Origin of the sequence: Alteribacillus persepolensis (assembly GCF_900099605.1) — a bacterium.
Lineage (GTDB): Bacteria > Bacillota > Bacilli > Bacillales > Marinococcaceae > Alteribacillus > Alteribacillus persepolensis.
Genome location: NZ_FNDK01000022.1, coordinates 1 through 57,671, shown reverse-complemented (window position 1 = coordinate 57,671; position 57,671 = coordinate 1). Strand labels below are relative to the sequence as shown.

At 41.4% G+C, this 57,671-nt stretch carries 57 protein-coding genes, 1 tRNA gene, 3 rRNA genes and 1 other annotated feature (1 of these 62 running past the window's edge); of the genes, 1 reads left to right on the top strand and 60 read right to left on the bottom strand.

The genetic code is table 11. The annotated features are described in order from the left end of the window. The 48 genes from BLT18_RS14430 to metG form a co-directional block, all read right to left on the bottom strand. Nucleotides 1-77 (bottom strand): 16S ribosomal RNA (locus BLT18_RS14430); its annotated part reaches 176 nt to the left of the window's first position; the annotation flags it as partial. Nucleotides 78-1,040: 963 nt separating this feature from the next. Beyond that, complete coding sequence (gene lysS, locus BLT18_RS14425; protein ID WP_091275507.1) at nucleotides 1,041-2,534, bottom strand: lysine--tRNA ligase; 1,494 nt, start codon at nucleotides 2,532-2,534, stop codon at nucleotides 1,041-1,043. A 100-nt stretch (nucleotides 2,535-2,634) separates the two neighbouring features. Beyond that, on the bottom strand, nucleotides 2,635-3,636 hold the full coding sequence (gene dusB, locus BLT18_RS14420) for a tRNA dihydrouridine synthase DusB (protein WP_091275504.1): 1,002 nt from the start codon (nucleotides 3,634-3,636) through the stop codon (nucleotides 2,635-2,637). 19 nt (nucleotides 3,637-3,655) lie between these two features. Further along, nucleotides 3,656-3,859 (bottom strand): helix-turn-helix domain-containing protein, encoded by a 204-nt coding sequence (locus BLT18_RS14415; protein ID WP_091275501.1) that lies wholly within the window; start codon nucleotides 3,857-3,859, stop codon nucleotides 3,656-3,658. Further along, entirely contained in the window at nucleotides 3,811-4,344 is a 534-nt protein-coding gene (gene folK / locus BLT18_RS14410; RefSeq protein ID WP_091275499.1) for a 2-amino-4-hydroxy-6-hydroxymethyldihydropteridine diphosphokinase, read from the bottom strand. Before folK ends, BLT18_RS14415 begins: the two co-directional genes overlap by 49 nt. After that, complete coding sequence (gene folB, locus BLT18_RS14405; protein WP_175487526.1) at nucleotides 4,341-4,703, bottom strand: dihydroneopterin aldolase; 363 nt, start codon at nucleotides 4,701-4,703, stop codon at nucleotides 4,341-4,343. Before folB ends, folK begins: the two co-directional genes overlap by 4 nt. Beyond that, nucleotides 4,696-5,538 (bottom strand): dihydropteroate synthase, encoded by an 843-nt coding sequence (gene folP, locus BLT18_RS14400; protein ID WP_091275494.1) that lies wholly within the window; start codon nucleotides 5,536-5,538, stop codon nucleotides 4,696-4,698. Before folP ends, folB begins: the two co-directional genes overlap by 8 nt. Nucleotides 5,539-5,540: 2 nt before the next feature. Continuing rightward, the gene (pabC, locus tag BLT18_RS14395) at nucleotides 5,541-6,416 is read right to left on the bottom strand and encodes an aminodeoxychorismate lyase (protein WP_091275492.1); all 876 of its coding nucleotides are present in this window, start codon (nucleotides 6,414-6,416) and stop codon (nucleotides 5,541-5,543) included. Nucleotides 6,417-6,419: 3 nt separating this feature from the next. Continuing rightward, nucleotides 6,420-7,007, bottom strand: a complete 588-nt coding sequence (gene pabA / locus BLT18_RS14390) for an aminodeoxychorismate/anthranilate synthase component II (protein ID WP_091275489.1) — start codon at nucleotides 7,005-7,007, stop codon at nucleotides 6,420-6,422. Beyond that, nucleotides 7,004-8,485, bottom strand: coding sequence for an anthranilate synthase component I family protein (locus BLT18_RS14385; protein WP_091275486.1), 1,482 nt, complete (start codon nucleotides 8,483-8,485; stop codon nucleotides 7,004-7,006). Before BLT18_RS14385 ends, pabA begins: the two co-directional genes overlap by 4 nt. A gap of 159 nt (nucleotides 8,486-8,644) precedes the next feature. Continuing rightward, nucleotides 8,645-9,571 (bottom strand): cysteine synthase A, encoded by a 927-nt coding sequence (cysK, locus tag BLT18_RS14380; protein WP_091275482.1) that lies wholly within the window; start codon nucleotides 9,569-9,571, stop codon nucleotides 8,645-8,647. Nucleotides 9,572-9,668: 97 nt separating this feature from the next. Next, on the bottom strand, nucleotides 9,669-10,565 hold the full coding sequence (gene hslO, locus BLT18_RS14375; RefSeq protein WP_091275479.1) for an Hsp33 family molecular chaperone HslO: 897 nt from the start codon (nucleotides 10,563-10,565) through the stop codon (nucleotides 9,669-9,671). 6 nt (nucleotides 10,566-10,571) lie between these two features. Beyond that, nucleotides 10,572-11,354 carry a type III pantothenate kinase gene (locus tag BLT18_RS14370; protein WP_091275476.1) on the bottom strand — a complete coding sequence of 261 codons (783 nt, stop codon included), beginning with the start codon at nucleotides 11,352-11,354 and terminating at the stop codon, nucleotides 10,572-10,574. A 94-nt stretch (nucleotides 11,355-11,448) separates the two neighbouring features. Beyond that, on the bottom strand, nucleotides 11,449-13,527 hold the full coding sequence (gene ftsH, locus BLT18_RS14365; RefSeq protein WP_091275474.1) for an ATP-dependent zinc metalloprotease FtsH: 2,079 nt from the start codon (nucleotides 13,525-13,527) through the stop codon (nucleotides 11,449-11,451). Nucleotides 13,528-13,594: 67 nt separating this feature from the next. After that, complete coding sequence (gene hpt / locus BLT18_RS14360) at nucleotides 13,595-14,137, bottom strand: hypoxanthine phosphoribosyltransferase (RefSeq protein WP_175487525.1); 543 nt, start codon at nucleotides 14,135-14,137, stop codon at nucleotides 13,595-13,597. A 99-nt stretch (nucleotides 14,138-14,236) separates the two neighbouring features. Further along, the gene (tilS, locus tag BLT18_RS14355) at nucleotides 14,237-15,667 is read right to left on the bottom strand and encodes a tRNA lysidine(34) synthetase TilS (RefSeq protein WP_091275469.1); all 1,431 of its coding nucleotides are present in this window, start codon (nucleotides 15,665-15,667) and stop codon (nucleotides 14,237-14,239) included. Continuing rightward, nucleotides 15,651-16,094 (bottom strand): threonine/serine exporter family protein, encoded by a 444-nt coding sequence (locus BLT18_RS14350; RefSeq protein ID WP_091275467.1) that lies wholly within the window; start codon nucleotides 16,092-16,094, stop codon nucleotides 15,651-15,653. The genes tilS and BLT18_RS14350 overlap by 17 nt, the downstream gene beginning before the upstream one ends. 22 nt (nucleotides 16,095-16,116) lie before the next feature. Continuing rightward, nucleotides 16,117-16,878 carry a threonine/serine exporter family protein gene (locus tag BLT18_RS14345; protein WP_091275465.1) on the bottom strand — a complete coding sequence of 254 codons (762 nt, stop codon included), beginning with the start codon at nucleotides 16,876-16,878 and terminating at the stop codon, nucleotides 16,117-16,119. Nucleotides 16,879-16,896: 18 nt separating this feature from the next. Then, nucleotides 16,897-17,904 carry a protein kinase domain-containing protein gene (locus BLT18_RS14340; RefSeq protein ID WP_091275462.1) on the bottom strand — a complete coding sequence of 336 codons (1,008 nt, stop codon included), beginning with the start codon at nucleotides 17,902-17,904 and terminating at the stop codon, nucleotides 16,897-16,899. Further along, nucleotides 17,876-18,619 carry a vWA domain-containing protein gene (locus BLT18_RS14335; RefSeq protein ID WP_091275461.1) on the bottom strand — a complete coding sequence of 248 codons (744 nt, stop codon included), beginning with the start codon at nucleotides 18,617-18,619 and terminating at the stop codon, nucleotides 17,876-17,878. The genes BLT18_RS14340 and BLT18_RS14335 overlap by 29 nt, the downstream gene beginning before the upstream one ends. Before the next feature lie 101 nt (nucleotides 18,620-18,720). Then, nucleotides 18,721-21,216 carry a stage II sporulation protein E gene (gene spoIIE / locus BLT18_RS14330; protein ID WP_091275458.1) on the bottom strand — a complete coding sequence of 832 codons (2,496 nt, stop codon included), beginning with the start codon at nucleotides 21,214-21,216 and terminating at the stop codon, nucleotides 18,721-18,723. Nucleotides 21,217-21,927: 711 nt separating this feature from the next. Continuing rightward, nucleotides 21,928-22,004: transfer RNA gene (locus tag BLT18_RS14320), tRNA-Met, on the bottom strand. Nucleotides 22,005-22,170: 166 nt separating this feature from the next. Then, complete coding sequence (locus BLT18_RS14315) at nucleotides 22,171-22,605, bottom strand: S1 domain-containing RNA-binding protein (protein WP_091275454.1); 435 nt, start codon at nucleotides 22,603-22,605, stop codon at nucleotides 22,171-22,173. A 94-nt stretch (nucleotides 22,606-22,699) separates the two neighbouring features. Then, complete coding sequence (locus BLT18_RS14310) at nucleotides 22,700-23,089, bottom strand: FtsB family cell division protein (RefSeq protein WP_091275451.1); 390 nt, start codon at nucleotides 23,087-23,089, stop codon at nucleotides 22,700-22,702. 16 nt (nucleotides 23,090-23,105) lie between these two features. Beyond that, nucleotides 23,106-23,693: a spore cortex biosynthesis protein YabQ gene (gene yabQ / locus BLT18_RS18800; RefSeq protein WP_091275448.1), complete on the bottom strand. Its 588-nt coding sequence runs from the start codon at nucleotides 23,691-23,693 to the stop codon at nucleotides 23,106-23,108. After that, on the bottom strand, nucleotides 23,690-23,989 hold the full coding sequence (yabP, locus tag BLT18_RS14300) for a sporulation protein YabP (protein WP_091275446.1): 300 nt from the start codon (nucleotides 23,987-23,989) through the stop codon (nucleotides 23,690-23,692). Before yabP ends, yabQ begins: the two co-directional genes overlap by 4 nt. Before the next feature lie 84 nt (nucleotides 23,990-24,073). Next, nucleotides 24,074-24,334 (bottom strand): RNA-binding S4 domain-containing protein, encoded by a 261-nt coding sequence (locus BLT18_RS14295; protein WP_091275442.1) that lies wholly within the window; start codon nucleotides 24,332-24,334, stop codon nucleotides 24,074-24,076. Between the two features lie 11 nt (nucleotides 24,335-24,345). Next, nucleotides 24,346-25,833 carry a bifunctional methyltransferase/pyrophosphohydrolase YabN gene (gene yabN, locus BLT18_RS14290; protein ID WP_091275439.1) on the bottom strand — a complete coding sequence of 496 codons (1,488 nt, stop codon included), beginning with the start codon at nucleotides 25,831-25,833 and terminating at the stop codon, nucleotides 24,346-24,348. A 4-nt stretch (nucleotides 25,834-25,837) separates the two neighbouring features. Next, entirely contained in the window at nucleotides 25,838-27,442 is a 1,605-nt protein-coding gene (locus BLT18_RS14285) for a putative polysaccharide biosynthesis protein (protein ID WP_091275435.1), read from the bottom strand. 113 nt (nucleotides 27,443-27,555) lie between these two features. Next, complete coding sequence (spoVT, locus tag BLT18_RS14280) at nucleotides 27,556-28,095, bottom strand: stage V sporulation protein T (RefSeq protein WP_091275511.1); 540 nt, start codon at nucleotides 28,093-28,095, stop codon at nucleotides 27,556-27,558. A 202-nt stretch (nucleotides 28,096-28,297) separates the two neighbouring features. Then, a complete protein-coding gene (mfd, locus tag BLT18_RS14275) occupies nucleotides 28,298-31,831 on the bottom strand; it encodes a transcription-repair coupling factor (RefSeq protein ID WP_091275432.1) in 3,534 nt (1,177 codons plus the stop codon). A 466-nt stretch (nucleotides 31,832-32,297) separates the two neighbouring features. Next, on the bottom strand, nucleotides 32,298-32,531 hold the full coding sequence (locus BLT18_RS14270; protein WP_091275429.1) for an anti-sigma-F factor Fin family protein: 234 nt from the start codon (nucleotides 32,529-32,531) through the stop codon (nucleotides 32,298-32,300). Nucleotides 32,532-32,618: 87 nt separating this feature from the next. Continuing rightward, nucleotides 32,619-33,185: an aminoacyl-tRNA hydrolase gene (gene pth, locus BLT18_RS14265; RefSeq protein ID WP_091275426.1), complete on the bottom strand. Its 567-nt coding sequence runs from the start codon at nucleotides 33,183-33,185 to the stop codon at nucleotides 32,619-32,621. A 452-nt stretch (nucleotides 33,186-33,637) separates the two neighbouring features. After that, on the bottom strand, nucleotides 33,638-34,285 hold the full coding sequence (locus BLT18_RS14260; protein WP_091275423.1) for a 50S ribosomal protein L25/general stress protein Ctc: 648 nt from the start codon (nucleotides 34,283-34,285) through the stop codon (nucleotides 33,638-33,640). Between the two features lie 117 nt (nucleotides 34,286-34,402). Beyond that, nucleotides 34,403-35,353 (bottom strand): ribose-phosphate diphosphokinase, encoded by a 951-nt coding sequence (locus BLT18_RS14255; RefSeq protein WP_091275420.1) that lies wholly within the window; start codon nucleotides 35,351-35,353, stop codon nucleotides 34,403-34,405. Nucleotides 35,354-35,395: 42 nt separating this feature from the next. Beyond that, entirely contained in the window at nucleotides 35,396-36,760 is a 1,365-nt protein-coding gene (gene glmU, locus BLT18_RS14250; protein WP_091275417.1) for a bifunctional UDP-N-acetylglucosamine diphosphorylase/glucosamine-1-phosphate N-acetyltransferase GlmU, read from the bottom strand. A gap of 238 nt (nucleotides 36,761-36,998) precedes the next feature. After that, the gene (gene spoVG / locus BLT18_RS14245; protein ID WP_091275414.1) at nucleotides 36,999-37,292 is read right to left on the bottom strand and encodes a septation regulator SpoVG; all 294 of its coding nucleotides are present in this window, start codon (nucleotides 37,290-37,292) and stop codon (nucleotides 36,999-37,001) included. Between the two features lie 280 nt (nucleotides 37,293-37,572). Beyond that, nucleotides 37,573-37,947: a RidA family protein gene (locus BLT18_RS14240; RefSeq protein ID WP_091275413.1), complete on the bottom strand. Its 375-nt coding sequence runs from the start codon at nucleotides 37,945-37,947 to the stop codon at nucleotides 37,573-37,575. Then, a complete protein-coding gene (gene purR, locus BLT18_RS14235) occupies nucleotides 37,947-38,792 on the bottom strand; it encodes a pur operon repressor (RefSeq protein WP_091275410.1) in 846 nt (281 codons plus the stop codon). Before purR ends, BLT18_RS14240 begins: the two co-directional genes overlap by 1 nt. 69 nt (nucleotides 38,793-38,861) lie before the next feature. Then, the gene (ispE, locus tag BLT18_RS14230) at nucleotides 38,862-39,725 is read right to left on the bottom strand and encodes a 4-(cytidine 5'-diphospho)-2-C-methyl-D-erythritol kinase (RefSeq protein ID WP_091275409.1); all 864 of its coding nucleotides are present in this window, start codon (nucleotides 39,723-39,725) and stop codon (nucleotides 38,862-38,864) included. 163 nt (nucleotides 39,726-39,888) lie between these two features. Beyond that, on the bottom strand, nucleotides 39,889-40,068 hold the full coding sequence (locus BLT18_RS14225) for a small, acid-soluble spore protein, alpha/beta type (protein ID WP_091275406.1): 180 nt from the start codon (nucleotides 40,066-40,068) through the stop codon (nucleotides 39,889-39,891). A gap of 132 nt (nucleotides 40,069-40,200) precedes the next feature. Next, entirely contained in the window at nucleotides 40,201-40,452 is a 252-nt protein-coding gene (gene veg, locus BLT18_RS14220) for a biofilm formation stimulator Veg (protein ID WP_091275405.1), read from the bottom strand. Nucleotides 40,453-41,259: 807 nt separating this feature from the next. Further along, nucleotides 41,260-42,144, bottom strand: coding sequence for a sporulation peptidase YabG (yabG, locus tag BLT18_RS14215; RefSeq protein WP_175487524.1), 885 nt, complete (start codon nucleotides 42,142-42,144; stop codon nucleotides 41,260-41,262). 111 nt (nucleotides 42,145-42,255) lie between these two features. Beyond that, nucleotides 42,256-43,143: a 16S rRNA (adenine(1518)-N(6)/adenine(1519)-N(6))-dimethyltransferase RsmA gene (rsmA, locus tag BLT18_RS14210; protein WP_091275400.1), complete on the bottom strand. Its 888-nt coding sequence runs from the start codon at nucleotides 43,141-43,143 to the stop codon at nucleotides 42,256-42,258. Beyond that, nucleotides 43,097-43,708, bottom strand: a complete 612-nt coding sequence (gene rnmV / locus BLT18_RS14205; RefSeq protein ID WP_091275508.1) for a ribonuclease M5 — start codon at nucleotides 43,706-43,708, stop codon at nucleotides 43,097-43,099. Before rnmV ends, rsmA begins: the two co-directional genes overlap by 47 nt. Before the next feature lie 505 nt (nucleotides 43,709-44,213). Beyond that, nucleotides 44,214-45,413, bottom strand: coding sequence for a G5 and 3D domain-containing protein (locus tag BLT18_RS18690; protein WP_091275398.1), 1,200 nt, complete (start codon nucleotides 45,411-45,413; stop codon nucleotides 44,214-44,216). A gap of 209 nt (nucleotides 45,414-45,622) precedes the next feature. Next, nucleotides 45,623-46,396 (bottom strand): TatD family hydrolase, encoded by a 774-nt coding sequence (locus BLT18_RS14195; protein WP_091275396.1) that lies wholly within the window; start codon nucleotides 46,394-46,396, stop codon nucleotides 45,623-45,625. Nucleotides 46,397-46,484: 88 nt separating this feature from the next. Then, nucleotides 46,485-48,488: a methionine--tRNA ligase gene (metG, locus tag BLT18_RS14190; protein WP_091275394.1), complete on the bottom strand. Its 2,004-nt coding sequence runs from the start codon at nucleotides 48,486-48,488 to the stop codon at nucleotides 46,485-46,487. 250 nt (nucleotides 48,489-48,738) lie between these two features. Beyond that, nucleotides 48,739-48,998: a binding site (T-box leader), on the bottom strand. A 376-nt stretch (nucleotides 48,999-49,374) separates the two neighbouring features. Between metG and BLT18_RS14180 the strand changes: the two genes are divergently transcribed. Further along, nucleotides 49,375-49,665 (top strand): AbrB/MazE/SpoVT family DNA-binding domain-containing protein, encoded by a 291-nt coding sequence (locus BLT18_RS14180; RefSeq protein WP_091275390.1) that lies wholly within the window; start codon nucleotides 49,375-49,377, stop codon nucleotides 49,663-49,665. Nucleotides 49,666-49,941: 276 nt separating this feature from the next. On the opposite strand, the gene rsmI is transcribed toward BLT18_RS14180, so the two are convergent. The 12 genes from rsmI to BLT18_RS14120 form a co-directional block, all read right to left on the bottom strand. After that, nucleotides 49,942-50,808 carry a 16S rRNA (cytidine(1402)-2'-O)-methyltransferase gene (rsmI, locus tag BLT18_RS14175; protein WP_091275387.1) on the bottom strand — a complete coding sequence of 289 codons (867 nt, stop codon included), beginning with the start codon at nucleotides 50,806-50,808 and terminating at the stop codon, nucleotides 49,942-49,944. A gap of 43 nt (nucleotides 50,809-50,851) precedes the next feature. Continuing rightward, nucleotides 50,852-51,121 (bottom strand): GIY-YIG nuclease family protein, encoded by a 270-nt coding sequence (locus BLT18_RS14170; protein WP_091275385.1) that lies wholly within the window; start codon nucleotides 51,119-51,121, stop codon nucleotides 50,852-50,854. Next, nucleotides 51,108-51,833, bottom strand: a complete 726-nt coding sequence (locus tag BLT18_RS14165; protein WP_175487523.1) for a tRNA1(Val) (adenine(37)-N6)-methyltransferase — start codon at nucleotides 51,831-51,833, stop codon at nucleotides 51,108-51,110. The genes BLT18_RS14170 and BLT18_RS14165 overlap by 14 nt, the downstream gene beginning before the upstream one ends. Nucleotides 51,834-51,913: 80 nt before the next feature. Then, nucleotides 51,914-52,261: a DNA replication initiation control protein YabA gene (yabA, locus tag BLT18_RS14160; protein WP_091275383.1), complete on the bottom strand. Its 348-nt coding sequence runs from the start codon at nucleotides 52,259-52,261 to the stop codon at nucleotides 51,914-51,916. A gap of 30 nt (nucleotides 52,262-52,291) precedes the next feature. Next, on the bottom strand, nucleotides 52,292-53,107 hold the full coding sequence (locus BLT18_RS14155; protein WP_091275381.1) for a PSP1 domain-containing protein: 816 nt from the start codon (nucleotides 53,105-53,107) through the stop codon (nucleotides 52,292-52,294). A gap of 2 nt (nucleotides 53,108-53,109) precedes the next feature. After that, nucleotides 53,110-54,096, bottom strand: a complete 987-nt coding sequence (gene holB, locus BLT18_RS14150; RefSeq protein WP_091275378.1) for a DNA polymerase III subunit delta' — start codon at nucleotides 54,094-54,096, stop codon at nucleotides 53,110-53,112. A 16-nt stretch (nucleotides 54,097-54,112) separates the two neighbouring features. Then, the gene (locus BLT18_RS14145) at nucleotides 54,113-54,442 is read right to left on the bottom strand and encodes a cyclic-di-AMP receptor (protein ID WP_091275375.1); all 330 of its coding nucleotides are present in this window, start codon (nucleotides 54,440-54,442) and stop codon (nucleotides 54,113-54,115) included. 15 nt (nucleotides 54,443-54,457) lie between these two features. Beyond that, on the bottom strand, nucleotides 54,458-55,105 hold the full coding sequence (gene tmk, locus BLT18_RS14140; RefSeq protein ID WP_091275372.1) for a dTMP kinase: 648 nt from the start codon (nucleotides 55,103-55,105) through the stop codon (nucleotides 54,458-54,460). Continuing rightward, complete coding sequence (locus BLT18_RS14135; RefSeq protein WP_091275371.1) at nucleotides 55,102-56,556, bottom strand: aminotransferase class I/II-fold pyridoxal phosphate-dependent enzyme; 1,455 nt, start codon at nucleotides 56,554-56,556, stop codon at nucleotides 55,102-55,104. The genes tmk and BLT18_RS14135 overlap by 4 nt, the downstream gene beginning before the upstream one ends. A 67-nt stretch (nucleotides 56,557-56,623) precedes the next feature. Further along, the gene (locus tag BLT18_RS14130) at nucleotides 56,624-56,818 is read right to left on the bottom strand and encodes a sigma factor G inhibitor Gin (protein WP_175487522.1); all 195 of its coding nucleotides are present in this window, start codon (nucleotides 56,816-56,818) and stop codon (nucleotides 56,624-56,626) included. A gap of 423 nt (nucleotides 56,819-57,241) precedes the next feature. Next, a 5S ribosomal RNA gene (gene rrf, locus BLT18_RS14125) occupies nucleotides 57,242-57,358 on the bottom strand. Between the two features lie 186 nt (nucleotides 57,359-57,544). After that, nucleotides 57,545-57,671: ribosomal RNA gene (locus BLT18_RS14120) — 23S ribosomal RNA — on the bottom strand; the annotation flags it as partial.

Genomic DNA, 57,671 nt, shown 5'->3' with positions numbered 1-57,671 from the left:
TGCTTCCCGCGCTCGACTTGCATGTATTAGGCACGCCGCCAGCGTTCGTCCTGAGCCAGGATCAAACTCTCCATGAAAAATACATCATAAAGTGTTTAATACAGGCTGTTGCTTCTTGTATAAAGAAATTAACAGACGCTTGACTTTCATTCAATTTTCAAAGGACAACTGCTCGCCGCCTTAATTGGCGACTTTTATATGTTAACACCTTTAAATTTCGATGTCAACAACTTTTTGTTTTGTTTTTTTCGCCTAGCCAGCGTTTGCTTGCTGTCCTTTCGGCGACAAATAATAATATATCACCATAATAAGCTTTGTGCAACCCCTAAAAAGAAATTAATTTAAAATCTTATTTATGGTAAAGCGTATATTTTACTTTGAATTGGTGACACGGTTACTTATTATACAGATATTACCCTTTAAACGCCAGAGATAAAATTTAATTTTCTCATAAAAATGGAAAAAGAAATGAACCTCCCCCTGTTGTCTCATTCATATATCTTCTCTCAGATGCATGTTTTTCGTTACTCAGCCAAAGACTGAAGAATACTTGGCTAGTATCCTGAAAGAAAGAGCTCAGCTACATTCGCGAACATCCAGTTCTGCACGCAGAAGCCACCACATTACTCTGTTTGCTACACAAAAACTGACATGTCCTGCAGCCAATGATGAACAAACCCATATCGCGTGCCTCTCGGCGCTTGAGCAGGCATAAAAAATAATTCTAACACAGAGTGCGAATGTATGATGGACTTTGCTGTCTACGCCCTGGTTGATGGCAGTCAGGAGAGGGAAGTGCCTGTGGGAAAAGCAGCAGTTGAAAATCCAGGAGGAGATGTTTTCCTGATGAACGGAAGTATTGCCTGCACAAGCAGGTCAGCCAGAAAGAAGGAAGGACACTAATAACCTCCACAAACTCTATAGGATCAAAAGATATCATTCTTTATTTTTTTCCATCTCTATCAGAAGAATTCTACTTGTTAAGGTATACATTTCTAAAATGCAAAAAGCGGCTCGCTATATAACGAGCCGCCAACTTTTTATACCTGCTGCTTACGCATCTGAGGAAACAATAATACATCCCGAATCGATGCAGAATTGGTCAAGAGCATAACGAGCCGATCGATTCCAATTCCCAACCCGCCTGTTGGAGGGAGACCATACTCCATCGCTTCCAGATAGTCTGTATCCATCATATGAGCTTCCTCATCTCCCTGCTCTCTTTCTTGTACTTGTGCCTCGAAGCGCTGCCGCTGGTCGATAGGATCATTTAACTCCGTAAACGCATTTGCATGTTCCCGGCCAACGATAAAAAGTTCAAAGCGGTCTGTAAAGCGCGGGTCATTTGCATTCTTCTTTGCCAGCGGGGAAATTGCAACAGGATGACCATACACAAATGTTGGCTGTACTAGCTTCTCTTCTACAAAATGTTCAAAGAACTCATTAACAACATGACCAAATGTCATCGTTTCTTTCACTGGTACTTGATGTTCTTTAGCTAGTGCCCGGGCTTGTTCATCTGTCATTTCTTGCCAAAAGTCTACACCTGTCTCTTCTTTCACCGCATCTACCATGTGTACACGGCGCCAAGAAGGTTGAAGTTCCACTTCTTCCCCGCCATACGTAATAGTAGTAGTGCCTAATACTTCTTGAGCTATGTGAGCAATTAAGTTTTCTGTTAACACCATGATATCTTCATAATCACCGTAGGCAGCATATAACTCCATCATGGTAAATTCCGGATTGTGCCTTGTAGAAATTCCCTCATTACGAAATACACGCCCGATTTCATACACTTTTTCCAAACCGCCAACAATTAGCCGTTTTAAATGAAGCTCGATGGCAATGCGCATATAAAGCTCCATGTCAAGTGCGTTGTGATGGGTAATAAACGGGCGGGCTGCTGCTCCGCCTGGAATAGTATGCAGCATTGGCGTTTCTACTTCTAAATACCCTTCACGATCTAAGTACCGGCGCATCGATTGTAGAATCTTGCTTCGAACAACAAAAGTATCGCGTACCTCTGGATTAACAATTAAATCTAAGTAACGTTGACGGTATCGTTGTTCTACATCCTTTAAACCGTGAAATTTGTCTGGAAGCGGGCGAAGTGATTTTGATAACAGCTCAAATTCAGATGCCTTTACAGACAGCTCTCCTACTTTTGTTTTAAAAGCTGTTCCTTTTATCCCAACAAAATCACCAATATCGGTGCGTTGGAATAATTCATAGGCTTCTTCACCCACCTGGTCTTTACGTACATAGATTTGTATTTGTCCGCTTAAATCCTGAATATGAGCAAAGCCTGCTTTTCCTTTTCCACGCTTTGTCATGACTCGTCCTGCAATAGAAATATTGGTTTCCTTTTCCTGCAATTCTTCCTTTGTAAATTCATCAAACTCTTCTGTTACAAGAGCTGCTGTATGAGAACGTTCAAACCTTTTTCCGAAAGGGTCTTTCCCTTCTTCTTGTAACGCTAACAGTTTTTCTCTTCGCACTTCTATTTGGTCATTATGTTCTTGCTCTTGACTCAAGACTATCCACTCCTTCGTTTTTAGCCAATAGATTCATGGAAAAGGACTGTCCCTTACACCTGAAAAGGGGCAGTCCCGTTGTTTGCATTATCAAGGTGAATTACACTGCCGACGCTTTTGCATGTTCCGCTGCCTCTAACTCATCGACAAAGTTATACAATGCAGCAGCAACTTCATCTCTTGTGTGAAGCTGATTAATTTGATCACGTACTCTCTTGTTGCCCCTAAGCCCTTTTAGATACCACGCAGCATGCTTGCGCATTTCTCGAACAGCTACATTTTCTCCTTTAAGATCAATTAACCGGTCCATATGAATCATGCAAACATCAATTTTTTCATGCGGGGATGGGTCCGGAGCTAACTCCCCAGTTTCGAGGTAATGGATAGTGCGGTAGAGCATCCAAGGGTTTCCAAGTGCAGCTCTTCCGATCATTACACCGTCCACACCCGTCGTGTCCAGCATTCTCTTTGCATCTTGTGGTGTCTTTACATCGCCATTACCAATAACCGGTATATCTACAGCATTTTTTACTTCTTTCAATATATCCCAATTGGCGGTTCCTTCATACATTTGTACACGTGTCCGTCCATGGACGGACACTGCTTTTCCGCCAGCAGCTTCGATAGCCTGTGCATTTTCCACTGCTAAAATATTGTCTTCGTCCCAGCCCATTCTCATTTTAACGGTAACAGGCTTGTCAACGGCACGAACCGCTACTTTTACCATTTCATAAATTTTATCCGGGTCTAGCAACCACTTAGCACCGGCATCACATTTTGTGATTTTCGGCACGGGACATCCCATGTTAATGTCGATGATATCAGCATTTGTCTGCTGGTCGACCACTTGTGCGGCTCCAGCTAATGTTTCTTTGTCCCCGCCGAATATTTGCAAACTTAAAGGCTTTTCCCTCTCGTCCACATAAAGCATCTGCAATGACTTCTCGTTTTTATTTAAAATGGCTTTATCGCTAACCATTTCAGCACAAACAAGTCCTGTCCCGAACTCTTTGGCAATGAGACGAAAAGCTGGATTACAAACACCTGCCATCGGTGCAAGTACCACTTGGTTTTTCATTTTAATATTATCAATTTGCAACATATTTCCACCTCCAATACATTTAGCCAGAACGCAATTCTTCTTTCGTAACGCCTAGCGCTTCTACCACTTCGTCTATAAATTGTTCATCCGGAACGCGGCTGCCTCGTTCAACCTGACCAAGAATGGAAACGGATATCCCCATTTTTTCAGCAAGACTTTCCTGTGTGTGGCCCTTTAACTTTCGAAAAGCTCGAATCCGGCTGGCCCAGAGCATTTCCTCCATAAACGCACACCTTCTTTTTCTTTATTGGATAAATCTTGAACAAGGTCATGAATGCTTCTATGTGTTATCGGTTCTTTGACACCTTCCGCTATTTCATTTAAAGGAATCAAAACAAAGGCTCTTTCTGCCATTCTCGGATGAGGAATATATAAATCGTCCATTCTAATATTTTCATCATTGAAGAGTAAAATGTCAAGGTCTATCGTACGAGGTCCCCATCGTTTTATCCTTACCCGGTCTAATTCTCTTTCTATCCACTGAGTGGTTAACAATAACTGCTCTGGAGACAAGCTTGTCTTTAACGCTGCGGCCATATTCAAGAATGATGGTTGTTCTGTTACACCGACGGGGGCCGTTTCATAAATTGATGACAGTTTTGTTACTTGTATGCTTGTCTGTTCGTGTAATTGATGCACAGCTTGCTTTAAGTAATGCGCCCGATCCCCCATATTTGAGCCAAGGGCTAAATAAACACAGTTGTTCATGACCGGCTCCGTGTAATTTCTATTCCTACGTATTCATAATGACCGGCAATAGGAGGGGTAGGTTTCTTTACAAACACCGTCGCTTCATAAACGATAGAAAATGTATTTAAAATGATTTCCGCTATCGTTTCGGCTACTGTTTCTACTAAATCAAATGTGTTTTCTTCGACTGCTTTTTTGACAGCTTGATATGCGTCGGCATAATTCACACTCTTTTCCAAATCATCATCTTTTGCAGCTGGTTTTAAATTAGCTTTCATTGTTAAATCAACAATAAAAGGTTGGCCTAGTGTATTTTCCTCTGAAAACACACCGTGATAACCATAAAACTCCATCCCTTTTAAGTATATTTTATCCAACGGTTTCCACCTTTCCTTTTCCAAGCATAGCATCCATCATTTTCACTGTTCGGCTCATTTCTAGAACATCGTGAACCCGAACGATATCACTGCCTTTTTCTATACCGAGGCTCACCGTCGCTCCTGTCCCTTCGACTCTTTCATTAGCTGGAAGGTTAAGGGTCTGTGCAATAATGGACTTACGAGACGTTCCTAAAAGTACTGGATAGCCAAGTTCTGTAAATTCCTCAAGACGTCTCATTACTTCGAGGTTTTGATGATACGTTTTAGCAAAACCAACACCAGGATCCAAGATAATGCGATTATCTTTCACCCCTGCTTGTTTACAAATATCAATGCTTTCTCTTACATCGGCGATAATGTCTGCTATCAAGTCCTGATAATCTGTATTGTCGCGGTTATGCATCACGATAATCGGCACATCATACTGTGCTGCTACCTCCGCCATTTCGGGGTCGCCTTTTGCTCCCCAAATATCATTAATAATGGAAGCACCAGCCTTTAGTGCTTGTCTAGCTGTTTCTGCTTTATACGTATCAATTGAAATCGGTACATCGACTTGACTAGCAACCGCTTCAATCACCGGAACCACCCGGCTGCATTCTTGTTCGATTTCCACTTTCGTATACCCCGGCCTTGTGGATTCCCCTCCAATATCAATAATATCAGCGCCTTGCTCCACCATTTCTTGTGCACGTTCTACCGCTTTTGACAGCTCATTAAAGCGGCCGCCATCTGAAAAGGAGTCTGGGGTTACATTTAGAATACCCATGAGATAGGTCTTTTCTGAAAAATCCATTGTCCATTTTCCCCAAGAAATTTGTGTATTACTCATGATTAATCTTCCTTTCTTTTCATTTCCGATATAGACCATAATTGTTCACGATAACGTTTATATTCTTGCTGCAGTTTATCAACGACCGAATGGCCTGCTGTAAAATAATGATCATCCACAGCGTTTAAACGTACGATTTCTTGAATGGAATTGGTGACGAACGCTTCGTCTGCGTCGTATAACATCTTTATTTTAAATTGTCCTTCTCTTACGTAAAAAGAAAGTTTTTTGGCTAAATTTATGATAAACGCCCGAGTAATTCCATTTAAAATCCCTGTTTCTACAGCTGGCGTATAAATGGTTGTTCCTTTTACCCAAAAAAGATTGGAAACAACACCTTCTGTCAAATACCCTTTTTCATTTAAATACAAGCCTTCTACTGACTGGTCGGCCCCTGTTTCTCTTTTACCTAATATGTTATTAAGGTAATGGTGGGATTTGAGCCTCTCTTCTGATTCGGGTGAATTTCTTCGCACCGTCAATAGCTTCCCGTTTTTCGCTTGTTCCAACGATGTAGCCGGATCAGGCAAAGGCTTCATATAAATGATTGTGTTCGAATTTTTATAAGGGGCCGTAGTCAAGCCCAGTTCTCCCTCGCCAGCAGAAACATTGTAACGTACATATGCATGTTTTAATTTGTTGGCTGCCAGCAATTCATTTAATTGTTGTTGTACGTTTTCCCGATGATACACCCAATCTATTCCCATCACGGACAACCCGCGTTCTAACCGAAAAAAATGATCATCAAGTAAAAAAGGGTGGCCGTTATAAATACGAAATGTTTCAAACAAACCAAGGCCATACATAAAACCATGTTCAAAAACAGAAAGACGAGCTGAGCCCGCCTCTTTAATATCACCATTTATATAAATATACATGACTCAAACTCCCTGTTTAGCTCCACGATACGTTTCAATAAAATTTCTCAGAAGTTGTTTTCCACTTCCGGTCATAATCGATTCTGGATGGAATTGAACCCCTTCGATAGGAAATGTTTGATGGCGTATCCCCATGATTTCCCTGCTCTCTGTCCAAGACGTGACCGTAAAACAATCGGGAAGTGTTTCTTTTTCTACAATTAACGAATGGTAACGAGTAGCAGTAAATGGGTTAGACAAGCCTTGATAAATACTCGTTTCATCGTGTGTAATATCTGATGTTTTGCCATGCATGAGTTCTTCTGCACGCACAACCTTTCCACCAAATGCTTGTGCAATAGACTGGTGTCCTAAACAAACACCAAATATCGGTATAGAACCTGCAAAGTAACGTATTGCTTCCACGCTAATACCTGCCTCATCTGGAGTGCATGGGCCTGGCGAAATCATCAAGAAATCAGGAGCTAATTCCTCTATTTCCCGGATAGTTATTTTATCGTTTCTTCGAACAACCAATTCTTCTCCCATTTCTCCAAGATATTGAACAAGGTTGTACGTAAACGAGTCATAGTTATCAATCATTAAAATCATGCTTTTTCCTCCTCTGCTCGGCTGTGCTTCTGAACTAACTCTTCTTCACTAATCTCTTGGGCTTTCCAGAGAGCTCGTGCTTTTTTCAACGATTCTTGATACTCCGCTTGCGGATTCGAATCAATGACAATCCCAGCTCCGGCCTGCACGTAAGCAGTATCTTCTTTCACCACCATTGTGCGAATAGCAATATTTAACTCTAAATCCCCGTTAAAACCCAGCCATCCGACCGACCCCGTGTATATACCTCGGCGCACAGGCTCTAATTCTTCAATAATTTCCATTGTTCGAATTTTTGGTGCTCCTGTAATTGTCCCACCTGGAAAAGCTGCTTTTATCATATCATATTCATCCACGTCAGCGAACAATTTTCCTTTTACATTGGAGACAATATGCATAACATGAGAGTATCGTTCAATTACCATTAATTCATCTACGCTCACAGAACCATACATACATACTTTACCTAAATCATTTCGTTCCAAATCAACAAGCATTACGTGTTCTGCCCGCTCTTTTTCCGTACCGATTAATTCTCTTTCCAGCGCAATATCTTCTGTTTCGGTAGTACCACGCGCTCGAGTGCCGGCAATTGGCCTTGTCGAAGCTTTATTTCCTCTTTTTTTTATTAACAGTTCTGGCGAGGCACTTACTACTTGTAAATCAGGTGTGTGCATATATCCCATGTACGGCGAAGGATTCAATGTTCTTAGTTTTTCGTAAACATGCAGCGGCGGCGTCTTTAATGGTCTTTTTTGCCGAACAGACAGGTTGACTTGAAACACGTCTCCTGCTCGAATATAGTCTTGCACCTTATTGACTGCTTTTGAAAAAGTTTCTTCTGTGAAGCTGGCGGTATCATTACCTCCCCGAGAGACGCATGTACCACGTTTTGTTATTTGTTCGTCCCACGAAAACACTGGCGGAAATTCCCATGCGTGCTTCCATCGATTGATAGCAGTTCCAACTTGTTCCTCGTCGTCACTATGTACAACAATCCACAGCCTTTTTTCCAGGTGATCATAGACAAATACTTCTTGAAAAGCTAAAAAATATAAATCATCTGTTTCTAAGTCATCGCTCGCCGCAAAAGGCATCTCTTCAATATAACGGATGTAGTCATAGCTGAGAAAGCCGATAACCCCGGTTTGAAAATCTGGCAAATCAGGTTGTGTTACTACTTTATAGGGAGAAAGCCATTCTTTCATCGCTTGTAACGGATCGCCGTATATGTGTGTCTCTTCTTCCTGTGTTTTCACAAATAACCGGTTGTTTTTTCCTCTTAGTACAGCAAAAGGTGTGAAACCAGCAATGCTGTAACGTCCGCTTTGGCCACTTTCTAGTAAAATGTGATAGGCACGCTTTTGGCTTAACGCCTGATAAGCCTTAAAAAATTTATCCTCTGGATAACAAAAAGAATCTGCTGTCACAACGTGCTTTTTAAAGGGGTCGGGTAGTGGTGCTAGTTCCTTTAACATCATTCTCTCCTCATTACACTTCTTGTTAAACTTTATCCTACCACGAATTTGGCTGTTCATCACTAAAAAACCAAAAAGCAGAGCTGCATGAAATGACCCCCGAACGCTGGATTATTGGTCCAGCTTTCGGGGGTCATCTTAACATGCTCTGCTTTCGTTTTACTTTTCGTCAAATTGATAAAGAGGGGTACTTAAGTAACGTTCGCCGTTACTTGGAATAACAGCAACTACTTTTTTACCTTTACCCAGCTTTTTCGCCTCTTCCAAGGCAGCGTAAATAGCTGCTCCAGATGAAATACCGCCTAAAATACCCTCTTCTCTTGCTGCACGTCTCGCATATTCAAACGACTGTTCCGTTGTCGCTGTAACAATTTCATCATACACATCCGTATCTAAAATGTCTGGAACAAATCCGGCACCAATTCCTTGAATTTTGTGAGGGCCTTTATTACCACCGCTCAACACCGGGGAATCTTCTGGTTCAAGCGCGATAATTTTCACATTAGGGAAGTTTTCCTTTAATAACTTCCCGGCACCTGTGATCGTACCACCCGTACCAATTCCAGATACAAATGCATCTATTTGTCCATCCACCTGTTCTAACAGCTCACGTCCTGTTGTTTCGCGATGAATTTCAGGATTTGCTTCGTTTTCAAATTGCTGTGGCACGAAGTAACCATTTTCTTTCGCTAATGCGTTTGCTTTACTAATAGCACCGCCCATTCCATCCGGACCTGGTGTTAAGACTAGCTCGGCACCATATGCTTTTAACAGATTACGGCGCTCCATGCTCATTGTATCCGGCATCACTAATATTGCTCTATACCCTTTGGCCGCTGCAACCATTGCAAGGCCAATCCCTGTGTTGCCACTTGTTGGCTCAATAATTGTATCACCAGGTTTGAGATTACCGTCTCTTTCTGCAGCCTCAATCATTGCAAGAGCAATACGATCTTTAACACTGCTTCCTGGGTTCATAAATTCCAATTTCAAATATACATCTGCGTCATTTTCACCTGTTAGGCGGTTCAATTTCACAAGCGGTGTATTTCCAATAATTTCTGTAATGTTGTTTGCCACTTTCATACGTCGTTCCCCCTCGTTAATACCAAGTAATTTCATTGGTTTTGTTGCTATTATAGTACCAGCCTTTTAAAATCGTGTCAAACAATGTACATGACTATTATTCGACATCGTTTTCTATATTCCATGCACGCTGTTGAAGTTCCTTTAAATCCTCTTCAGAAAAATGATATTTTTCATTGCAAAAATGACACTGTGTCTCTGCACCTTTATCTTTTTCAATCATATCTTGCAACTCATCTGTCCCTAAAGAGATAAGGGCATTTTCCACGCGCTCTTTTGAACAGTGACATGAAAAAGCAACCGGATGTTTATCCAACAATTGAAAATCCTCACCGAAAAGAACATGAAGCATTTCTTCCGGCGTTTTTCCTTTTTCAATAAGCTTAGAGACTGGCGGCATATTATTAATTTGTTGCTCGAGCCTGGTAGCAATCTCATCATCAGCACCTGGAAGTAGTTGTATAATGAAGCCGCCTGCTGCCAAAATAGAGTTATCTGGATTTACGAGCACCCCTAGACCTACAGAAGACGGGACTTGTTCAGAGGAGACAAAATAATATGTGAAGTCTTCTCCTAATTCCCCGGATACGATTGGCACACTCCCTGTGAAATGTTCTTTCATGCCGAGGTCTTTGACAACAGACAATGTTCCGTCTGTTCCTACCGCTCTTGCAACATCCAATTTGCCTTGCTGATTCAAATCAAAATGAACTTGTAAATGATGAGCATATCCTCGCGTGTTTCCGTTAGATTGACTGTCAATAATAATGGGGCCCATTGGACCTCTTCCTTCTATCTTAATGGTCAGCTTATCATCACCTTTTAGCATCGCCCCCATCATTGACCCTGCAGTCATAGCACGCCCAAGAGCAGCAGCTGCGGTTGGCAGTGCCTGATGGCGACGTACAGCTTCATCTACCATATTCGTCGTTCTGACTGCATAAGCACGTACACGGCCGTCAAATGCAGTGGTTTTTATAAGGTAGTCTTCCATATCCCTTCATCCTTTCTTCGTTTCATGTCTATTCATTGTATAGATATAATGCAGTCCTTTTAAAGTTAAATAAGGGTCTATGTGATCAATGGTGGTCAAAATATCAACAATACGACCGGCCAGTCCTCCAGTAGCAATCACAAACGGGTCTTGACGTATTTCTTTTTTCATTCTACATACAACACCATCCACTTGCGCAGCATAGCCGTAATACACACCTGACTGGATAGCATGTGTTGTGTTTTTTCCTATTACTTTTCCAGGTTTTCCTGCTTCAATACGGGGGAGTTTGGAGGCCTTTTGATACAAGGCGTCCGTTGCAACATTCATTCCAGGAGCTATCACTCCCCCGATGTAATTATTCTTTTCATCAATATAGCAAAACGTTGTTGCGGTACCCACATCTACAACAATAAGTGGTCCGTGGTGTTCTCTTATCGCTGCAACCGCATTAACAATTCGATCTGCTCCAACTTCTCTTGGGTTGTCATAGCGAATGTTTAATCCTGTTTTTATACCAGGGCCGATTACTTTCGGATCGATATTTATATACTGTTTGCACATACGTTCAAGTGTATCGACCACCGGTGGAACCACAGAGGAAATAATAATTCCTTCGATGTGTTCAGCAGCAGCAGATTTGGTCGAAAGAAGCTGTAAAAGTTGTAAACCATATTCGTCCTCTGTTTTATTTTGGTCTGTTTTTAAGCGCCAATACGACACCAGCTCATGTTTATCATACAGGCCGAAAATAATCGTCGAGTTTCCTACATCTATAACAAGTACCACGTTCCATCCCCACTTTTAAAACAGATTGAACATGCCGTAGAAAAAGGGATGCCTCGACAAGGCACCCCTTTTTATCAAGCAGCATTCACACGTCTTATTTACGATTGCTGTCATCATCATCAGAAGCAGGAGGATTATTATTACCCAGCGTTTCAGGGTCAGGTTTGCTCTTAGTTGCATCAGTTCCCTGTTGAGCCGTTTCTGTATCCGCTGTTTCTTCACTTTCGTCAGCATTCGTTTTAGACTGAATGTTCACTTTCACATCATCATTTTGCTCACTGTCACCCGACTTAGATGCACCTACCTCGTCATCACTTATATTCAAATGATGATCTTCCGGCAGTTTGCCGTCTTCAACAAGTGATTCAATTTGCTGGGCATCCAGCGTTTCTAACTCTAGCAATGTTTGTGCAACAAGTTCGAGCTTATCTTTGTGTTCTGTTAGAATCTGCTTACATTTGTCGTATGATTCTTTAATAATCCGCTGCACTTCTTTATCAATCTCATGAGCAATGGCATCACTGTAATTTGGTTCGTTTTGGATATCACGGCCTAAAAATACTTGTCCACCTGAACTTGAACCAAATTGAAGCGGGCCTAACTTTTCACTCATTCCATATTCTGTCACCATTTTACGCGCAATATCTGTTGCACGCTGAAAGTCATTATGCGCACCTGTGCTTACTTCATTAAACATGACTTCTTCTGCGACACGCCCGCCTAACAACCCGACAATTTTATCAAGAAGCTCTGGTTTTGTCATAAAGTAGCGGTCTTCTTTAGGGAGCATAACAGCATAACCGCCAGCTTGCCCACGAGGAACAATCGTCACTTTATGCACCATATCTGCATTTTGCAATTTAACCCCTACTACGGTATGGCCAGCTTCGTGGTGGGCAACAATGTTTTTCTCTTTCTCAGAGATAACACGGCTTTTCTTCGCTGGCCCTGCAATAACGCGGTCAATGGCCTCTTCGACATGAGTCATGCGAATCTTTTTCATATCGGCTCGTGCAGCAATGAGCGCCGCTTCATTTAACAGGTTTTCTAAATCTGCACCAGAAAAACCAGGTGTTCGCTGCGCAATGGCTTGAAGGTCTACATCATCAGCCAATGGCTTGTTTCTAGCATGCACGTGCAGAATTTCATTACGGCCTTTCACATCTGGACGACCTACCATAATCTGTCGGTCAAAACGTCCTGGACGAAGCAATGCTGGATCGAGCACGTCGGAGCGGTTCGTAGCTGCGATAATAATAATTCCTTCATTCGCACTAAACCCATCCATTTCGACTAAGAGCTGGTTCAACGTTTGCTCTCTTTCGTCGTGGCCGCCGCCAACTCCGGCACCACGCTGTCTACCAACGGCATCAATTTCGTCTATAAAGATAATACATGGCGCATTTTTCTTCGCATTTTCAAACAAATCACGAACACGGGAAGCACCAACACCAACAAACATTTCCACAAAGTCTGAACCACTGATGGAGAAAAACGGAACTCCCGCTTCTCCGGCTACAGCTCGTGCAATTAACGTTTTACCTGTACCCGGCGGTCCGACTAACAAAACCCCTTTTGGAATTCTTGCACCTATGTTTGCAAACTTACGCGGGTCTTTAAGGAAATCGACAACTTCAATCAATTCTTGTTTCTCTTCTTCAGCACCTGCGACATCCTTGAAGCGCGCTTTCTTTTTGTCTTCTTGATACAGCTTCGCTTTGCTTTTTCCAAAGTTCATAACACGACTTCCGCCGCCTTGTGCTTGGCTTAACAAGAAGAAGAACAAGATGAAAATAATAACAAACGGAATAATTGAGGTAAAGAATGTCACCCATGCACTAGGTTCTTCTGCAGGTTCTGTTTCTAAAACTAATGAACCTCCTTCAGGACCTTGTGCGGTCATTAACGTTTGTGTATTCTCTTCTGATATAGGGACATAAGTCTGGAAGTTCTCGCCTTCCTCATCGCCTACCTCCTGCCCTGTAACTAAGTACACTTCACCTTCTGGCTGCAGTGTAACAGAGCTTATTTCGTTATTTTCTAGTTTGGTAAAGAATTCGTTTGTTGTCATTTCATCAGTTTCTGTTTGGTCATTGCTCAAGAAACTAATGATACCTATAATGACAAGAAACAAAAGCAAATAAAATACGGTATTCCGAAAAATTCGGTTCATTCCTGACCTCCTCCCACGGGCATTGACAACTGCAATAATAGTACCACATTTGTATTATTTCTCACAATCAAGACCCCTTGTAGACTTCAGGCTTTAATATACCTATATAAGGGAGGTTACGGTACTTTTCTGCATAATCGAGCCCATATCCTACAACAAACTCATCAGGTACGGTAAAACCAGCAACATCTGGAATTAAATCAACATTCCGTCCATCAGGCTTGTCTAGCAGCGTAATAATTTTTAATGAATTAGCCCCTCTGTGTTTAATAAGACTAACTAAATAACTCAAGGTATTGCCGCTGTCTATAATGTCTTCAAGTATAATGACATCTCTGCCTTCTACCGTTGTATCCAAATCTTTAATAATTTTTACCTCACCGGATGAAACCATACTATTGCCATAGCTGGACACATCCATAAAATCAATCTCAATGTGTGTATCAATTCGTTTTGTAACATCCGCCATAAAAGGAAGCGCACCTTTTAACACACCGATAATAAGCGGAAAACGCCCATCATACTCTTTCGTAATATCTTGACCTATTTCGTGAATCTTTGCTTGTAATTCTTCTTCACTAATTAGTACTTTTTCAATTTCATCATGCATCTGGATTCCTATACCCTCCCAAGCATTGGTTCAATCTGCTGTATTAAGTTATTTTTCTACATTTCTCTATCTTACCATGCCAACTTTCAACATTTCACCTCATACATATTTTTTTAAACTGCCCCCCATGTTGCCTTTACATGTGAGAAGAATATAATGGGCGTGCGGTTCCGGGTGTTGGACATGTCGCGCTGATTTCCTCAAGTATGGTATCCAAAGCACCTCTCCTTTTGCATCTGTCACGACTGGCCATTGATCGCGTTGATCGCGGGGGATTTTTTCGTCTATAAAGATACGATTCACTTTTTTTGTCCCGTTCATTCCTAAAAGCTGTATTTTATCTCCACTTATTCGTGGACGCACCGTTAATGGAAACAAGTCTTTGTCTTCTCTTAGCACCAATTTATCCGCGCAGCTTGTCATATCGGAAGCAAACTGCATCCGTTCTGCCAAAAAAACGGCACGTTGATATGTAATTTCCTGCCCTAATGACAAAACAATGTGCTCATCTGTGATATCTGTTTTACCGCGGCTTCGACTTTTGACCGTAAACGTGACGTGGTTGTATGACCGAGACACCTTCACCCCTCCCGGCCAGTCTAGGGAAAAGGAGGGGTGAGTTTTGTTTAGTAAGTGAATGAGCTGCTTTATATGTAGAGTCGAAATTTCTCGGACGTTACCTAAACAAAGATACTTTAATATTAGATGAATACTCCTTCTTTGTAAAGGGAGCGGGAGCGCTAGCCAAGCTTCTCGAGAAATCGTCAAAAAATCGTCATTCTCTGCGATAATAACATGCTTTAAATTCTTCTCTGCTTCATGCTCAATATATGCCCTTTCTTCCCTTTGCCAATCAAAATACTCTTGGAAATGTTGATGTACTAAGTTGTTCTCTTGTTTCAAAAATGGAAGGACCTGTTTTCTGAAGCGATTTCTTGCATATTTATCAGACGTGTTGCTTTCGTCTACGCGAAACGAAATATTGTGCTCACGACAGTATGCATAAATATCTTCTTTTGTAACAGGAAGTAAAGGTCTAATCAAACGTCCGCTTCCAAAAGGCCTTGATGCCGCTATACCTGCATCACCTAAAACACTTCTTCCCGACACCTGCTTCATTAACATCGTTTCTACTTGATCATCTGCATGGTGTCCTGTAGCTAAAATTCCTATATTATGTTTGCTCATGATTTCCTTAAAATATGCATAGCGCAAACGACGTGCCTGCTCTTGTACACCTCCTCCTTCCTCTTTCATTGCCTCACGCACTGACACACTTCGGCTGAAGCAAGGCACCCCATGCTCTTCACACCATGTATGTACAAAAGATTCATCTTTCTGTGCTGTTTCTTCTCGCAAACCATGATTTACATGAGCAGCCATCACTTTTACTTTCCCTTCATTTTGCAACTCTAATAGAATGTGTAAAAGTGCCATAGAATCAGGTCCACCAGAAACAGCTGCTAATACTTTCTGCTCTTCTTGCATTAATCCTCTATCTTGTATCCATTGCTCAACGATTTGTTTCATAACGCTGGCCTACTCCTTTACCTATTGAAAAAATAGACAATGCAAATACTAAACCTGCAGCAATTGCCCCAGCTTGTAACACCGTCTCGACTCCAAGCTGCAAACCGTTATAATAATCCTCTTCTACAAAAGCAAGCATCGTCGAATAAGCTCTGCCGCCCGGCACCAATGGGATAATACCCGGAATCGTAAATGTCGTTACTGGCACGCGACGAAAACGAGCCAGCAAATGTGATAAAAATGCTGCAGTAAACGCTGCTGCTGCTGCTGCAAACACACTGCTCCATCCAAAATAGGGCAGGCTGCTATAAATAAACCACGCTGTCATCCCAATAAGACCACCCCACCATACGAGGCGCAGGGGAATATTAAAAATGATTCCAAATGCTATCGTTGCTATAAAACAAAAAATTAATTCCAACCACATACAGGCACTCACTCCGAATAATTTATGTTATATAAAGAATCGAAAGCGAAACAGCTACACCGGCTGCAATGGATAAAGACGAAACCCCCGCTTCCGCTCCCCGAGCCACACCAGCTACCAAGTCTCCAGACATTAAATCCCGTACCGAGTTCGTTAACGGAATGCCTGGGACTAATGGAATGAGTGCACCTATAATGACTTGATCAACATTGATTCCAAAACCGGAATATACCATTAACACAGCTGCAATACTGCCTGTAAAAGCAGCCAAAAATTCAGAAAAAAATTTCACTTTCAGGTATGCCTGATAAAGTACAAGCGATACTGTTGTAATTAAACCACCGATGAAAGCTGGCAGCACATCAAATGCACTCCCTCCCATTAAATAGGAAAAAGCTGCTCCTCCAATCCCTGATGCTAGATATATAAGCCATAATGGATAGTTCATCGGTGCATGTTCAATATCCTTTAACCGTTGAATCGTTTCCTCTATCGTTAACTCACCATGTGTGAACTCCCTAGACACTTGGTTTACGGAAGTGACTTTGCTTAAATCTTGAAATCTCTCACGCACACGAATCATCTGCATCAACTCCTGCCCTTCTTTTGTGCGAAAGGCAAGGAAAATACCAGTTGTTGTGACAAAACTGCTGACTTCTTGCATACCAGCAGATCTTGACATTCGCGTCATCGTATCCTCTACTCGATACGTTTCGGCTCCATAACGCAGCATTAACTTGCCGCCAAGCAGACAGCCTTCCATGATTTGTTCTGCTTTTTCCATAGCTCCCTCCAGCTCATCTTACATCCATTGTCCCATAAAGTATAAAATAGATGACAAGAAGAGGAAAGAGGCTGTTAACATAACCTCCACCCGATATGAAACAGAATTGTCCTTGTTATAATACTTTCGCTGCTTATTTTTTTGTTTTTTCGCAGGTTGTACAGGCTTCCTCTTTTGACGCGCCCCTGACTTTACAGAATGCGACGATTTTACAGAACGTGTTTCAATCGCCACCATGACATCTTTTTTCATCTCCTGTGCTCCTGCGTAGCTTCCTTTTAATGCTGCCAATAACACCTTTCTATACGGTGCTAGCGAAGGCATGGAGGCAATTTGTTTATTTAAAAATGCTAAACTATTTTCCTTTTCATATGGCTTATTAAAACGTTTTCCATAAGCCGTTTCAATAAAAATCATTGCCAGCGAAAACAAGTCGTAACCAGGTTCAGCCTTTCGGTCACCCAGTCCCCAATAACCCCTGTCATAGAATTCTGTATATTCCTTTACAGAGCGCCCTAATTTAGTTGTCCCCCCTACATCAAACCACCTGATTCTAGCTGGAGGTCCTGTTACAATTAAATTCTCAGGCTTTAAGTCACCAAACACCCAGCCTGCTTGGTGTAAACGATCCAAATCTCCCAGCAGTTGAACCATTAAAATGGGTGTCCACTCCATCCCTTTTTGTTTCGTAAAATTCGATAAAGAATGCCCTTTTAAATATTCCATACAAAAAAAAGGGAATGTCTCCCCCTTAATTTCTATATCATCCACGTCCCTTAGCGCAGGGCCAAGTACGTTTCCTTTTACTGTAGAGAAATGTCTTAATACATTAATTTCCGACGTTAAAGACATTTTATTTTCACCAATTTTCACCGCAGCCTGTCCCGTTCTCGTTTCTACTAGATAGACCGACCCTGTTGCACCATTCCCCAATTTTCGAATCACTCGATAAGGATTCTTGTTCCATTTACCAAGCCACTTTGTACCTGGAACTAGATTAGAAGCCTGACTCTTCAATTGAACCATCTTCCTCTCCATATTCAATCAAACTTCTTCTGTCCTTGCGTTTTTCAACATGGTACAGCGCAGCTTTTAAGGCAGGTCCAGTCGGCGTGACGCCACCTGTCGTTAAACGATTAAACGTATTTGTTAAACTGTTCATCTGCGGAGTCCAATTCAATATTTTTTCCACTTCTTTTCTTTTCCCAGGAAATACAAACAATGAAAAATAGTTTTCTCCAGACCGGGAATTTAAACTAATAGACAAATCTGTCAACGCTTCTTGCACCATTGGAAATTTTGGTTTCATGCTTGCGCTTGTATCCACTAATATCAACACATCCAAACTCACACTTTCACCAAGTTCATCTACCACCTCCATCACTTCTCCCCGCTTGTCCGGCGGTAAGTCTTCCATTTCCTGGTCATTCCCAAGAATATGACGCAGTTCATTATGAACCACACCGTGCAGTGTTTGAGTCATAGCTTGCCTTGTCACCATCTGCACTGTCTGAGACAGCTGATTGGCGTAAACTACTTGGCTAACACCTCCCCCAGCCATCGCAATGTCTTCCACTTCCCGCATGCCATGTTCGCGTTGTGACCCTTGTTCTAATATGCCTATTACATTGACCGTAATTCCTTTTTCTTTTGCAAAAGCCGCTACACTAGCCGGATCTTCTCCTTGATTGGAACACCCGTCCGTTAATAATAAAATTTGCCGTATCTTTCCTCCACTCATACGTCAGCACCCTCCCAAAAATGGTATTATTTTCATTTTTGACGGGGTTCACTGATTATATACCTTTTTCACTTGGAATCCAACACCGTGCAGCACACCTTCTATGCCTTCTTTCTTGTTAAAGACATATTGTAATGAACCGGAATAGCAGACCATTTCGGTAAGTTGCGTTTGATTTTAGCAGTGACAATCGTCATGTCATCATGAATCTGCCCTTGAGATACACGCATCACCCTTTCTAAAAGTAAATCAGCTAACTCTTGTGGATCATCGGTTTCGATTTGCGATAGAATCCTCCTAATCCAAATTTCTGTATTTTCAATAGGACCGGGAATATCAAAAATCCCGTCACTCATCATGATAAGCATATCTCCGTCCTTCATCTGTTCGGTGACCACATCGATATCTGCGTGTTCCATCATGCCCATAGGCAAGTTCCCTGCTTCAATTTGTTTAATCTTATTCCCCCTTTTAATAAAACTAGGGATAGAGCCAATTTTAATAAACTTTCCCCTCGCTTCTTGTAAATCAACCATTGCCAAATCCAACGTGGAAAACATCTCTTCTGTTGAGCGAATACTGAGTACCGAATTAACCGAACGTATGGCTGTTTCCTCATCCATTCCGGAAGCTAAAATAGTCTGTAAAATTTGCAAAGCGGAGCTGCTTTCTTGATGAGCCTTTTCTCCGCTTCCCATCCCATCACTAATAGCAATGGCATGTTTACCTGTGCCAATATCCATCGAGGCATAACTGTCGCCTGAGACCCATCCTCCTCCTTTAGCCACAGAAGCCGAACCAACATCAACGGTATAAGTTCTTGCAGATACAAATGTAATATTTAAATATTCAGAAATATTTTCGTATAATTCTTGGCTGCCGACAATAATGTGTTCTTTTAAGATATCAGACAGCATTGGCGCAATAATTTTTTCTGCTTGTTCAGAACCAGCCTCTTTTAACACACTCATCTCTATCTCTACATTTCCTTCATCGAGCCGGTACACATCGACGTGGCCAATCTCAAGCCCGGCATTTTGCAAGGCTTCATGAATTTGTTCTTCTTGCCAATGGTGAGCTTCTTTTTCTCTTTGTATTTCCTGGGCAAAGTCATTCATCACTTCCGATACACCACGCAGCTGTTCCGCAACGAGCTGGCGGCTTTCTTTTACTTTTTTTGTCAGTTCCCTGCGCGTTTGATCTTGTTGGAGTTCTTCAGACATGATTCTGAGCATACGACTATCATAGTGACAATGCTTCTTCCAATTATTTTTCATCTGTGCACTTACTTTGCCGTCTCTTTCTAATTCAAACAGCATACGCGACATGCCATCATATGTGTCCTGGAACTGATTCACCCAGCACCTTTCTTTTCGAAAACACGTCTGGCATGTTTTCTCTGTTATCTTGCTTAACAATTCATCTGTTTCTTTATCTTCTGTCTCTTGATCAAGTGAATCTGGCTGATACATGAAACTCTTTGAAAGAGTTTGAAAAAGATTTGAAAACTTTTCCACTTTCAACGCAGTAACATCCCGCATTTTTTTCATGTGTTTTTGTTGTTCTCGTGCATATTCCGGCGTTCCTGGAATATATTTTTCTATAAATGATGTGACACTGCGCGGTGTTAACAAAAATAGGGAAATAGCAGCCGCTGATTCCGCTAATGTTAAACCAGCACCGTTCAATCCATCTCCATATAATGCGATTAAAGCTGTTCCAAGCAGCATACCAATACTAACCCCAATTTTTTTACCTTCTTTTAATAAGCCGCCCAGAAGGCCGGCAAAGGCCAGCAAACTCATTTGATATAAGTTCGCAATCGTCGCCAGGCTGAGAACAAGGCCAGCAATGACGCCAACTGAGGCACCTAATGCTGCTCCTCCTGTGTACGCAAAGAGAAGTACGAGATAACGAGCTAGTGTATGTTCTGCTGCCATACCATAAATAACCCAGCCTATGGCTCCTGTCATAACAGAAGCTAATAAAATAATAAAACAAACAATTTCTTCTTGCTTTAAAGGCTGTTTACGTTTCTTTGTAATGAGTAATGGCATGCTTTGCAGAAAGATCATCGTTAACACAAAACTTAACCCTGCTTCCACACTAGCCATAACTGTGTCATAAGAGGTGACAGTGCCTTGTGCCAGCCAAATGGTACCCAGGCGGGCCCCTAACGTTGCTAACAGCACCGACAGAGGAAGTGACCATGTCATTCGCCAACCTCGCCGCGTCACCCACTCGTACACGCTCAAAAAAATGGCCAACGCCGCTAACACAAAAGCCCCGTGCAAAACCGCCCCCGAAAATGTACCAACAATAATCCCTGCCGCAGCAATAACTCCTTTATCTCTCCGCCACGAGTACACTGCCGCAAAGAACGGGAGAGCAAACGGAAATAACTCAGCTAGTAAAACAGCTCGTCCTAACAATATACCTAGAATAAAAATAAGTCCGCCCCATTGAATAAATAGCAGATCCAACATCTTTAATGTCTTTTGTTTCGTTTTCTCCCCCAGCAATTTCGTACTGGACCATAGATGCTCCCAAACCGGTTCTGTTTCTTCTGCGCGCTTTGCTAAATCACGTTGATACATAAAATAACCCACCACCTGTTATAAGTTTGTGGGTTTATTATATAAGGTCTATGTTCAAATGTTTGTCAAAATCACGAACCGAAAGAAAAAAAGTCTTCGACGTTTTCTTTTTTGGTGCAAAAGGAGACACCGTGCGGGTTCTCATTCTTTTTTAAAAAAAGGAAAGCATGAACCAACATTTTTTTACAGCATTAGAAGGGGATTCATTAAAAAAGTAGTAAAAACAAAAAGAAAGATGTTACATGCACGTGTAAAACATGACTTGCTTCCCACATTTATGTAGAAACATCAAGATAATGCCTATCCGCATCCCCTGTAAATAAGCACAAGGAAGCGTAAATGGTCTTTTTCGGAGAGAAAGCAGCTTTCCTTTTTTGTAGAAACATGCAGACCTATACAGGAAAAGTTAGCGATTACAGGTGCTCACGTGGAAGGTGTTGACTTTTGCGGCGGCTTTCGATAGCAGCAGCGGTTTGTTTGCACCTATACACTTGGTTGGACAGGTGCCAATGTGTACAAAACAAAAAAGGTGCTGCAGCAAATATTGCTGGGGTAAGTATATTGTATTTTTCCTGCCTCTTCCCTGTACGCGTCAAACAATCCGGCAAAGCCATCCAACTAGAAAGGAGCAATTATAATGCCTCCGTTAACGTCGATAAAACTTAAAAAAGAGCCTGTTTGAACAACAGACTCTTCATCAGTTATGTATAATGGTAGCGGCGGAGGGAATCGAACCCCCGACCTCACGGGTATGAACCGTACGCTCTAGCCAGCTGAGCTACACCGCCAATTTTTTCAGCAACGTGTTTGATTATATAACGACATCATGCTTTTCGTCAACCGTTCTTTTTATTTTTTTCGAAGAAACTGTGAAAGAGGGAGCAGATGCTGTTATTTTCCCCTGATCCCTCATCAAACAGTTTCCTGCATTTATTTAAGTCAGCAGCAAGCTGCTTATCTTTTTGAGCGTCCACCTCTTTTGGAGTCTGTTTGCTTCCTGAGAGAAGCTAATCTTTCTTCACTGTCTTTCATAAAACGGCTCATTTTTTCTTCAAAGGATAATGAACGTTGTTTTTTATTGGGACCACCACGGCGGTCTCCTTTTGGACGATCCCCTTTTGAACGATCTCCTTTTGGGCGGTCGCTTTTTGGTCGATCCTGGGCCTTCCGAATCGACAGGCCGATTTTGCCATCATCTTCTACTTTCATCACTTTGACTGTGACCTCGTCCCCAACACTTAAAAACTGATTTATATCTTCTACATACTTATCGGCCACTTCGCTAATATGAACTAGCCCAGTTTTTCCATCCGGCAGCTCTACAAATGCTCCAAAATGGGTAATGCCTGTGACCTTCCCTTGCAACTTGCTGCCTACTTCAATTGACATTTAAAAAAAGCTCCTCCTTATTTTTCTTTCCTTAGAAAGCTGACTTTTTCAGTCTTAAAATCATTACTATTATACTCGAATGGTAAAAAAGGTGTCAATCTGATGACTGATCTGGTACCTTAAATAAAGTTTCCCCAGGTTTGGTCAAATAATAATCCCTTCTCGCCACTTCCGCTATGTAGTCTAAATCTTGGTAGTTTTGCACTTCTTCCTGGAGACGGGATTCTTCAGCTTTCAAGTCTTCTAACTGGGCTTCTAATTCTGCGCGTTCTGATTTTTTCGCCTCTAATGTAGACCATTGAGAAACGAGCAGAACGGTGAAAATAACCGCAATAATAACACCCACCGCAGAAAGAGCAGTCAGGCGCCGGACGAGACCGCGCCGCTTTTTCGTGTAGGCTTCTTGCAAACGTGCTTGTTCTTGTTCTTTTTCCTGGACGTACGATTCATTAATTTTCGTTACTTTTTTCTTTTCAGATAACAATGAGGACCCCTCCGGTCTATTTGAAAATCCTCCACTGTTTTACCCTTTTTTTGATAATCTGAAAAGTTCGTTCTATTAGATTAACGAAGGAGCGAGGAAGAAACTTTTTCACCATTGGGCGTAATAATCGGGCGATAATCTTCAAAGGAAACAGAAGGAGGTTTAAAATAAACATAAGAACATTTCCACATATAGTTAATCCTATCATAACCGACGAAATGATGAGTTTCAATAAGAATTTGACAGGAGAAACCACAAATACCCTAATTATTCCTATACAAACACGTTTTACCCATTTTACAAATGAAAAACCAACTTCCATCCACCGAAGAAAAGGTTTTCTCCCATGTCGACGATAAATCCAAAACCCTACAATCAGTGCTAGAAAAATATAGAAGCGGAGTTCTCCCTCGTTCACACGCAACAAGACATAAAATACAAGCAGCACTTGCGCCATCCAAAACAATAAATCCCAGCACATTCTCGTCCAAAAGGCTTTTACAAACCGGATCGTTACACGATGGTAGAAATCCAAATTCATCCCAATGACAAGCCCCATTGCTATCATGGAAAACAACGTTTGAAATTGAACAGTCAGGCTCACTTAAACAACTTCCCTAACAGTCCTTTAGATTTAGATCCGGTTGTTTGGTCAACATACACTAAATCATCTACTTTTCCCTCTATCGAAATAATACCTTCGTGTACATCCAGATTTTTGATGTGCAGATTATGCCCGCGTACAGATAGAAAGCCTAGCGTTGTTTCTAATAAAAACTCTTCATTATCGAAACTCTCTACTTCTTTCACACCAGTAATATCCAGGCTTTTTCGTCCTTTTAAAATGACTTCGTGGGGAGAGTTAACGCGCTCCGGCATCGTTCCTTCATGAAAAGACATATTCCACACTCCTCTTGTAAATAGCTTGTCACATATATATGTGTAAGCTGTAAGAGATAGTAGTGGAATTACATCTTTTTCTTTTTATTCGTTCAATGGCTCCTCTTTTAGGACCGTATACATTGTTTGAGACGCTTCTTTTTTAGTCGTGTCTTTGACTTCATCTACTCGCACCGTTACCATTTTAGAACCAAACTGGACGGATATCTCGTCACCCGGCACCACTTCCGTACCAGCTTTTGCTTTATTTCCATTAACTGTAATCCGCCCTTGGGAAGCTACTTCTTTAGCCAGTGTTCGCCGTTTAATTAAACGAGAAACTTTTAAAAACTTGTCTATACGCATACTATCTCTCCTTATCCTCGATTTTTTGCTTCATCCCATAATTTATCCATTTCTTCTAATGAGGTTTCCTCGAGTGATTTTCCTTGTTGAATAAGTGCTTTCTCAATATAGGAAAACCGTTTTTTAAATTTGGTATTGGTCATAAACAAGGATTCTTCCGGTTGAAGCTTGTAAAATCGCCCTAAGTTTACGAGCACAAACAGCAAGTCACCAAATTCTTTTTTCATCGCTTCCTTATTCCCCTGTTTTATCTCATACAACCACTCAGCCATTTCCTCATGTAACTTTTTCCACATGGGAGCATCGTCTTTCCAATCAAAGCCAACTTTAGCTGCTTTCTTTTGCAGTTCATACGCTTCCATTAATGCGGGCAGTGACGCAGGAATATCGGTTAACAATTGGCTGCTGGCTTTGTCAGCCCCCTTTTCCATACGTTTAATGTCATCCCAATTTTTATTTACTTCTTCTTCTGTTTCCGCACTACTGTCACCAAATACATGAGGGTGGCGGCGTATCATTTTTGCTGTTAGCGTTTCAATGACATCTTCTACGTTAAAGAAGCCTTCATCTTCTCCGATTTGTGCATGAAGCATTACTTGCAGCAATACATCACCTAATTCTTCTTGCAGATGTTCATCGTCCTCCTGGTCAATCGCCTCTAACACTTCATACACTTCTTCTAACAAATACCGTTTCAATGATTGATGCGTTTGCTGTTTATCCCACGGACATCCTTGCGGGCCTCGCAGCGTGCGAATTACATCGCGCAGTTTACCAAACTCTCTATATAACAACGTCTCATCGGTAACCGGCGGAACATAAAGAGCAGCTAAGTTGTGCTGGGTCATTTCCCTATCCAACTCGTACAAAGGAAGTGATTTCTTCTCTTCTTTTGACGTTCCAGCACTCGTAACAAGTGTTACCTCATAGTCATCAGGATATCGCTCCATAAGAGTAAGCTTTGCTTCAGAAGCAATCATCTCATCATACATTTGACTAATAATAACATGTTGTGAAGTGTTTATATCGTTCGCTTGCAATGCGGTGCCATCCAATAATTGAAAACCATCATTTGGATCAAACGAAAGCACAGAAAACATGGCATCCAAGAAGCTTTGGCCACCGAGTATGTTTACTTCTACTTGCTGTTCATCCGCTAGTTCCAACAGCCGTTGAACGGTATACTCGGCCGTCATTGGATGTCCTGGTACTGCATAATAGATATGATAATGCTTCGCTGCTGCATGGAGTAATTCCTCTATAATTTCTTCATAAACATCCGCAAAGGAATCATTTTTTTCATACAGGTAATCAAAACTTTGAAATGACATACCTTCTTGCTGCAATTCATGTACCACGGGGTGTTTCGCCGTTCTCACATAAACATGCTCTGCGCGCTGTAACGTGCGGTACATGCCTAAGGATAACTGCTCAAGCTCTCCTACACCTAAACCTATAAGTGATATTTTTGAACGTTGACTTGCTTCGTTTTTATTCATTATTTTACTCCTTTCGGCGAATGATTTGTTCTATTCTTCCCATAGCCGGTAATAATGCACGTTCTTCTTTCGTTAGAACGCTGCACACAATAAGAAGCCATACAAAGAAAACACTTGCCGTTACTGCCGTACTTAATGCCCCGACCGCTGCCCACATCCTCGTCAGCGGAAAGAGAGAGGAAAACGTTTCGATAAGAAGCAAAGCTAGCGCTGCCATCAAAACAACCGCAAAAAAAGCCTTCCACAACCATCTCCAAGAAAACGCTTCGACCCACTTTTTCTTGTATAAATAGGCCATGTTGCATAATGCCGTGATCACCATCCCAATCACAGTAGCAAAAGCTGCTCCTTTTTCGTGAAACACAGGTATTAAATAGATATTTGCCCCTGTCTTTATGACTAACCCTAACATCAAGTGCATGACAGGAATGTAAAAACAGTCATGGCCTTGCATGACAGCTGAAGACGCCATGACAACCCCGCTTGCTGCAAGTGTTACCGCCAATATTCGTAAAAATTCGGTACCAGCTGTATTTTCAAACAACATCACGTTAACAAACTCAGCCGTAATAAATAACCCAACCGCAGCCGCAGCACCAATTAATACACTTACGCGAATGGACAGAGCTGCGTACCAATGCGACGCACTGTTATTTCTTTGCTGCTTTGCCCGCGTTATGAGCGGCACAACTGCCATAGCAAAGGAAGTAGCAATAACTGTCCCAAACTGTAAAAGCGGCTGTCCCCGGTCAAACACTCCTTTTGCCGTCCTTGCTTCTTCTTCCGTCATCCCGTGCTGTTCAAGTAACGGGGCAATGGTAAATGCATCCACCCATTGATACAAAATAAAAATCATTGCTCCTGCACACACAAAGAAACCTCTTGTAAGTAATAATACGTTGATTTGCTTCATCATTGTAAATATATGTGACCAGCGAATATTCCCTCTGCTTACAGCTCCATCACGCCACACAGATAACATTAAGTACAAAATACCAGCGGCACTCCCTGCAATAGAGCCAATAGCTGCAGACTCGCCTGCCCTATATTCACTTTGTCCCGTATGTACTACAAAACTGGCTAACCCTAAGATAACCAAAACACGTAAACATTGTTCGATGGTGTGTGAAACAGCAGTTGGTGTCATAAGGCCTATTCCTTGAAAATAACCTCTTGCAGCTGAATAAACAGGAATGAATAAAAATACAACCGACACTACCTGAATGGCTCGCTTCAATTGTACGTCTCCCATTGCTAAAGCAATTGGTTCTGCTTGAATAAAGATAAGCAAAAACAGTGGAACAAAAACAATAAGCAGTAAGAAAAGGGAAGCAAAAGCTGTTTCCACAGCGCGCTTTTCACCATCACCCTTTTCTGTTTGCTCCATCACCACTTTTGAAATCACCACAGGAAAGCCGTACATAGAAATAACCATCGCTGCACCATAAAACGGATAAATTTGCTGGTACACGTAATACCCTAAATCTCCTGTTATATTTTGAAAGGGCACACGGTACAATGCACTTAATATTTTGCCTAAAAAAGCTGCGCCGCTTACTAAAAAAGCACCTTTCCATAATGTTTTATTTTTTATGTACGAGGTAGACATGCTTATCTCCCTTTCACTTTTCTCAGTATATCACAGCAAAGAAGGAGACAATGAACATAAAAAAGCTGCCCTTCTTTGCAAAAGGCAGCTTATAGTCTTAAGAACAAAATCAATTATTGCTCCATTTGTCTGGCTAAAAAGCCGGCGGCCGTTTCTAACAATTTTCCAGAAATGGCTTCGTCTACTTTGTCATCTTTTGCTATCATGACAACTGCTCCGATAGGGTCACCATTAGCAATAATAGGAGCTACTGCGTACCCTCTCATTGTTTCTTCATGGTCACTGACAATATTGTATTCTCCCTTATTCGAAGTAACAACGGTTTTGCGTTCACTGATAGCTTCCTCTACAGCACTGCCAACACTTTTGTTTGCGTAGTCTTTTTTCACCCCGCCTGACACTGCAATGAACGTATCGCGGTCAGCGACCAAAACCGGGTGATGCAGGGTGTCGTACAGTGCCTCAGCATACTCTTTTGCAAAATCACCAAGCTCAGAGATAGGGGAATATTTTTTCAAGATAACTTCCCCATCACGATCCACAAATATCTCGAGTGGATCCCCTTCTCTGATACGCAATGTGCGACGAATTTCTTTTGGTATTACAACTCTTCCTAAATCATCGATGCGGCGGACAATACCAGTTGCTTTCATCATGGAAGTGTGCCTCCCTTTCTAGAGATGTGATTCTAAAGTTGATCGAGACATAAGGATTAGTTCAACGATTGTCTCTTCCTTTTTTAGGAGAATTCACTTTGCTGGAAGTTCCCCCGTCTCTTTCTTATTATTGTTTTTATTATCCACCGCAGGTAAATAACTATGCATCATTTTTTAAAAACTGGCGTTTTCTTTTATTTTAGGAAGAAGCTGTCTCTGTTGATTTGCGAGCTTCTGGTAATTTTTCCACTAACATTTCCATGACGTCGAGCAGGCGGGTGCTTGACATTCGATTCTGGTACATGACAATCTTTATTTTTTGGTCCTCTGTTCCTAAGCCAACTTCCCGGCCGTATTCATTCACAATTTCAAAAAGTTTGGAACCATCGATATTTTGGCTCGTCTCTCCTGTCAAAAGCATCGTTATTTTTCCGCCTTCTTGCATAATCGATTCAAATCCATTTGTTTTTGCAAGTACTTTTATTTTGGAAAGACGGAACAAATCATTAGTCTCTTTTGGATAATCACCAAAGCGATCAATCATCTCATCTTGCAAATCGCGCAAATCTTCAAGAGTTTCAAGCCCTTTAAACCGTTTATACATTTCAATTTTTTGCTTAGAATCACTAATATAACTTGCTGGAATGTATGCATCTACTCTAACGTCAATATCGGTTTCCGGCTGCTTGGCTTTTGGTTTATCAAGTTTCCGTTCTTCAATGGCTTCTTTGAGCATTTGCGAATATAAATCAAAACCGACAGAATCAATAAAGCCATGCTGCTCTGCACCTAATAAATTACCGGCACCACGTATCGACAAGTCACGCATAGCAATTTTAAAACCTGAACCAAGTTCGGTAAATTCTTTAATTGCCTGCAAGCGTTTTTCAGCGACTTCCGTCAATACTTTGTCCCGTTGATAAGTTAAATAAGCGTAAGCTACGCGATTGGAGCGGCCGACACGACCTCTAATCTGGTATAATTGCGATAATCCCATTTTATCTGCATTATATATAATGAGCGTATTCACATTTGGGATGTCCACACCTGTCTCAATAATAGTCGTTGTTACAAGGACATCTTTATTACCTTCCAAAAAGTCGATCATTACAGACTCTAATTCCTGTTCGTTCATTTGTCCATGAGCATACGAAACTTCTGCTTCTGGCACCAGCATAGAGACTTGTTCTGCCATACGGCTGATATTATCTACACGATTGTATAAAAAGTAGACTTGACCGCCCCGGGCTAACTCTCTTTCCACTGCTTCTTTCATTAGAGCAGCATTATAATCAAGCACATATGTCTGTACGGGGAAACGATTCTCTGGCGGCGTTTCAATGACAGACAAATCACGAACACCTAACATTGACATATGCAGCGTTCTAGGTATTGGCGTTGCTGTCAATGTCAGTACATCAATATTTGCTTTTAGCTGCTTAATTTTTTCTTTGTGGGTGACACCAAATCGCTGCTCTTCATCCACAATCAAAAGACCCAAATCTTTAAATTTTACGTCCTTGGATAAAATTCGGTGGGTGCCTACCACAATATCAATACCGCCTGTTTTCACTCCATTAATGGTTTCCGTTTGCTGCTTGCGTGTACGAAAACGACTCAATAAACCAATATTAATTGGGTAGTCAGCAAAACGTTCAGACAGCGTATCAAAATGCTGCTGTGCCAAAATTGTCGTCGGTACAAGAAAAGCTACTTGTTTTCCATCAAGTACCGCTTTAAAAATGGCCCGGATAGCAACTTCTGTTTTTCCATATCCGACATCGCCACACAACAGACGGTCCATCGGACGTTCACGCTCCATATCTTCTTTGATTTCTTGAATGGCTTTAAGTTGATCTTCTGTCTCTTGATATGGAAAAGTAGAAGCAAACTCCTGTTCTTCTGCCTCATTATTAGAAAATGCATATCCTTTTGACGCTTCTCGTTCCGCATAAATTTTAATCAAGTCGTCCGCAATATCTTGTACAGATGACTGCACTTTACGCTTTACTTTTTTCCAATCGTTTCCGCCCAATTTATATATTTTCGGATCTTTATCTTCGGACCCGACGTATTTTTGCACTTGATCAATTTGCTCAACAGGGACATACAATTTGTCGTTTCCAGCATAGGAAATGTTTAAATAGTCCTTATGAATTCCGTTTACTTCAAGTGTTTCGATTCCTAGATATTTTCCAATACCGTGATTGATGTGAACCACTAAATCTCCTACTTGAAGCTCAGAATAACTCTTGATGCGTTCAGCATTGGTTAATTTTTGTCTACGCTTGGTTTTGCTTACCTTCTTTGTAAAAGTTTCTTGTTCCGTAATTACCGCAATTTTTTCCATCGGCAATTCAAAACCACTGTGAAGCTGACCTTCAACAATAGAAGCACGCTGCGTTGAAAATTCAGTATCGCGAGACACCCGATCCGCTTGCATGCCATAGTCTTCTAACACATTTTCCAGCCTTTTTGCACGATCTTCATCACTTGCCACAAACACAACAGTATAACCGCCCTTATGCCAGCGTTCCATTTCGTTCTGTAACACAGGCATCTGCCCATGGAATTGCTGCATAGCCTTGCACTGAATATTGGCGATGTTTTGCGGCTGAATAGATGCAATGTTTCGTAAAAACAGTGAGAAATAGACACGCGGGTTTGGCTGACGTTCAAATAATTTATCAAATCGCACCGATAAAGAAATATCGTGAGGGATTTCCCCTTGTTCAAGCACAGTTGTTGCCCATTCTGCTTCTTCTTTGTCCAGCCTTTCCGCCATTTCCTGCACTCGGCTGATTTCATCAAGAAAAACAACACCGTTGTCTGAAAAATACGACAACAGGGTTGTTCGTTGTTCGTAAAAAAACTCCATGTACTTGTATATACCCTGAAAACGAGTTTGTTCCTGAAGCTGCTCTTTTTCATAGGTTAAATGTTCTTGAAGCTTTTCTTTCACTTCATTATTTTTCACTTCTTTTAATGTTTGTGCAAGAGACACCTCTAGTGCTTCGGCTGCCTTTTTATACTGTTCTTCATACAAAATCGTCTCTTGTGCCGGCCCAACCGTTACGTTGGATATGGGTTGAAGCGAACGCTGGTCATCTACTTGAAAATGCCGCATTGAATCAATTTCTGTATCAAATAATTCAATACGTACAGGGTGTTCTTCTGTGAGCGTGTATATGTCAATAATACCGCCTCTAATACTATATTCCCCTGGAGCAGAAACCATATCTGCCCGCTGATACCCCATTGCTTGCAATTGTGTTAAAAATGTATCTAACTCTAAATCATCGCCTTGTTTCAGTAGTACTTGTGAATTTTTCCATAATGAAACAGGCGGCAAAAGCCTCCTGACTCCAGCAACTGGCACGATAACAATGCCATTAAACCCTTTCACTAAATGGTTTAACACTTCAATCCTTTGCGCTCGCATTTCTGGACTAGCTGTTGCAATTTCTGAAGATATTAACTCATTTACCGGGTACAAATACACGTCTTGCTCGAGTAAATCTGTTAAATCTTCGTATAGCTTTTGTGCCTGATATAACGTATGAGTGATTACTAGCTGCGGCCGATCTATTTTTGATTTAGCCAGAGACATAAAAAAGGTACGGGCAGAACCACTCAAACCTGCCACTAGCTGCTCTTTTAAGTTGTTTTCAATACCCTCTAAAACGGCGTTCACGTGGTGATTATCTGCCAGGATGTCTTGCAATCCCTTCATGGCCCATTTCCTCCTTCGTTCCTTCCCCTATATCCAGTTCCCGTGAATGTTATTTACTTTTCTCTTTTTGCACTGATAGAAAAGTTTAACTTATTAGCATAGGCGAATCGTCAACGTTGTCAATATACTGAAAAAACCAGTGCATGCACAACAAAGCAACCCGAGAATTCTACCAAAATAGGAACCCGTTCGGCATTGTTGCAGAAAGCACTTCCGCAGATGTGATGGCTGCACAGAAGTCCTTTAAAGAAGTTCCGGAACCTTAGCTGAACTTCTTTCTGTCAGGATACCAGTCCAAGTGCTCTTTTTCATTAATAAGCGTGCAAACACGGCTTACTCTCACTATTATATTATATAAGACTGCCGTCCGGTTTCATGCGTAAACAACAAGCAGAAAAATGGGCCGGCCGTTCTTCACCTAGCTTGTCGGATGAAGCGCCAGTCCCCATTTTCACTTGAAAGATTTTTAATGTATCCACCGATCCAGTTCGTGTAGGTCGGGATTTTCTTCTAATGCTTGTTCACAATGTTCACACGTAATTCTCACGTGCACATGTCCATCCGACCCATAATGAATGATTTGCTGCTGTTCTTCATCGGATAATTGATCAAAACCTAGACGAGGTGATACAAGTAATTCTTCGTCTTCTAAAGTTCCAACCGATGTGCCACAATGCCTGCAATAGTACCTTATAGCCATATGCCTGCTCCTTTTGCTGTCTGCTGCTAAACGTTATTGTTTTTCCTTTAGTATGAACAGCAAAAATAGCAGCTATACTTTACCTTCTTACGATTTTTTTCTATTAAAATGGTTCATCACATCATTGAACGGATGAGTCAGCCACATTTCGGCTGCTTGTGCAGACAAATCAATCGCGTCGTGTACTGCTTTCTTTTCATCCGGAGCAAACGTTCCTAAAACGTGAGAAATAACAGAATTTCCATTATTCGGATGACCAACACCAATACGGATACGCTTAAAATCTTTAGCTCCTAAATGATCAATGATAGAACGAATACCATTATGTCCGCCATGTCCGCCTTTCAAGCGCAATCGCAGTGCACCCGTTTCTAAATCGAGATCATCATAGATGACGAGCAAATCATCCACATCTAAATTATAAAAAGACATCACGGGCTGTATCGCCTCTCCAGATAAGTTCATGTATGTCATTGGTTTTAAGAGCAATACCTTCTCGGTACCAACCCTTGTTTCACACATTAGGCTTTTTTTGTCTTCTTTCCATGACAATTCTAGTTTATTTGTTAATTGATCCATTGCTTTAAAACCAACATTATGGCGCGTTTCAGCATATTTTGGTCCAGGATTTCCAAGTCCTGCAATTACTTTCACAATACTTGCTCCTTTTTGTATATGTTTTATTTCTGGTTCTTATACAAATGTTGGGGTGAATAGATGATATGCTTTCTAGCATGATGTTAGGAACGTTTATCTTTGTTAAAGGATGAAAGGATAAGAAAAACAGCAGCTTCCGCCATAAAGGCTCGGCGACAAGCCATGTTTTTCTTACCTGGCGGACGACGCACCTGCGAAAAAAGCCGCAGCTGAAGAGCCGTCCAGCCAGAAAGAGGGAGGTGACCGATAACCCCAACAGACTCTATAGAACCTTATTTCTGATAAAGAACGCAGACAGCCGAGGTATCATAGAAAACAGAGCATACTTGGCTCGTTTCTAATCATCCCCTTCTGCCTGCGAAAATCATTCGCACCCATTTACATGTTAAAAAGGTTCGTGGAGAAACGGGAAAAGGCATAACCTGTTCACCGGCTATACCTTCTTTCGTTTACTCAGATTTTTCCTCTTCTTCTCCTGCATTGTCATCTTTTGTTTCAACGAGTTCCGGCTCTTCTGCTTCTTCTCCATCGCCAGTTCCTTGCTGTTCAGGAGGAAGGATTGTCACAACGGTTTCTTCTGGTTCATTTGTAAACTCAAATGCTTTTCCAGATGTCAAGTCAGCAACTTGTACGGAATCTCCGATGTTTAACTCAGAAACATCGATTGTAATTTCTTCAGGGATATCTGTTGGAAGTGCGCGTACAGTGACATTGTACAGCAGGTGAGAAAGCACTCCGCCTTCTTTGACGCCAGGTGCATCCCCTACAAGATTCACTGCAACTTCTGCTTCCATTTCAGATTTCAAATCTACTTCAAAGAAATCAATGTGTACAAGATAATCTTTAATTGGATCAACTTGAACATCATGCACGATAACTTTATGTTTACCGCTTGCTCCTTCAACATCCAACTCAATAATACCGTTTCTGCCTACTTCACGCAGTGTTTTAACAAATTCGATGTTTGGCACGGAAACTGGTGTACTTTCTGTACCTTTCCCATAAAGAACAGCAGGTACGTATCCGTCTAAACGTAATTGTTTATTTTCAGACCGCTTAAGATCTGTACGTGGCTTTGCTTCTAAAACTGCAGACATAATTATTTCACCTCGTTTAATTTATCGTGTTAGCCTTTTATCAAATTTAACTCACTTAAATCGGGATTTTATCATTCTATTGGCTGAAAATCAAGTGAAAAGCCTTTATAAACGCTGTTATTCAAATAATGTGCTTACAGATGTTTGCTCATGTACCCGGATAATGGCTTCAGCAATTAACGGGGCTAGTGAGAGTTGTGTAACCTTATCTATTTTCTTCTCTTCAGGCAGCACAATAGTGTTAGTTACAGCAAGTTCTTTAATGTTGGAGTTTTCAATGCGCTCAATGGCAGGCCCCGACAATACAGGGTGTGTGCTGCAGGCATACACTTCTTTTGCACCAGCTTCTAATAAAGCGTCAGCTGCTAGTGTCATTGTGCCAGCTGTATCGATAATATCATCAACAATGATAGCTGTTTTTCCTTCTACATTACCGACAATATTCATTACTTCTGAAACATTTGGCTCCGGACGGCGCTTATCAATAATAGCAATTGGCGCCTGCAGGCGGTCAGCCATCTTACGTGCCCTTACCACACCGCCGTGGTCAGGAGAGACGATGACCGTATCTTCTACACCTTTGTCTTGAAAATGTTTGGATAATATTGGTTCAGCTAATAACTGGTCAACGGGAATATCGAAAAACCCTTGAATTTGTGTAGCATGTAAATCGATGGTCAGCACTCGTGTTGCTCCTGCTGTTTCAAGTAAGTTTGCAACAAGTTTGGATGTAATTGGCTCTCTTGATCTTGCCTTTCTATCTTGACGAGCATAACCATAATAAGGGATAACAACATTAATCGTTGCTGCTGAAGCTCTTTTCATTGCATCAATCATAATAAGAAGTTCCATCAAGTGTTCATTGGCAGGTTCTGAAGTCGATTGCACAAGAAAAACATCACATCCTCGAATGCTCTCTTCGATATTGACTTGTATTTCTCCATCGCTAAAACGCTTGACAGAACTCTTCCCCATTTCCACTCCAATTTGTTTAGTCACTTCATGAGCTAAACCAGGGTTAGAGTTTAAGGTGAACACCTTCAAATAAGGATCGTCATAAATAGACATTCATTATTCCCTCCGTTAGAAATTAAATAAGTTTAGACGTGATCAATCCTTCTTTTTCACATAACCTTCTTTGTTTGTTTGGCGTGAACGTGCAATGGACAGAGCTTCACCAGGTACGTCTTCTGTAATGGTCGAACCTGCTGCCACGTATGCCTCTTTTCCCACCGTTACTGGTGCAATTAAGTTAGCATTACATCCAATAAATGCCCCATCTTCAATCTTTGTCAGATGCTTCTTTTCTCCATCATAATTGACCGTAATGGAACCACAGCCTACATTCACATCGCTGCCGACTTCGGCATCTCCGATATAACTAAGGTGAGACGCTTTGCTTCCTTTGCCAAAGCTGGTTTTTTTCAACTCAACAAAGTTTCCTATTTTGACATCATCTGCAATGGATGTTTCCGGTCTAATATGAGCAAACGGTCCTATTTTAACATAATTGCCAATCGTACTGTGAGACACAACAGATTGTTTAATTTCCCCATATGAGCCTATCGTACTGTCTGTTATTTCAGTGTTCGGACCAATCACACAATCTCTGCCAATGTTCACCTTTCCGTGAAGAAATGTTCCAGGATAGAGAACGGTGTCTTGCCCTAAAACCGCTTCAGCAGATATGTACGTGTGATCTGGATCAATCATTGTCACACCTTGTTTCATCCAGTACTCATTAATTCTATGTTTCAATGCTTTTTCCGCCTTTGCTAAAGCGGGACGGTCATTTACACCAATCGTTTCATGAAAATCATCTGTTTGCCACGCAGCCAAGTGTTCACCTTGTTTCTTTAGTATTTCTATAACGTCAGGAAGATAATACTCCCCTTGTACATTATTATTCCCTACTTGTTCTAACGCTTTAAATAACGCTTTATTATCAAAACAGTAGGTTCCGGTATTTATTTCTTTCACCAATCGTTCGTTTTCATTGGCATCTTTGTGTTCAACGATGCGGGTTACTTGACCTTGTTCATTACGAATAATGCGTCCATATCCTGCTGGCTCTTCCGCATGCGCAGTTAAAATAGTTGCTTTTGCTCCTGTATTTTCATGGTAATTCATTAAAGATTCCATGGTTTCGGAGCGAATAATAGGGGTATCCCCACAAAGCACAATAGTGACTCCATCTTTATCGGCAAGTAATTCTTCTGCTTGCATAACAGCGTGCCCGGTACCGAGCTGTTCCTTTTGCAGAACATAAGACACATGATCGCCTAAATGCTCCTTCACAGAATCAGCACCATGTCCGATTACCGTAACTACTTCTGTCAGTCCCGCACGACGAACATTGTCAACAACATGCTCAACCATGGGCTTTCCGCATACCGGATGAAGCACTTTATATAAGTCTGATTTCATTCGTTTTCCTTGTCCGGCGGCTAATATGACCGCGTAACGATTACTCATTATTCATCCTCCAAGTATCCGGTTTTCCATTACGAATATATCCTAAAACCCTCTGTATTTCAAGGAAAGTTAAAAGATTATCATCACTTTACAAAAGTTTCCGTTTTGTATGCATGATAAAAGGGTATTGATTCATAACATCTTATTAACAGCCTTCAAGAATGAAAAAGCCAGGCAGCCTGATGAGCGTCAGGCTGCCTGGCAATACAAATGTTTACACATATTTTATCCTGTACTATTATGAAGCGCCAGCTTCTTCATACTCAGGATTTTCAAGTTCTCCCTGGCGTTTGTACTCACCCAAAACAGCTGTTTGGATTTTTTCGCGTGTATGCGATGAAATCGGGTGGGCGATGTCTCTAAATTCTCCGTCTGGAGTACGCTTACTTGGCATCGCAACGAATAATCCATTGTTTCCATCAATCACTCGAATATCATGAACAACAAATTCACTGTCCATCGTAATGGAGGCAATGGCACGCATGCGGCCATCTGTGTTTACCCGACGGAGTCTTACGTCAGTTACTTCCATTCTTTCACCACCTTTTTCCAAATAGAAATGCTTCTGTCACACAATTCAATATTTAATAATAGATTTCCTTCTTTTTTTTAAAAATTATTTAATTTTTTTATTTATTAGAACTAATAACAACGATAAAAAGCAGGCTCTCATATAAAGGTTGGGAGTTAAAAACATTTCCCTTTGTAAGAAGAGAATCAGCGGCTTGCACTAGACAATGAAAACGCCAAAATTTTATACTTTCCTGCCTTATAAAAAAACCGCCACAAGAGGCGGTTATACAAATTGTATTCTACTGAACCAAGGCTGTAACTTCTATTTCTATTAATACGTCTTTTGGCAGACGGGCAACCTCGACACAAGATCTAGCTGGCTGATGATCGCTAAAATATTGTCCGTACACATCGTTTATAACAGGGAAGTCTTGCATGTCTTTAATAAAAACCGTTGTCTTAACAACTGTTTCTAATGAAGCACCGGCTTCTTGCAGTACAGCTTTGACATTTTGAAAGACTTGGTGTGTTTGTTCTTCAATCCCGCCTTCAACAACTTCTCCGTCTGGAGTTAACGGAATTTGTCCTGAGCTGTAAAACATATTATTTACAATAATACCTTGAGAATAGGGGCCAATCGCTTGAGGAGCATTTTTCGTATATACTTCCTTCATTACTGTTTCACCTCTTTTAATTTTTCTAACACATTACCCGGCACAGCTTTCACTAATCGCTCTTTATCGTTCACTTCTTCTAATCTGGTCACCGAAACATAGTCATCCACCAGCCGCTTTTCTGCCGCAGCATCCTCGGCTTCTACTAACACTCCAATACCAACCACATTGGCATGAAATTCTTGTAACAAATCCATCATACCTTTTGCTGTACCGCCCGCTTTCATGAAGTCATCAACAATCAATACATTTGCGCCCTCTTCCAGACTTCTTCTTGCTAGAGACATCGTTTGAATACGTTTCGTTGAGCCAGATACATAGTTGATGCTAACCATCGATCCCTCCGTTACACGATGATCTCTTCTAACGATGCTTACTGGAACATCTAAGTATGTACCAATCGCATAAGCAAGTGGGATCCCCTTTGTAGCAACGGTCATGACAGCGTCAATCTGTTGTGATGAAAAAACAGCAGCAAATAACCTGCCTACCTCATTCATTAATCTCGGGCTTCCGAGAATATCCATCATATACAGATAACCACCTGGCAAAAGCCGTTTTTCATCTTCTAGCTTTTTACATAGTTCATTTACAAAAGCTTGACCTTCGTTATCATTAACCATAGGTACATACTTCACTCCACCGCTTGCACCAGCGATTGTTAATAACGAACCAAAGCCTTGCGATTCAAATATATCTTTCACAATCGTTAAATCTTCACTAATGGAAGATTTAGCTGATTGGTATCGATCCGAAAAATAACTCAACGAGACAAGTTGATGAGGATGCTGCAACAAGTAATGCGTCATATCCACTAACCGGCCGCTCCGTTTCAATTTTTTCATGAGTACCTCCATAAAATCCGAATGTTATATTTGGAATATACCACTTTTGTACGGATTTTATCAAGTGTTCTATTCATTGCTAATGAGACGCACTGCGTACACTTGATCACAAAACCCTCGCAACCCGTTGTACACTCGGTGAAGCCTTGATTCCTTTTTCACTAGTCCAAACACCGTCGGGCCACTTCCGCTCATTAATGCAGCATCCACACCTGAATCAAGCATTCTTTCTTTAATACGCTTCACTTCAGGATATAAAGATAACGTGACATCTTCTAATCCATTTGATAAATTCCGGCAAATTTCAGCATAGTCTTGGTTTTTAATGGCTTGAACGACTTGTTCGGAAGCAGCTTTTCTTTCATCTAAGCGATTAGTTTTCACACGCTGATACACTTCTCGTGTCGAAACACCAATAGGCGGTTTTGCTAATATTACCCAACAGGGAGGGGGAGAGGCAAGCGGTGTGATGATTTCACCTCTGCCTGTTGCTAATGCAGTACCGCCATAAACACAAAAAGCGACATCTGATCCAATTTCCGCACCAAGAGCTGCTAGTTCTTCTATAGATAAACCAACATGCCATAGTTCATTTAATCCTTTTAATACCGCTGCAGCATCACTGCTGCCCCCGGCTAAACCAGCAGCTACTGGAATATGTTTATGTATATAAATGGAAACTCCCATGGTAATATGGAAACGTTTCTTTAATAAGAAGGCCGCTTGATATGCTAAATTTCTATGATCGACTGGCAAAAAACCCTCGGACAACTCTACTTTAATGTGCCCATCGACTCTGGTTTCTAAATCAAGCCGATCTGCTAGGTCGACTTGGTTCATTACCATTTTCACTTCATGGTAGCCATCGTCTCTTTTACGGAGCACATCGAGCGATAAGTTAATCTTCGCTGGCGCTTTTATTGATTGTTTCACCTTTTATTCTCCTTCTTTTCCATGCATCACATGCTTCTTCCCATGATTTTCTCTGTACATTTTAGTCGAAAAAATGACTCATGTACAGACAGAACCCCCAACTGCTTAAAAAACTCCAGGGAGAAGATGCCCCGGAGTTTAAAAACTTGAACCTGCGCTTTGTTTATTTGTTATTCTCGGCCAAATGTTCTTCAGCAATTTGCACGGCTCGTTTTACCATGTTTCCAGCATCTCGGGACTTTATTCCTCCCCAGCCTTCTTTTTCTACTGTTTCATAAAAACCGAGTTCCTTGGCAATTTCCACTTTTAAAGCATCAGACATGATACCGTGTTTTCGGCTCACATTGCCCATCTCCTTTAAAAGGTTTATTTAACGCAGGCACACGTATAGATTGCGCCAAAATTGACATAAATATAGCTTTCTGTCCCTTATCAACAGAAAGCCAATTTATACCATCATACATAAGTGTCTACATCAAGCATGAAGTTCTTCCTCACACATAGTCAGCTGCACGGTTTTGGTAAGTACATCTGTATAACTGTAAGAGATCCGTTCTACGGAATGCTTGTCCTTATCTAATTTCACAATAAAGACAGAAGGATATGTTTCTTCGAGCAAACCTGAGCGTTCAATGGTTTTCTTACGCCCGCCGTTAGCAACCACTGTGACTTTTTTACCGACATTTGCATCTAAAGCTTCTTTAATTTCTATTAGCGTTTTTCCCATGGTTTCACACCCACCTCACTCAGAGATTATTGTACCACGATACATGCCGTTAGTCAATAAAATTTTACATTATATCAATGAAAATGCATTTTTGTCAATAACTATTGTGGAATTTGTATAGAAATTGACTCCCAACCATTAGTGTATGCTGTTTTTGGTTTGGTATTCCTTCTTTTTGTAATTTTTTCTTTTATAACAGCTGGCATAGGTATGTGTGTTTTTCTTACCCTTTTACCCTTTAACAAAGGTGAACGTTCCTAATGCATTAAAAATCTTGGCTGACGCTGAGCTTTTCAGTGCAGACAATTGCTTGTATACAAATTTGCGCATATTTTTAACAACTTTCATGACTCATCCATGATAAAGCATTACATGCTCCTGCCTAATATAAAAAAACCCGGCGCACGGCCGAGTTTATATAGAGAAAAGACACCACCTCTGTGCTGCTCACCCTGTAACCTGTGTTTTCCTGCCATTATACAAAGAAAAGCGCAAACGCCGTGAAAGAGGGACGTTCGGCTACGGTGAAGGAACTTCTGTGAGGTACTTCTACTAAGAACGCACACATCCTGTATCAGGCGTTGAAGTCACGACATCCTGTGGAGGTATTTCCTGTGACAATGCCGAACTGACTCCCAACCTGGGAGCCCGCGACAAGTCCTGGAGGGCCAGCACATGGAAAGCTGCCCTTTGGCTTTCCATGTGCCGGACCGAAGGAACCTCGAGCGAGCAGGTGTTTGCGCTGGACCATGAAAACACCAAACTTTTATACTTTCCCTCCTGTAAAAAAGACCGCTTTACCGGTCTTCAGTCATCTACTTCCGTTGGAAATGAGTGCGTTTCTTTCCATGGCAGCCCTTTTCGCAGTACCCCCCTCGTTTCTAATCCCCCAAGTCCTTTGGGTCCTGTTAATGTGTGACGGATTAACTGCAGGACGCTTATTCTATCCATAAAGGGCGTTAAGCTCACTTTAGCAGCAATATATACTGGATCTAGCGCATGAATGTTAACACGTTCCGGGGAGCTTGCAAAATTAGAACCAGCTTTTACAAGCCATTCAAAATAAGACTGACAGGCACCAGAAAAAATAACGAGTTGATCCAACTGAGGTACAACCTTCCTGGCTTCTCTAACAGTCTGCCCAAACACTTTCGAATGCCGGTATGCTTTTACATCATTTTCTGCTCCCCTTGAAGGTATAAAAGCATCATGCCCGGTAATGACAAGGATATCCGGCCGTACCATATGAAGCAGTGAAGCCACTTGTTCGGGCATCTCTTTTTCAGGAATGTGTACGCCATACACAGGAATACCAAGCCGTTCATACAACGCCGTACACTTTGACAAATAATAAGGGTCACCATCGAGATGCAGCACACGTCCCCGCATCTCAAAGTATGATGCTTTTTCTTTGTACCCTTCTGTGGCTTCGTGCTCACTGCGTTCTTTCATCAAACGAGCTTCTTGCCGAAAAAGCCGGTAACTATATTCTTCTTTTTCACGGACATGCTTTTCAAATTGTCTACGCTCTTCATCGTCGACTTTTTTCAAGTCATCTAAAGGTGCATCCGCAGCCAGGCGAAGCTCCTCTCCCGCAAGCTCTGCCTTATCTTTGTGAATGGCTTTTATCCGAAATATAATATCACAATCGTACGAATAGCGTGCGACGAGGTCTCCAACTTTCCATTCCACCTGCTTCTCCCCCTTCTCTTTACACAGCGTATTCTTAAACTGTGGCATATGTGCAAGGGGGAGAGCACCTTTACGCTGCGGCTGGCTGTTTTTCTTTTTTGTAAACAGGAATTATTTGTCGAACAAAGAGCCGTATTCATGCAGTACATTACTGAGTTCTGCAAATTCTTCCATACTTAATGTTTCTCCGCGCCGTTGCGGGTTAATTTTTGCCTGTTCGAATGAAGCAGCTAAATGTTCTTTGTTATCTTTTCCGACAAAATTGTTCAATAAATTGTTCCATATCGTTTTTCTCCGCTGAGCAAACGAAGCACGCACTACTTGAAAGAAAAATGTCTCTTCTTTTACGTGTACAGGAGGAGACTGCCTAAGCTCCAAGCATAAAACCGCAGAATCTACTTTAGGCTTTGGAATAAATACTGTTTTCGGAACAATCATCACCGTGCGTGCATCGGCATAATATTGAGCAGCAATCGACAAGGAGCCATATTCTTTCGAACCTGGTTTAGCTGCTATACGTTCAGCAACTTCTTTTTGAATCATGACAACCATTCGGGCCACTGGTAATTTTTGTTCCAACAGTTTCATTAAGATAGGAGTCGTTACGTAATAAGGAAGGTTTCCAACAATGGCGGTTTCATGAACATTCTTTCGCATGCCCTGCAGCACTGTCTCTACATCAGCCTTTAACACATCTTCATGATGGATCGTCACATTCGTATATGCCGACAAAGTATCTTCTAAAACAGGAATTAACCGGCCGTCAATTTCAAAAGCCTCCACTTGCTTGACTCGTTTCGCACATTGTTCGGTTAATGCCCCAATTCCAGGGCCAATCTCCATCATGCCATCCGCTTCTCCCATTCCAGCTGCATCCACAATTCGATTCAATATATTTACATCAATTAAAAAGTTTTGTCCGAGGCTCTTTTTAAAAGAAAATCCGTATTTATCAAGAATCTCCCTCGTTTTGCTTGGTGTTGCAATTTCCTTCGGCACGGACCTTTTCCTCCTCTAAAATTTCATTTAATGCGCGTCGAAACTCATCACGTCCAATGTGAAACATATGCAATCGTTTTAAGAATTGTTTTGCATTAGCATAACCAATATTTAAAATCTCTCCCGCTCGCTCTCTTCGAAGCCGCGAACCTTCTCCGCCCATCATCTCTGCGTCAACTAAATCTTGTCTGGTAACAAGTTCATTCGTTTCCACAGGGGCTGTGTACTCTTCACGCACTTGTAAAACAGCCGCTCGAATCGCTTCTGGCGATGCATTTTCAATTCCTAAATTATTGCCTTTTACTGACACGGCATCTTGTTTTTTTAAAAAAGCATGTTTACATCCCGGTACTTCTCGGCTGATAATTTTTCGGATTTTCTCTCCCGGCACATCTGGATCTGTAAAAATAATTACTCCTCGACGTTCTTGCGCAAGTGCAATTCGTTTTAATACATTTTCTCCGACCGCAGAACCGTTTGTTTCAATAGTATCAGCCTCTAATGCGCGTTTTACTGCTACAGTATCATCTTTTCCTTCTACTACGATACATTCTTGTATTTTCATCACTCACAATGCCTCCTACAAGGAGTTAACGTCCGTTTCGTTAGTCTGCCTTATTATACTAGTTCTGCCCTCGTTAGAAAAGAAGAACTCTGACTTATACAAGATCCTAAAGGGAAGTTCGGCTAAGGGGACGGACTTCCATCCATAGAGCCCGCCAATTATCTCACCGGACTTACACTGACTTTCTCAATACTTTAACAACATCGGTGATGCACCCACGCTGAAATATTGGTTCTCATCCAAATGCTGGAGTGCATACAGGATGTACTTTTTGGCTATAAACTGATTAATAACAATTAGGAAAGACGCCTGCGGGAGAGTCGGCAGTACAAGATCCATCGGGGGGATGTTTCCTGACGAGCTTAAAGCGCAGCCTGGAGCAAGTCAACTTGAAAAAAAGGGGGATAACAATAACCCCAACAAGCTTTATACAGTTGAAAGTTTCTATTGGTGCAAGCAAAAAAAGCGTAATGCCATCACCACTTGCATTACGCTGCAGATTCTTTTACTCCAATATAGTTACTTTCACAGTTTGTCTGCCAAACCTTCCTGCTTCTTGCTTTGTGGGTACGTGTAAATCAATCTTATTTCCTTTAATAGCTCCACCGGTATCTGCTGCAACCGCTTCTCCATACCCTTCTACGTGAACCCTTGTGCCCAAAGGTATCACTGAAGGATCAACAGCAACAACTTTTTTGTTTGGATTACTATTCAAATTAACGCCAGTTGCCGTTACCCCTGAACATCCTGTGCAATTTGCGGTGTAGGCAGTAGCTTGCATCGTTAATGTTTGACCATCAGGACTTTCTGTGCCATCACCACCACGAGATGCTGTAACGGTTGCTTCTCTCGCTCCTACTGCAACAATTTCATCTTTGCTTTCCCGGATTTCTTTCTCATCTATGAGTGTACGAGATACTTCTTCCCCATTTTCTAATGTTACTTCATAACGCTTTTCGACAACACCTGACTGCCCGCTTTCTATCACACGCTCTTCACCCTTTGGCAACGAATCATCCCGGCGGGTGACCGTGGCGTAGTCTACTTCTTCTTCCACTACATCGGTGACCTTTTCCACGCGGACAACGTTAATATCTGTTTCGGACGCAACTGTTTTTTTGACATCCGGTTGTACGCGATCTTTATCCGACACCCTTACATCCGCTTCATTTAAAAGATCAGCGACCGTAGTCGAAGTGGTCATAAGTTGTTTTTCTTTATCGTCATAATGTATCGTAACAGGAAATGCCGATTCGTATACTATCTCCATTTCTTCTGTGACTGGTGCATGTAAATCTTTATTTATCTTATCGTGTTCGCTTGCGGAAATGTTTTGCTCCTCTAATACTTCTTCTACATTCTTGGCTGTTGTCACAACAGTTTGTTTCTCCTCATCTTGTGACACAGTAATCTCTTTTGCTTGCACCCACTCTATTGTCATGTTTCCAGTTATAGGAGCAGACAGAGATGGGATAATTTCATCTGCTTGCTGCCTTGTTAACTCTTCTTCTTGCAGCAGTTCACCGACTGTTTCCGCATGTGTAGCAACCGTAGCGAATTCTTCTCCGTCTTTTTCTATCGTAACGGTTGCCTTTGAAACATGAAAAACAGCGAACGAAACCATGGCGGCTATAGCTAAGAAGACCAAGGCTAACCTTTTTCCAGTACTAATACCTAAGAAAAAGGATGTCCAAGTTGAACGCATGGTTAATCCTCCTCTACAAGCTATGCATTATAGAGTGTTCCTCCTCCCAAGTCAATCGTTTTGTTCAACTTCCCATTATCTTTGAGAATCTCAGAAAAGAAAAGAGAAACTTCTCGACAGAATTCTGCTTCGACAAGGGAGAAGGACAGAAGGTTTTCGAATCAACCATACTATAGACAATTTTATACACAAACGGACAGAGAAATATGTCAATCAATGCGGAAAAGTTTTTTCGCATTTGCCGTCGTTTGTTCGGCTAGTTCCTCGTAGGATATTTCCTTTAATTCGGCAATTTTTTCAGCCACCAGCTTAACGTAAGCAGGTTCGTTCCGCTTTCCTCTATTGGGGTGCGGTGCTAAAAATGGGCTGTCTGTTTCTACGAGCAAGCGATCCATCGGAACCTCTTTTGCAACTTCTTTTGGTCTTTTCGCATTCTTAAATGTAACAGGGCCGCCAAAGGAAATATAAAAATTCATCTTTAAACATTCTTGCGCAATTTCCAAGCTTCCTCCGAAACAGTGCATAATACCACCGGTTTCTGATGCATTTTCTTCTTTTAAAATATCGACAATGTCTTGATGAGCTTCTCTGTCATGGATAATAACAGGCAAGTTCACTTTTTTAGCCAATTGAATTTGTTGACGAAACACTTCTTTCTGCACATCTTTCGGTGATTTATCCCAATGGTAGTCTAATCCCATCTCACCTAGAGCTACTACTTTAGGGTGTTGAGATAACTCTTCTAACCACTTCAAATCGTCATCAGTCATGTCAATCGCATCGACTGGATGCCAGCCAACCGCTGCGTAAATGAAATCGTATGTTTCAGCTAATTCAATTGCTTTAGGAATCGTTTCTCTGTCAAATCCTACAACGGTCATCAGTTGAACCCCTTCTGCTTGAGCACGTTCAATAGTTTCAACTACATCATCTTCAAATTGTTCGATGTTTAGATGCACATGCGTATCAAATAATACAGACACAATTACACTCCTCCTTTTAAAATGACAAAAACTGCGTAAATGAAAGCCGCTCAAGGCTTACAGCATCCTTAGAGCGACTAAATCATGTTTAATTTACCTGCGAACCATTTGGAAGGCTGCCGTCAATGGTTGCCAGCGTTAATTCTTTTCCTTGCGAAGCAGCGAGAATCATACCTTCCGAGCGTTCGCCGCGTAATTTTACCGGTTTTAAGTTTGTCACACAGATGACTTTTTTCCCTTTTAATTCTTCTGGTTTGTAATGCTCGGCAATTCCAGAAACTACTTGGCGCTGTTCATTTCCAAGATCAAGCTGAATCTTCAGCAGTTTATCTGTCTTTTTTACCGGGGCTGCCTCAAGAACTTCCGCTACTTTTAATTCAACCTTTGAAAAATCATCGATGCTGATTTCTTTGATACCTGCTATTTCTGTATCCTCTTGTGTTTCTTCTGCTTGATCTTCTTCTGTTTTGACTGTTCCACCCATGTCTTTAATAATATTAGCAACTTCTTCTTGTACCTCTAGACGAGGAAAGAGCGGCTTTCCTTTTTTAATGACTGTCGTTCCTTCTGGGATTTGGCCAAAAGTACGCATCGTTTCCCATTCAGTTAACGAAGCCGGTATATTAAGTTGTTCCCACATCTTTTTCGGTGTTTCCGTCATAAACGGCTGGATCATGATTGAAATATAACGCAGTGCCTCCGATAAGTGATATAACACAGCACCGAGCTGTTCTTTCTGCTCTTCTTCCTTAGCAAGCATCCACGGCTGTGTTTCATCAATATACTTATTAGTGCGGCTCACTAACTGCCAAATTGCTGTTAAGGCGACCGAAAACTCCATATCTTCCATGGCATTTTCCACCTTGTTAACGGTTGCGTATACTAAATCGACAAGTGATGCATCGTATGGCGTTCCATCTTTCAAATATGCCGGCAGCGCTCCATCATAATATTTATTAATCATTGCTACCGTTCGATTTAAAAGATTTCCTAAATCGTTTGCCAAGTCATAATTTAACCGCTCAACAAAGCCTTCTGGAGTAAAGACGCCGTCCGATCCGAATGGCACCTCGCGCAGCAAGTAATACCGCAATGCATCCAATCCATATCGATTAATAAGCGGAATCGGATCTACAACATTTCCTTTTGACTTGGACATCTTTCCGTCTTTCATCAGCAGCCATCCATGGCCAAAAACTTTTTTTGGCAGAGGCAAGTCCAGCGCCATTAACATAATAGGCCAGTAAATTGTGTGGAAACGTACAATTTCTTTCCCAACAAGATGTACATCTGCCGGCCAGTATTTGAGATAGGCTTCATCCTTATCGGTTCCATAGCCCAATGCTGTAATGTAATTAGATAATGCATCAATCCAGACATACACTACATGCTCAGGGTCACTTTTGACCGGAATTCCCCATTCAAAAGCAGTCCGGGAAACAGCCAAATCTTCAAGACCTGGTTTAATAAAGTTATTAATCATCTCATTTTTCCGGGACTCTGGCTGAATGAACTCCGGATGTTCCTCGTAAAACTGCAATAACCGGTCTGCATACTTGCTCATACGGAAAAAATAAGACTTCTCCCGTACCCACTCCACTGGATGGCCGCTGTCTGGACTTTTTCCGCCAATTACTTTGCCGTTTTCATCATATTCCGGGTCTTCTAACTGCAGTTCGGTATAAAATGTTTCATCAGGGACAGAATACCATCCTTCATATTCATCAAGATAAATATCTCCCTTATCTTTTAGCTTCTCAAATATTTGCTGTACTACTTGCTTATGGCGATATTCAGTTGTGCGAATAAAGTCATCATATGAAATGTCCAGCTTATCCCATAAATTTTTAATTCCTGCAACCACTTCGTCGACAAATGCTTGTGGCGATACGCCTTTTTCTTTTGCTTTTCTCTCAATTTTTTGACCATGTTCATCGGTTCCCGTTAAGTACCTGACATCATATCCGCGCAACCTTTTGTATCTTGCCATTGCATCTCCAGCCACAGTTGTATAAGCGTGACCGATATGCAGCTTGTCACTTGGATAATAAATGGGAGTCGTAATGTAAAACGTTTTTTGTTCCTCTGCCATTTATAGCGCCTCCTTTAAATCTTCTGTATATGCAGCAGGCATCCACTTACTTAAAACCCTTCATACTAAGAAAAGCGTAAGTGCCTTGAAAGAAGGAAGTCCGGCTATGAGCGCCGTCTCCTGCGACAATGCCGAACTGACACTCATCCTCAGAGCTCGCGACAAGTCCTGGCGAGCAGGCACTGACGCTGGACATGGAAAACGTCCAACTTTTATACTTTCCTACCTACTGAAAAAAGCTCCCGCCCTGCAAAGGGACGAGAGCTTTACTCACGTGGTACCACCCAAATTTCTTCGCCTTTTGCAAGAACGAAGCTTTGTGCGCCGAGTTTCATTTTACAACACCCAGGCGCCTTCTTTAACGCAGAAGGTGCGTCCTTTTCTTACTGCGATGAGCTCGAAAAGAAAAACCTCCAGGACCATCTTCAAGAGTTCATACTGCACCGGTTCTCAGCATCTCCGGCTCTCTGTTACAGCTTTCCTCTTTACTCATCCCTTCATCGGAAATAACGTATGAAATAATATCGACACATTCCCAATAAGACTATATCGAAGCAGATTTTTTGTGTCAAGTTAACACGTTATGTACATACCTATTATTTCTATTTTTCCGTTTGGCATACGTTCGACAAACTTTTTATCCGTCATAGACTGTAAAAATTAATAAAAAGTATCTGCAAAATGATTATAAGTACTGTATATTGTATATTAAAACATGTATAAATTTACATATCACAATATGAAACAAATAATACAACGAGTGCTGTATTATATATTTTTCCAATTGACGAAAAATGGAAACGTTGGTATTCTTAGGAGACAAAGAAAGAGAATTTTGTCGATTTTTGATACATTGCGTATCATTTTATGCTGAGGAGGAACGAAAATGAAATCTACTGGAATTGTTCGTAAGGTGGACGAGTTAGGCAGGGTCGTTATCCCTATTGAACTGCGCCGCACACTTGATATTGCTGAAAAAGATGCCCTTGAAATATACGTGGACGACGACCAAATCATTTTAAAAAAGTTCAAACCTAATAGAACATGTCAAATAACAGGACAAGTATCGGACCAAAATATTTCACTCGCAGACGGAAAAATTGTTCTTTCTCCAGAAGGGGCCAAAGAAATTATAAAAGATTTGAAAGAATATGTTAGTGAAAAAACGGAAGTATAATGTAGCAGACACAACACAGCAGCGGGCTGTCTTCAAAGGATTCCATGCCTTTGAGACAGCCTTTTCTATGTCTTTATCCATAGGAAAACGAAAGGTAAAGTGTCCTGGGACAGCTGACATATGCAACAACTCCTCTCGTGTACCAGTTAAAAAAGCTCTGTGTGAAAGACCGACAACCCCCTGGCTGTGACGTAGAATCGCCGCCTTCTTCAAAAAGCCCTTCCGTGTAAAATGCCGGGAAACAGATATGGCTAATAAGACAAAGCTTTGTCTTTTCTATAATTGATGATAAGCCGCATACACTTCGCGTTTTGGTATTTGTCTGTCTATCGCTGTCTTCTTAATAGCCTCTTTAGACGATAAACCTTCCTTAACATAACAATCAACATGTTCATAAACAGTAAAGTTCTCCCACCATTGTTCATCTGCTTTCTCTTTCGCTGTGCCGCCTTCTACAATCAAACAGCACTCTCCTTTTACCGCTGTTTGCTGCAAATGATTGTTTAATTCTGGTAATGATCCGCGAAACAATTCCTCGTACTTTTTGGTTAATTCTCTGGCCAGCACCGCTTTGCGATCATTCCAAACGTCGTGTAAGTGATAAACTGTTTCTTTTATACGATAAGGAGATTCATAAAAAATAATTGGTGCTTCAATATATGTTAACTGTTCCAACACACGTTGACGTTCTTTCTTTTTCCTTGGTAAAAATCCATAAAAGTAAAACGGTCCCCCACCAAGACCAGAAGCCGTTAAAGCGGTCGTTGCAGCATTCGCACCAGGAAGAGCAATAACGCGGTACCCTTTTGCAATACATTGATTCACAATGTCCTTTCCTGGATCTGATACAAGCGGCGTGCCAGCATCACTCACTAAAGCTACCAGTTTATCTTGCTGCAGCAATTGTTGTATTCGCTGCCCTTTACTTTCTTTGTTATGCTCGTGATAACTATCAAGGGATGCAGAAATATCAAAGTGTGTTAGGAGTTTTCGTGTTTGTCTTGTATCCTCGGCAAATACCGCATCTGCTTCTTTTAAAATCCGGACTGCTCGAAAGGTCATATCTTCTAGATTGCCAATGGGGGTTGGTACTAAATACAATCCACCGTGACAACATGTTTTAAAACTTGTTTGTCTATTCACTTACTTCACCCCTTTTTTAGAAAGATTATTCATGTATTCTCCATTATTCTGGACATACTTTTTGTTTTTCAATGAGTGCCTGTTTTTCTTTACGGCTTAGTTGTTTCATTCTGTATTCGACTTGCATCGCCTCTTGTTTTGTAGGAAATCCTTTTTGATACACCACTTCAAAAGGACCACGTCCTCTTGTGTACTTAGCACCCGTTCCATTGTTATGTTGACGCAGCCTCTTTTCAATATTGGTGGTATAGCCAATATAAAGAGTATCATCTGCACAGCGCAGCATATATACATAATAATTACTGTCCCTCATAATACTTTCGAAACTCCTCTGTGTATTTTCCATGCTCATCGTAAACGGTTAAAGGCGGCAAACAGGCAAGGCCTGGCTTTCCGTCTTTTATTCCTTCTAATAAAACAACATTTGCCTCTTTTCCTTTTTTGGGATAAATCCATTTGACCCGTTTTGGTTCTAAACGGTGTTTTCGATATGCTTCCATTAATTCAGGAAACCTCTCAGGCCGAAGAACCATTGACACTTTTCCCTTTTGTTTTACCAGCTTTGCTGCAGATGCAATAATCTCTTCAAGTGAGCCGTTTTCTTCATGACGGGCAGCGGTCAAATGCGGATTTTTATTTTTCTCTTTTTCACCGGGTGTATCAAAATACGGTGGATTACAAGTAATTAAATCCGCTTGGCCATCCAACAAATGGCTGTTTCTTACGTCTTTTTCTACAAATGATATTTGATGATCAAGATGATTGTATGCAGCGCTTCTTTGCGCCATCCCTACCAGCCGTGATTGAATCTCAATCCCTGTTATCGGCACGCGGCTTCTAGTGGACAATACGAGCGGAATGATGCCATTGCCGCTGCATAAATCTACGATTGTCCCCCTTGTCCTCGGTACATATGTAAATCTCGCTAAAAGAACCGCATCAATAGAGAAAGCAAACACTTCTTTGCTTTGTATGATATATAATCCATCCGTGATGTAATCCAGTCTTTCTCCTTGTTGTAACATCTACATCTCCACCTATGTCCATTCATGTTTCACACGTATAAAAAGGGCTGTCCTATACAAAGGACAGCACCAGTGTTCGTTTATTTTTGATGAAGAAACGACAGACAAAACAAACAATCCCCGTCGACACGAAGGCTGCCGTAATGCAAATTACAAATATGAAAGCCTTCATGGTACAAGCGGGCCAAGTTATCGTACCCTTCTCCAACGTTTGGGTGGTCTTTGAGGGTTTTTTTTGGTTTTATCGGTTTATTCGACTGATTTTTTTCGTCCATTCGTTCGCGTAAATGCTTATTTTCTAAAGCCAGCGCTTGATTTTCCTCTATGAGCATCGCAAGCTGCTCTTTTAATTCTCCCAGTTCATCATGAAGAGCACCTATCCGCTCTTCCATGTGAATGACTTGAGAAAATATTTCTTTCTTCTCCACGTTTCTTCCACCTCAATCACCCGTGTGACTTCAGCTCACAATATATCCTTCTTCCATTAATTCATCTAAACTGTATTCCAATACATTTTGCGGATCTGGCAAATCTACCTCAACAAGACGTTCTAAGATGTTAATACCTATAACCTTCCCCTCTCCTTGCGGGGTAGCAATTTTCTCTCCAATATCCGGAAGCTCTTTTTTGGCTGTCTCGTAATGGTCATTTTCGTATTTTAAGCAGCACATCAAACGTCCACACAACCCTGAAATCTTTGCAGGATTAAGGGAAAGGTTCTGATCCTTTGCCATTTTAATCGAAACCGGTTCAAAATCTCCTAAGAAAGAAGAACAGCACAGGACTCTGCCACAAGGACCAATACCGCCTAACATCTTCGCTTCATCCCGCACACCTATTTGGCGCAATTCAATTCTTGTACGAAACACCGAAGCTAAATCTTTTACTAATTCTCGGAAATCAATACGTCCATCTGCTGTAAAATAAAACAATACTTTATTTCGATCGAACGTATAATCCACATCGACTAGTTTCATATCCAATTTATGTTCTTCTATCTTCTCCGAACAGACCTCATATGCTTTTCTCGCCAGCCCTTTGTTCTCCTCTATCGTCTGTTTATCTTTCTCCGTTGCAACACGAAGCACTTGTTTAAGAGGGAGCACAACGTCATCATCATGTACTTGCTTTTTACCAATGACTACCTTGCCAAATTCTAATCCGCGCGATGTATCAACAACTACCCAGGTATCTTTTTCTATCTCAAGCTCACCGGGTGAAAAGTAATATATTTTTCCTGCTTTTTTAAATCTAACTCCAACAACATCATGCAAAGCTACGATCCCTCCTGTAAGTGGAGCAGCAATTGCTCCATAAGAAGCTGTACATTTACATTAGCACGAAGACGACGCTTTGCTTCTAGAATCTGCTGCAGCCGCTTAGCAACCTCTTTTTCTGATAACTGAAGGGCATCTTGCTTTAATTTTTCTCTTTGATCAGGGTAAGCAAGATTATCTTGTTCATATTTAACCGACAAAATGTCGCGATACCAGAAAAGCAGCAGATCCAAGCCGATATCCTGCTCTTGTCTATCGGTAAAGTGGGGAAGCCACTTTTCCTGTAATGTCAACAGCATCTGTTGAGGTCGATGTTGTACCTCTTCTACTAATTGTATCACTAGATTTCGTCCATGTACAATCCAGTCTCTCTTCTCTTCTGCGTATTCTCCTGCTATATCATCAGGGAATCTGGCTAAGATAGAGGCAGCCGCTTGTGTCAATCCCTGCTCCTCATAAAGAGAAATTCGTTTTTGTATAGGAGGCGGAGCGAACGCTATTTTTTGTGACCGAGAGATAATAGTATCCAGCATAAAATGTACGTTTTCTGTTAATAAAAGAGCCAGTGTTGGGCTCTCTGGCTCTTCCAAAAATTTCAACAAACTGTTTGCAGCACTCGCTGTCATTTTGTCCGCTTCATTTACAATATATACTTTCAGACCCGCTTCCATGCCTTTGTACGCAAATTCTTTTTGAAGAGCCTCTACTTGAGCTTTTTTAATGGAATTGCCTTCTGGATCTACTATCATTACGTCAGGGTGGTTGCCATGTGAAATACGCCTGCATTGTATGCAGTTTTCACAAGGAATGGTTTCTGTTTTATCTTGGCAAAAAAGAGCTTTTGCTAACAGAATACTCGCATCCCTTTTTCCTGTTCCTTTCATTCCTTCAAAAAGATAGGCATGCGCTAACCGCCCTTTTTCTACACTTTGTTCGAGCATCGTCATAACCGTCGGTTGTTCTTGTTTTAACTCTTCCCAATTCATTACAATCCCTCTACTCCTAAAACTGCTCAAACTGTTCTACCTGCATAATAAATACCGTTGCACCGCCAACTTGCACTTCCACTGGGTAAGGAACGTAAGAATCAGCATTTCCCCCCATTGGGGACACCGGTGCTACCAGCTGCTCTCTCGTTTTACAGTTATTTTGGATAATCTCTAATACGTTATCAACGTGATGGTCTTCTACCCCAATAAGAAAGGTTGTGTTGCCGGCACGTAGAAAACCGCCTGTACTTGCAAGTTTCGTTGCGCGAAAATCTTGTTCAACAAGTGCATTGGATAAACGATTGCTGTCTTTATCCTGTACTACAGCAACAATAAGCTTCATCAAATCCCCCCTTGTCTATTCTTCAATCCCACGGAGATAATCCTCAATATTAGTCAATACGCTTTGAACCACTTGGTCTATGGGCTGATCTGCTTTCACTTTTGTTAAACGGTTCGGGAATTTATCCAACAACATGCTGTAGGCTTCATATACACGATGATGAAAAGTAATTTTTTCTTGGTCGAGCCGATTGTATTCTCGGTCGCTATTTTGCTTGATGCGTGACAATCCGACTTCTGGGGATATGTCCAAATAAATCGTCTTATCCGGCATATAGTCTCCAATAGCAAATTTATTAATTTGAAATACTTCTTCTATACCAACCCCGCGAGCATACCCTTGGTAAGCCAAACTGCTGTCAATGAATCGGTCGCATAATACTGTATATCCTTCATGCAGTGCTGGAACAACTTTTTCCACTAAGTGCTGTCGTCTGGCAGCAGCATATAGCAGTGCTTCCGTTCGTTCTTCCATTTCTGTATGTACCGGGTCTAAAATAATCGTTCGGATTTTTTCGGCAATCTCAATACCACCTGGTTCCCTGGTTTTTAACACCTTATATCCTTGCTCTTCTAACATATGATAAAGATGATGGAGAACAGTCGTTTTCCCAGCGCCTTCACATCCTTCAAATGTAATAAACGCTCCTCGTTTTTGCGTCATCTGTGTTCATCCTTTTTAAGTATACTTATGTACCAATTTCCCCGGAAATAATCGACTCCTTGCACGTGTCCACCGTTATTTAACCATTCCAGTAAATAAGAAACTCGTTCGCTTGTTATTTTTTCTCCTTTTAAAAACAATGGAATGCCGGGAGGGTAAGGAATAAGGTCTGAGCCTGCTGTGTTTCCAACAGCTTCGTGCAATAATATCCTTGTTTGTTTTGCATGTATGAAAGAAAATTGTTCCGCTTCCATAATTGCAGATGGAAATACTGGTGTTTTTTTCTCAATTTCTCTTTTACTGGAGCGTTGTTGATAGTGCATATTGTCAACCGCTATTTTTATGCGCTTATGCCACCCTTCAGGAAGAGCTGCAGCATCGAGCGGGAGAATAAGCAGCACGTGTTGGTGGTCTGCTAATTCAGCAAACACATGCTGTTGTTCTAAACACTTTTGTAAATCCCAGCCACTGTAACCTTTTGGTACTTTCACAATACATTTTAATACATCATGTGCCATTCCATCAGGCGTTATCAAAGATAAACCTGTTTCCTTTTCTATCTTGTCTCGAACATAATAAATAGATTCTGCTATTTTCCAATCATTTGCCTGCTTCATATTGTAAAAATAACGTCTGGCTGCGTCTAGAGATGCCATTATTAGATAAGAAGGACTACTCGATTGAACCATCGAAGCAGCTTCTTGTAAACGCTGATGAGAAAGTTTACTTTCCTTTCCTGCATGCAAAAACGCTCCCATTGTTAACGCCGGCAGCGTTTTGTGGGCAGACTGTACAACTGCATCTGCACCTTGGTCAAGAGCAGAAACAGGAAACACAGAACTAGTAGAAAAATGGGCACCGTGTGCTTCATCTACTAGTACATATGCTCCTTTACGGCGAAACAACTGAATTATAGGGGTAAGGTCTGATGCCCAGCCATAATAGGTAGGGGACGTTAATATGATGCCTTTTACCTCTGGATACATATTTAATGCTTTTTTCACGGTAGAAAGCGACAGCCCACGTGAAAGCTGAGTTGAGTTATCATAGTCTGGAAGTAAAAAAACAGGTTTTATTCCTGCTAATCGTAAAGCATTTATCACTGATTTGTGTGAGTCACGCTGAACCAGCACTGTCTCTCCACGTTCAAAAGCAGATAATATCATAGCCATATTACCAGCACTCGAGCCACCAACAAGAAACAATGTATACAGAGCATTGTATGCTTCCGCTGCTAAACGCTGAGCCTGTGCAATAATACCATCTGGATCGTGCAAATCATCTAAATGATGCAGTTCTGTTTGATCATAAGGAAAGACAGACTCAAACATATCGTGCCAATCAGAAGTAACAGCGATTCCGTTTTTATGTCCCGGCACGTGAAATGATACTGGTTGTGTTTTTACATGTTGTTGCAGCGCCTCTACAATAGGCATCGATTGTTGATTCATTCTTCTACCTCAATTTGTTGTATTCTATTAAAATTATGACGTATTACGCAAGATCTTGCAATTTTTTCTATGATAACAAACGTTGGCTCTTGAGCTTCCTTAACTTCTTTATCTTTTCCGCATAGGTGGGATGCTCAGGTTCTAACTTCACTAGTTCTCTTTCACATTCTTTACACAGAAATGCCTCCAAAATATGAATGCCCTCTTTTTTCTCCTGATCACATAAAACACAACGTTCTCCCTGTATTTTTTGATTATTCACCTTCCGCACCTCCTATGAATCTAGTTTCCCCAATCATACTATATTTTATCCGTTCATTCTGAAACAAGTATAGACAGGGACAAGCACATCCTTTGATATGATGAGCGTAAAGACAAAGATTTCTTCATAAAACATGCATGCTAAAGCCAGCTGATGTTCAATCATTCTATGTTGAAAAAGACGTAGTGTGCCTTGAATAGCTTGTCGATGATGGAACAATAAAAAAAGAAGCTGGGATAAAATACAGTAAATGAAGAGGGAACTGTCCCAAAAGGTAATGGATTATAACCTTTTGGGTGGACTTTTTTAATGGTTTTATAAAATTATGGAAGTTATTATCTCTTCCAGCTGGGGGACGACGGCTCCTCAGGTTTTATACTACAAAAAAAAGCTGTCAGAGTATAATCTGACAGCTTAGCGCTTGCCTGGCAGCGTCCTACTTTCACAAAGGGTTTCCCCCTCATTATCATCGGCGCAAAAGAGCTTAACTTCCGTGTTCGGCATGGGAACGGGTGGAACCTCTTTGCTATCGCCACCAGGCTCACAGGATGTGAGTCGTTCGATGTTCGTCACAGGACGTGACGGATGGTAATCGAACTTCCTTGCTCACATACACAGGATGTATGGACTTCCACCTACCGCAGAAGTTCTTTGTATCATAGGGAATTGCTCCCTCAAAACTGCATAACGAATGCGAAGAGCCTCTTCGAGGCGCTTTCCTTTGTGTTGGATAAGCCCTCGACCGATTAGTATCTGTCAGCTCCACGTGTCACCACGCTTCCACCTCAGACCTATCAACCTTGTCATCTGCAAGGGGTCTTACTAGCTTGGCGCTATGGGAAATCTCATCTTG

What these genes read in the sequence shown, in the direction of transcription:
- dusB (WP_091275504.1), bottom strand. Translation starts at nt 3,636, where the DNA reads ATGTTGCAAATTGATAATATTAAAATGAAAAACCAAGTGGTACTTGCA.
- BLT18_RS14415 (WP_091275501.1), bottom strand. Translation starts at nt 3,859, where the DNA reads ATGGAGGAAATGCTCTGGGCCAGCCGGATTCGAGCTTTTCGAAAGTTA.
- folK (WP_091275499.1), bottom strand. Translation starts at nt 4,344, where the DNA reads ATGAACAACTGTGTTTATTTAGCCCTTGGCTCAAATATGGGGGATCGG.
- folP (WP_091275494.1), bottom strand. Translation starts at nt 5,538, where the DNA reads ATGAGTAATACACAAATTTCTTGGGGAAAATGGACAATGGATTTTTCA.
- pabC (WP_091275492.1), bottom strand. Translation starts at nt 6,416, where the DNA reads ATGTATATTTATATAAATGGTGATATTAAAGAGGCGGGCTCAGCTCGT.
- pabA (WP_091275489.1), bottom strand. Translation starts at nt 7,007, where the DNA reads ATGATTTTAATGATTGATAACTATGACTCGTTTACGTACAACCTTGTT.
- BLT18_RS14385 (WP_091275486.1), bottom strand. Translation starts at nt 8,485, where the DNA reads ATGTTAAAGGAACTAGCACCACTACCCGACCCCTTTAAAAAGCACGTT.
- cysK (WP_091275482.1), bottom strand. Translation starts at nt 9,571, where the DNA reads ATGAAAGTGGCAAACAACATTACAGAAATTATTGGAAATACACCGCTT.
- hslO (WP_091275479.1), bottom strand. Translation starts at nt 10,565, where the DNA reads ATGGAAGACTACCTTATAAAAACCACTGCATTTGACGGCCGTGTACGT.
- ftsH (WP_091275474.1), bottom strand. Translation starts at nt 13,527, where the DNA reads ATGAACCGAATTTTTCGGAATACCGTATTTTATTTGCTTTTGTTTCTT.
- hpt (WP_175487525.1), bottom strand. Translation starts at nt 14,137, where the DNA reads ATGCATGATGAAATTGAAAAAGTACTAATTAGTGAAGAAGAATTACAA.
- tilS (WP_091275469.1), bottom strand. Translation starts at nt 15,667, where the DNA reads ATGAAACAAATCGTTGAGCAATGGATACAAGATAGAGGATTAATGCAA.
- BLT18_RS14350 (WP_091275467.1), bottom strand. Translation starts at nt 16,094, where the DNA reads ATGTGGTTGGAATTAATTTTTTGTTTTATAGCAACGATAGCATTTGGA.
- BLT18_RS14345 (WP_091275465.1), bottom strand. Translation starts at nt 16,878, where the DNA reads ATGGAAAAAGCAGAACAAATCATGGAAGGCTGTCTGCTTGGCGGCAAG.
- BLT18_RS14340 (WP_091275462.1), bottom strand. Translation starts at nt 17,904, where the DNA reads ATGGTTCAATTGAAGAGTCAGGCTTCTAATCTAGTTCCAGGTACAAAG.
- BLT18_RS14335 (WP_091275461.1), bottom strand. Translation starts at nt 18,619, where the DNA reads ATGAGTGGAGGAAAGATACGGCAAATTTTATTATTAACGGACGGGTGT.
- spoIIE (WP_091275458.1), bottom strand. Translation starts at nt 21,216, where the DNA reads ATGTATCAACGTGATTTAGCAAAGCGCGCAGAAGAAACAGAACCGGTT.
- BLT18_RS14315 (WP_091275454.1), bottom strand. Translation starts at nt 22,605, where the DNA reads ATGTCAATTGAAGTAGGCAGCAAGTTGCAAGGGAAGGTCACAGGCATT.
- yabP (WP_091275446.1), bottom strand. Translation starts at nt 23,989, where the DNA reads ATGTCTTTTCATGAAGGAACGATGCCGGAGCGCGTTAACTCTCCCCAC.
- BLT18_RS14295 (WP_091275442.1), bottom strand. Translation starts at nt 24,334, where the DNA reads ATGCGTATAGACAAGTTTTTAAAAGTTTCTCGTTTAATTAAACGGCGA.
- yabN (WP_091275439.1), bottom strand. Translation starts at nt 25,833, where the DNA reads ATGAATAAAAACGAAGCAAGTCAACGTTCAAAAATATCACTTATAGGT.
- BLT18_RS14285 (WP_091275435.1), bottom strand. Translation starts at nt 27,442, where the DNA reads ATGTCTACCTCGTACATAAAAAATAAAACATTATGGAAAGGTGCTTTT.
- spoVT (WP_091275511.1), bottom strand. Translation starts at nt 28,095, where the DNA reads ATGAAAGCAACTGGTATTGTCCGCCGCATCGATGATTTAGGAAGAGTT.
- mfd (WP_091275432.1), bottom strand. Translation starts at nt 31,831, where the DNA reads ATGAAGGGATTGCAAGACATCCTGGCAGATAATCACCACGTGAACGCC.
- BLT18_RS14270 (WP_091275429.1), bottom strand. Translation starts at nt 32,531, where the DNA reads ATGGCTATAAGGTACTATTGCAGGCATTGTGGCACATCGGTTGGAACT.
- BLT18_RS14260 (WP_091275423.1), bottom strand. Translation starts at nt 34,285, where the DNA reads ATGTCTGCAGTTTTAGAAGCAAAGCCACGTACAGATCTTAAGCGGTCT.
- BLT18_RS14255 (WP_091275420.1), bottom strand. Translation starts at nt 35,353, where the DNA reads ATGTCTATTTATGACGATCCTTATTTGAAGGTGTTCACCTTAAACTCT.
- glmU (WP_091275417.1), bottom strand. Translation starts at nt 36,760, where the DNA reads ATGAGTAATCGTTACGCGGTCATATTAGCCGCCGGACAAGGAAAACGA.
- spoVG (WP_091275414.1), bottom strand. Translation starts at nt 37,292, where the DNA reads ATGGAAGTAACTGACGTAAGACTCCGTCGGGTAAACACAGATGGCCGC.
- BLT18_RS14240 (WP_091275413.1), bottom strand. Translation starts at nt 37,947, where the DNA reads ATGAAGGAAGTATATACGAAAAATGCTCCTCAAGCGATTGGCCCCTAT.
- purR (WP_091275410.1), bottom strand. Translation starts at nt 38,792, where the DNA reads ATGAAAAAATTGAAACGGAGCGGCCGGTTAGTGGATATGACGCATTAC.
- veg (WP_091275405.1), bottom strand. Translation starts at nt 40,452, where the DNA reads ATGGGAAAAACGCTAATAGAAATTAAAGAAGCTTTAGATGCAAATGTC.
- rnmV (WP_091275508.1), bottom strand. Translation starts at nt 43,708, where the DNA reads ATGAAAATACAAGAATGTATCGTAGTAGAAGGAAAAGATGATACTGTA.
- BLT18_RS18690 (WP_091275398.1), bottom strand. Translation starts at nt 45,413, where the DNA reads ATGCGTTCAACTTGGACATCCTTTTTCTTAGGTATTAGTACTGGAAAA.
- metG (WP_091275394.1), bottom strand. Translation starts at nt 48,488, where the DNA reads ATGGCAGAGGAACAAAAAACGTTTTACATTACGACTCCCATTTATTAT.
- BLT18_RS14180 (WP_091275390.1), top strand. Translation starts at nt 49,375, where the DNA reads ATGAAATCTACTGGAATTGTTCGTAAGGTGGACGAGTTAGGCAGGGTC.
- BLT18_RS14170 (WP_091275385.1), bottom strand. Translation starts at nt 51,121, where the DNA reads ATGAGGGACAGTAATTATTATGTATATATGCTGCGCTGTGCAGATGAT.
- BLT18_RS14165 (WP_175487523.1), bottom strand. Translation starts at nt 51,833, where the DNA reads ATGTTACAACAAGGAGAAAGACTGGATTACATCACGGATGGATTATAT.
- holB (WP_091275378.1), bottom strand. Translation starts at nt 54,096, where the DNA reads ATGAATTGGGAAGAGTTAAAACAAGAACAACCGACGGTTATGACGATG.
- BLT18_RS14145 (WP_091275375.1), bottom strand. Translation starts at nt 54,442, where the DNA reads ATGAAGCTTATTGTTGCTGTAGTACAGGATAAAGACAGCAATCGTTTA.
- tmk (WP_091275372.1), bottom strand. Translation starts at nt 55,105, where the DNA reads ATGACGCAAAAACGAGGAGCGTTTATTACATTTGAAGGATGTGAAGGC.
- BLT18_RS14135 (WP_091275371.1), bottom strand. Translation starts at nt 56,556, where the DNA reads ATGAATCAACAATCGATGCCTATTGTAGAGGCGCTGCAACAACATGTA.